The following is a 57,671-nucleotide window of genomic DNA, read 5'->3' on the forward strand; positions in this document are numbered from 1 at the left end:
CGAATGGGTATGGCCGCCGCAGATCTCCATGATATGGACCGGCTTTTCGCGGCTGGCGCCGATCTTGTCGGCCTCTGCTGCAATCGCCGACAGCAGCCCGCGCGCTAACGCAGGATCGCGGAATTCGGAGGCGTATTTCATGCCACACCCCCCGCCAGCGCGCGCTGGCCTTCGGCCATGGCCGCCAGGGCCTCCTGCGCCTCACCCAGATCGCGCAAAGCCTCCAAGGTGCGTGCGGCCTCTTCGGCGTCGATCAGGCTCATGGCAAAACCGACATGGATCAGCGCCCATTGGCCCACCAGGTCCTGCAAGGGGCCGAGGGCGACGCAGGCGACATTGACCTCGCGCCGCACACCGGAAACCTCGGCCATGGCCATGAGGCGGGCTTCATCCGTGATGGCCACGATCTGGCCGGGGATCCCAAGACACATTCAGTCGTCCTCCTCTTCATCGGCCGTGGCCAGCCCGGGGGGCTGCACGCCGTAGCGGTCCAGTTTCGCGCGCAGGCCGACCCGGCTCAGGCCAAGTTCGGCGGCGGCGCGGCTCTTGTTCCAGCGGTGCCGGGTCAGCGTCTCGCGCAGGATGCGCATCTCGACCATCTCCACCCGATCCTTCAGGCTGCCGTCGCCGGTCAGGCCACTTTGTGCCGAACGGTCGGCCCCGGCATCGCCGGGTGGCGCCTGCAGGATGTGGCGCGAGATCAGGTCGGCGCCCAGCACCACCTCCTGCGCGCGGATCAGCATCCTTATGACCTCATTGGACAATTCGCGCAGGTTGCCGGGCCAGTCGTAGCCTTCCAGAAAGGCCAGCGCCGCATGGTCAAAGCCGTGCACCGGCTTGCCATGGGTGGTGGAGGCCTCCACCAGCAGATGCTGCGCCAGAAGCGCCACATCGCCGGGCCGCCCGCGCAGGGGCGGCAGGGTCAGTTCGGTGGTCGAAAGCGCAAAGTAAAGATCGGCGCGGAACTGCCCCTCGGCCACCAAGGCCCCAAGGTCGCGGTGCGCGCCCGAGATCAGCCGCAGGTTCGAGGTCAGGACCTCGTTCCCGCCCACCGGCGTAAAACCGCCCTCGGTCAGCACGCGCTGCAGGGCCATCTGCAGGGCGGGCGACAGGCTGTCGATGCCGTTGAGGAACAGCGTGCCCCGGTCGGCGCGCTGCATCAGGCCGATCTTGTTGGACCCGCCGGGCAGAACCCCGCGCTTCGCCCCGAACAACTCGATCATTGCGAGGTCGTCGGGCAATCCGGCGAGGTTGACCTCGTGAAACGGCTTGTCCGACCGCAGGGACGCATAATGCATCGCGCGTGCCAGCTGCGCCTTGCCGGTGCCGGGCTCGCCGGTCAACAGGATCGGCACGTCGAAGCTGGCATAGGCCCGGGCCTGCGCCACCACGGCGTTCATCGGCGAGGTCGGACCGCGCAGGATGGTCTCGAACCCTAAGCCCTCGCGCAGGGCCTTGCGGCGTTTTTCCAGCCGGCTTTCGGCAGTCGCGGTCAGAAAGCGCATCTCCAGCGTCATGCGCTCGTTTTCCCGCGCCAGGGTGAAAAGCTGCGCCGCATTGCGGGTGGCCACCAGAAGCTGATCGGGATGCCAGGGCTTGGTGAGGAACTGGTGGATCCCCGCCTCGTTGATCGCGGCCATCATCGAATTGGCGTCGGTGTAGCCGGTCAGGATGATGCGCACCGCATCGGGCCAGCGTTCGCGGACCTCGGTCAGGAACTCCACCCCGCTGCGGCCCGGCATGCGCTGGTCGCAGAGGATGACCTGAATCCATTCCTGTTCCAGCACCGCCATGGCCGCTGCAGCATCGCCCGCCATATGGATGTCGAACTCATCCTCCAGCGCCATTTTCATCGCTGACAGCGAGTGGGGCTCGTCATCCACCAGAAGAACCGAGGCGCGGATCGGGCTGGCCATGGCTCAGGCCTTGGCCGCAAGCTGGCCGGTCAGCCAGTCGATCCATTCGGCCATCCCCGCCCCGGTCCGGGCCGAGACGCGCAGGATCTCGATCCCCGGATTGATCCGGCGCAGATTTGCCTCGTAAGCCTCCAGATCGGCGTCGCAATGGGGGGCAAGGTCGGTCTTGTTGAGAAGCGCGAGCTTGGCGGCAGTGAACATGTCGGGGTATTTCAGCGGCTTGTCCTCGCCCTCGGTCACGGACAGGATCGCCACCTTGGCGTCCTCGCCCAGATCAAAGGCGGCGGGGCAGACGAGGTTGCCGACGTTTTCGATGAAGAGATAGGAGCCCGACTTCGGCGCCAGCACCTTGATCGCATGGCCCACCATCTGCGCATCCAGATGGCAGCCCTTGCCCGTGTTGACCTGCAAAGCCTGCGCCCCGGTGGCGCGGATGCGGTCGGCATCGACCGAGGTCTGCTGATCGCCTTCGATCACCGCAAGGGAGGCATCGCCCAGCATTTCGATCGTCTTGCACAGCAGCGTGGTCTTGCCCGAACCGGGCGAGGAGACGAGGTTCAGCGCCAGCACCCGCAGATCCTGCAAGGCCGCGCGGTTGACGCGGGCAAAGTCGTCGTTCTTGGCGAGGATCGAGGTCTCCACCGCGATCAGCCGTGCCTGCGACATGCCGGGGACCGAAACTCCGGCGGCCCCGAGACCATAGTGCTGGTCATGGGAATGGTTGTGGTTATGGTTGTGACCATGATCGTGCCCATGGTCATGCGGATGGGGGTGCATATGCGGCACCGCTGGCGCCCGGGCGCGGACATGGCCGAAGGGCAGCAATTCCTCCTGCCGCTTGCCGTCAAACACCAAAGTCTCGCTACACCCGCATACCGTGCACATCAGAGCACCTCCATATCCTTGATCCGCATCTCATCCCCGCCCTGCGGCATCAGCTTACCCGAACCGCAGAGCGGGCAAAGCGCCAAACGGTCCTCGATCTCGACCGTGCGGGCGCAGTCGTAACACAGGGCCTGCCCGGGCAGGTCGATCATCTCCAGCGCCGCGCCCTCGGCCGGGCTGCCGCGCATCACCACGTCGAAGGCGAAGGCCAGCGCCGGCTTTTCGACCGTCGCGAACTTGCCGATCTCGACCCGCAACCGGGTGACGCGAGCAAAGCCGTGCTGGCGGGCCTGCGCCTCGATGATCGAACGGATGCCCTCACACAGCGACATTTCATGCATGATGCACCGGGGGCTGTGGCAGCTGGACTTCGACGCAGGGGGACAGGATGTCGATGACGAGGGGCAGCAAGGTGGCCTTCTGCGGCGGCAGGCTGTCGAGCGTCCGGGTCAGGATGCCGCCCGGCGCGCAAAGGTGGTCGGTCGGCGTGCAGCGGGCAAATGCGGTGACGAGGCCACTCGCAGCGCGGGCCTGCACCGCATAGGCGCCGCGCGCGGCGGGCACGATGGCCAAATCGGCTTGGATCTGGACGGCATGGCACGGGTCCCGCCCGGTCTGCAGGGCGGCGATGTCGTGGATCACCCCTGCTGCCCGCCAGAACGGCCCGCGGCCAAAGCGCGCCGCGATGCCTTGCAGCGCCGGGGCAGCAGCATGGCGCGCCGCGACCGAATTCTCCTGCGCCACCGGCAGCAGCGCGGTTTCGGGCCGGGACAGGGGCAGCTCTGCCACCGCCTCACCCGGGGCAAAGGCCGCGGCAATCGCCGTCAGGACCGGGGCCAGGCCCTCGCCCGAGGCGAGCCAGTCGTCAAAGCCGGGTGGTTCCGCCCGGCCCCAGACCATCAGGTTCACCCGGGCGGGATCGGCCCAATCCCTTGGTAGGGCCAGCGGCGTCAGGCCCAGAAGCCGGGGCCAGATCACGCAAAGCTTCAGCAAATGGTCGCGCAGGGTCTCGATCCGCAGGGCCTCGGGCGCCGGGGCGGGCAGGCCGAGGGCCAGCCGCAGCGCCATGGCCTGCGCCGCCGCGCAGAGGTTGAAGAGGCGTGGCAGCAGCGCCGCAGCCTCGGCCACCGGGCGGCCCAGCATCAGCGCCGCCACCGGCAAGGCGGCAGGCGGCTGGAACGCCCACCCTGCCCCGTCCCGTCTGATGACCAGCGCGCTTTGCATGTCAACCCTCGGCCAGTCCGGCGCTGATCAGGGCGCGACGTGTGGGGGCAAAGGGCTCGGCCGGCGGGACATCTGCGGCGGTGGCTTCGCCCGCATCAGGTTCAGCGCTGGCCTTGGCGGCCCCTTCGGCTGCGGCGCGGATTTCCGCGGCGCGGTCGGTCTCCTCGCGGTGGTCGGGCTCGAACAGGGCGGCCATGATCGCATTGGCCACCTCGACGGCCTGCAACTGGCTGGAGAAATCCCCCATCGGCGAGAAGAGCGAACAGGCCTTGTAGCCGCCCACCATCTCCCGCGTGTTGTGGATGAACTCGTATTCGCCCGAGGGGAAGCCGATCACCTCCTTCTCACCCGCCCGTAAGGGCGGCCAGGAGGTCTCTCCCGGCAGAAGCACGAGGTTCAGGAACCAGGGCGAAATCAGCACGCCAAGCACCTGCCCTTCCCAGTCGCGAAAGCCCACGGCCTGCACATGGAGGGCCGCGTTGACGATGGGCACGTCCTTCATCTTGGCGTTCCAGATCTCGCGGAAATCGGCCTCAAGTGCCGCGGTGCGGCTGGCGATGAAAGCGGCGCGCGCCATATCGGCGCTGCCCGGATCGGCCAGCACCATGAACTGCGCCTTGGGGGCGCCGCAGCCCGGGCAATGCCAATCCTCGGGCAGGTCGGCAAAGGGGGTGCCGGGCAGGACCTGGCGGTAATCGTCGCCCTCGGCCGGGTCATAGGGCGTCCAGCAGATTTTGCATTCCATCACCGCCGCCGTCGAGATGCGGTCATTGGCGCCAAGGTAGGACCCTTCGAAACCGCTCATCTGATCGCCTCCAGCACTTCAAGGATGCGCGCGCCGCTGTCTTCCAGATCCTCGCGAGCGGCAAGGGCCACTTCGGGCATGGGGGTGACCTCGAACGTATCAAGGATCAGGTTATCCTGAGAGTTGTAGAACTGCACCCGCCAGATCGGCGCTATCGCGGTCGCGGTGATCCGGCAATTGCCATAGCCGCGCGACAGGATGGTGACCGCCCCCTCGCCCAAAGCCTCGGCGAGCCAGAGGAGGTCCTCCTCGGTATGGGGCAGAAGGGTCAGGTTCACCACATGCGGCAGAGCGCCGGGGCGGTGGCTCGCCGCCTTGTCCAGCAGTTCGGCCAGGATCGGCGGCGCATTGACCACGCCCGGCCCGCGCGGCAAGAGCGTGCGGCGCGCCGGTTTGGCAGGCTGGAAGGCGCGGGACATCGACAGGCCCGGCACCGGCGCCACCTCCAGCCGGTCCACCCCGGAACCGGCCAGCAGCCAGACCCCGGCAAAAACCGATTCCTGCACCAGAAGGGCGGGATTGCCGCGCAGCTTCATCGAAACCTCGCCCTGACCCAAAGTCTCTGCGATCAGCGCCCGCGCCGCCTTGCCGAGGCCGGAAAGGTCGAAATCCGCCGTCTGCCCGCCGCGCGAGGCGATGTCGCAGGCGGCGGCCACGTCCTGCAGCGTCGCCAAGGCCGGCGCGACCGAGGTCAGGTCAGCGATATCCGGCAGATGCGGGCTATAGGTCCGCATCCCCGAGGGCAGCGCCATATATTCCAGCTCGCCATCCTCGTCGGGTTGCGAACCGGGGCCGAAGCCCACGGGGGGCAGGTGGAACGTCGCCATGAAAACCTCCTCAGGCAGCCGCAAGGCCGAGAATATGGGTGATGCGCATCATGTAATCGTCCCAGTCGCGGATCTTTTCGACCGCGCCCAGGTAGCGATTTTGCTGGAAGAACAGGAAGCCGGGGGTCTTCAGCGCCCGGTGCGTCTCGCGCAGGGTGGCTTCGATGGCGTCATCGACCACGGCGCAGTCGAAGGCGTGCTGGAAGACCATCCGCAGTTCCGGCAGGATCACCGCGGCATCCGCCGTCTCCAGATTGCGGACCGGATCGCCGGGGATGAAGAGGCAATGCGCCCCGGGCCGGTCAAGGAATTCCGCCACGTCGGACATGCTGTGCAGGCGCGGCCAGTGGAGTTCGGCTTCCAGCCGCGTCAGCAGCGGGTGTTTGGCGCCCTTCGTCGCGGGGGCATGGTCGTGATCATGGGCATGGTCGTGCATCGGATCTATCCTTGCGCAAGGCCCGCGTCGAACGCGGCCTGAAGATGGGGGGGCAGGCTGGGGCTTCGCGCCTCAAGATCAGCAAAGGCAGCGCCGAGGTCGCCGCCCTGCATCAGGGCGCGCAGGCCGCTGAGGGCGGCGCTGATCTGCGCCGCCTCTTCCGCGCCGATCACGGCACGGGCAGCGCCGAGAAAGTTAAGCACCCAGTCGCCGGGCCGGGCCTCGGCACAGAGGCTGAGGTCGATGATCTCGCCCCCCTCGGCCAGCCCCGCGATCCCGTCGACCGAGATCAACCGCATCGGCACGCCGACACACATCAGAGCCCCTCCGGCAGAAAGCGGGCGTCGCCGATCCGGCAGGCCTCGGCCTCCGAAGGGCGGCCGGCCTCATAGGCGTCGCGGCGGATCGAATGGTCGGCGAGGCCGTCACACGGCGTCTGCCCCGGCGGAGCGGCAATGCCCCATTCGGCCAGCCGCGCCAGAGCCACACCAAGCGCCGGGTCGATCTGGGCCGCAACCGCGGGGCGCAGACCGCCGCCGAAATCCTCCAGCTCGACCGGCTGGCAGCCGATCAGCAGCATCTGGGACGGGCAGTAGCCCATCAGCTGGGCGGTGGCGATCACGTCCTGAAAGCCGGTCTGGTGCAGGCTCATCTTCTTGGCGCCCAGGAAGGCCGGGACAGCGTCATTCTCGACGATCTTCAGCGTGCCGGGCGGCAGGCCGTAATCCACCGCGTCAAAGACGATCAGCGCCTCGGCTTCCTCCAGAAAGGGCAGCAGATACAGCCCCTGCGTCCCGCCATCCAGCAGCCGCACCTCGGGCCCGAAGGCGTGGCGGGAGGCGAGCGTCTCGACACAGCGCACACCAAAGCCCTCATCGGCCCAGAGCACATTGCCGATGCCCAAGATCAAGATTTTCGCCATCATCCCCTCCCCGGTCCGGCTGGCCACTTTGCATCTGGCCTTGGAACTGACAGTAGAGTTTTCACCCACAGCGTCAGAAGGCTTTTCACGTTTTGGCAGGAATTTAGCCAATCCCCTGACAAAACTCCCTTTTTTCGGCAAAAACCGCCTCGGGCAGCCCGCGTCAATGCAAGGTATCTTTCCACTTTACGCCACGCCTGAAAAGAGACCATCCAGAACGCAAAAGGGGCGCGCCGCAGCACGCCCCTCCGCCATTCGCCGTGGCAAACCTCAGGTCGGGTCGTCATCCTTGAAGGTCCGGTGGCCGGAAATCATGGTCGAGACGATCGACTGCCGGCTCATGATATCCTCGCGGATCGCGACATAGATGTGGATGATCATGAAGATGGTGATCCACCACATGCCAAGGTGATGGATCGTGTGCAGGGTCTGGCTTGGCCCCACCAGCTGGCGCACCCAGCCGAAAGCCAGGTCGAAGAAAGATCCCTGCCCCGCGCCCTCGGCATAAAGCGCCATGCCGGTCAGGATCATGAAGCTGAGGCCGAGCGTCATGAAACAGAACATCGCCATTTGGGCCAGGGGGTTGTGGCCCACATATTTCTTCGGTGCGGCTTCGAGGAACAGATACCAGCGGATCTCGAACCAGACCTCGCGCCAATAGCTGCCGCGCCAGATGGGTACATAGAACAGCTGCTTGGCATGGTGATTGCCGATCAGTGCCCAGTAGATCCGGCCGAAAAAGGCCACGGTCAGGATCATGCCGGCGGCGAAATGGGCAAAGCGGATATAGCCGAAGATGAACTGGTCATAGGCCTCGCCCGCACCCATCGTCGGCAGGGGCGAGCCGATCAGGTAGCCGGACACCATCAGCACGACGATGGCCAGCGCATTGGTCCAGTGCCAGATCCTGACCGGCGCTTCGTAGACATAGACCGAGGTCTGGCGGCGGGCGCTGCCCAGATCCGCCGGATGGGCATCGTGGGCGGGAAGGTCGCTCATGGCCTAGCCCACCATCATCAGAAGGCCGGCCCCCGCGATACCCGCCCCGATCAGCCCCTGCGCCAGAGGCACCCGCGCCACCTGCCGTGCCAGGTAAATGCCCACCAGATGCAGCGCGGCGGTGGCGATCAGGAACCCCGCGAGGTAGAGGGAAACCGCCCCCTTCGCCTCCGCCCCGTGTGCATAACCATGCGCCGCCGCGAAAAGCGCCACCATCGCCAGCGAGGCGCCGGTCACCCTCGCACCCTGCCCGCGCCGGGCCAAGGCCACCATCAGGCCAAAGCCCAGAAGCGAGGCGAGGATCGCCCCCTCCACCCCCGGCAGCCGCAGACCCGCCCAGGCGAGCCCGGCGCCCAACGTCATCGCTGCCATGAAGCTCGCCGCCCCGGCCCAGACATGGCGCTTCAGGGCAAAGCCCGACCAAAGCCCCACCGCCAGCATCGCCAGCAGATGGTCCGCCCCGGTCAAGGGGTGCAACAGCCCGGCCTCAAAGCCGAAGCCATGGCCCGGATGGGCCAGCGCCGGGCCGGCCGCCAAAGCCAAGCCTGCAGAAAGCATCAGTTTTTTCATCGCATCCCCTCCCTCAGCGGACTTTGACGCGGGCGAGTTCGTGCCCGTCGGGTGACATCACATGGGTGGAACAGGCGAGGCACGGGTCAAAGCTGTGCAGGGTGCGCAGGATCTCCACCGGCTCGTCGGGCCGTTCCATCTTGGTATCCATCAGCGCGGCCTCGAAGGCGCCGATATTGCCCGCCGTGTCGCGCGGGCTGCCGTTCCAGGTGGTGGGCACCACGCATTGGTAGTTCTCGATCCGCCCGTCCTTGATGCGGATCCAGTGGCCCAGAGCGCCACGCGGCGCCTCGGTCATGCCGACGCCCTTTGCCTCCTTCGGCCAGGTCGACGGGTCCCATTTCTCGACATTCGCCGTGTTGCTGTCGCCGTTCTTGATATTGGTGACCAGCTTGTCGAAGAAATGCCGCATCAGCCGCCCGCAATATTCCGACTCGAGCGCCCGCGCCGCGGTCCGGCCAAGGGTGGAGAACAGCGCCGGCACCGGCAGGTTCATGGTGCGCAACAGGCCGTCGACCTGGGTCTTGATATCCTCATGCCCCTGGGCATAGCCCACGACATAACGCGCCAGCGGCCCGACCTCCATCGCATGACCGCGCCAGCGCGGCGCCTTGATCCAGGAATATTTCGCCGCCTCGTCGAGGTTTTCGATATTGGTGCGGCTGCCCTTGGCATTAGGGCCAAGTTCATATTTCGGCTCGGTCACGCCATCCCAGGGGTGCAAGCCCTTGCCCGGCTCGCCGTAGGTGTACCAGGAGTGGTCGACGAATTCCTGCACCTGCTCGGGGTCGCGGACATCGACCTCCTCGACCTTGGACATGTCGCCATTGATGATCGCCCCGCGCGGCAGGTGCATGTTGGCGGCGGTATAGTCATTGGCGTTTTCCGGGATGTCGCCGTAAGCCAGCACCGACTTGCCCGACAGCCCGCCGCCATAGAGCCAGTTCTTGTAGAAGCCGCCGATCGCCACGACATCGGGGATATAGACATTGGTGTTGAACTCGGCGCAGCGGTCGATGATCGAGGATACGAGGTTCAACCGCTCCATGTTGATGGCACCGACCGAACCCACGCCATCCACGTTGATCGGGCACGGCACGCCGCCGACCAGCCAGTTCGGATGCGGGTTCTTGCCGCCAAAGATCGTGTGGATCTTGACGATCTCCTTCTGCAGATCCAGCGCCTCAAGGTAATGGGTGGTGGCCATCAGGTCGGCTTCGGGCGGCAGAAGATAGGCCGGGTTGTCCCAATAGCCGTTCTTGAAGAGGCCAAGCTGCCCGCTTTCGACGAATTTCTTCAGCCGGTTCTGCACGTCGCGGAAATAGCCCGGGCTGCTGAGCGGGTGGCTCGGCGAGACCATCTGCTGAAGTTCCGACGTCGCTTTAGGATCGGCGCGCAAGGCATTGACAGGATTGACCCAATCCAAGGCGTGCAGGTGGTAGAAATGCACGATGTGATCGTGGATCTCCAGCGCCAGCTGCATCATGTTGCGGATCGAATTGGCGTTTTCGGGGATCTTGATCCCAAGCGCATCCTCCACCGCGCGAACGCTTGTCAGCGCATGGGTGCCGGTGCAGACGCCGCAGATCCGCTCGGTGAAGGCCCAGGCGTCGCGCGGATCGCGGCCCTTCAGGATGACCTCCAGCCCGCGCCACATGGTGCCGGTGGAGACCGCGTTGCGGATGATGCCCTGGTCGTCCACGTTGACTTCGCAGCGCATGTGGCCTTCGATCCGCGTCACCGGATCGACGACGATCCTGCGGCCGGTGGTGTCAAGGTTGAACCCGTTCGGTGTGGCCCCCATGGCTTAACCCTCCACTTTCTCTTGATTTTTCTTCTGCGCGCGCTTCAGCGCCGAGACCGCGGCATGGACCGCCACGGCGCTTCCCACGACAGCCGCCGCGCCAAGACCGACCTGATCGGCATTGGCCTCGACGCCGAACTGCTTGATGTTGGTCAGGCGGTTGTAGAAGCCGCCCTGATCCCAGAAGCCATCCTCGGAACAGCCGATGCAGCCATGGCCGGACTGGATTGGGAAAGAGGTCCCCTCGTTCCAGCGCACGGTGGAACAGGCGTTGTAGGTCGTCGGCCCCTTGCACCCCATCTTGTAAAGGCAATAGCCTTTGCGGGCGTTCTCGTCGTCCCAGTGTTCGACGAATTGCCCCGCGTCGAAATGCGGGCGGCGGTAGCATTTGTCGTGGATGCGCTGGCTGTAGAACATCGCCGGGCGGCCCTGACGGTCCATTTCCGGCAGGCGGTCGAAGGTCAGCATATAGGTGATGACCCCGGTCATCACCTCGGCGATCGGCGGGCAGCCGGGGACCTTGATGATCGGCTTGTCGAGGATGACCTTGTGCACCGGCGTCGCCCGTGTCGGGTTGGGCGAGGCGGCCTGGACGCAGCCGTAGCTGGCGCAAGCACCCCAGGAGATGATCGCCTTGGCGTGCTCGGCCGCCATTTTCAGCTGTTCCACAAAGGGTTTGCCGCCGATGATGCAATACATGCCATCCTCGTTCAGCGGCGGGTTGCCTTCGACGGCGAGGATATAGTTGCCCTTGTATTTCTCGATCGTGTCCATCAGCGCGGCTTCGGCCTGGTGGCCTGCGGCGGCCATCAGCGTGTCGTCATAATCGAGGCTGATCATCGACAGCACCACATCCTTGGCGAGCGGATGGGCCGAGCGGATGAAGCTTTCCGAACAGCAGGTGCATTCCAGCCCATGCACCCAGATCACCGGCGTGCGCGGTTTGGTTTCCATCGCATGGGCGATCTTCGGCACGAAGGCCGGGCCAAGGCCCAAAGCCGCCGCCGTCAGGCTGCAGTATTTCATGAAGCTGCGCCGGGTGATCCCCTGACGCCGCATGACCTCATAAAAGGTTTCGATCTGTGACAAGCTGTCCTCCCTCTGGCGCTGCCCTTGGGGCAAGGCTTCCCTGCATACAGGGGTATGCCAAAGCGGCTGGCCGAGGAGGCGGAAAAGCGCGACGGATATGTCTTTCAGGATTATGTATGTTTTACAGATGCTTGCGTGGCGTTCTTCAGATATCAGATCGGGGTGCTTGCAAAGTTTTCTGCCAGTCTCAGGTCTTTGCTGGCAGCGAACTTTCCTGCAAGCTGCGCGCCGCCGCGATCAGCGCCTGCCCGAAGGCCAGACCGCCGTCATTGGCGGGCAGGACCCTGTGGGTCAGGACCGGAAGGTCGGCCAGGCAGGCGCAGACCATCTCGGTCAGGAGGGCGTTCTGGAAACAGCCGCCGGACAGGGCCACGGCCCGGGCACGGCCCGCCACGACCAATTTGCGCGCCTCAGTCGCGAAGGCCTGGGCGAGGCCAAGGTGGAAGCGCCGCGCGATGCGGGGAATGTCGGTGCCCGCCGCCAGATCGGCGAGGATCGCAGGCCAGATCGGCGCGGGGTCCAGCCCGTCAAAGGCGTAGAAGTCGGGCTCTGCCGGGGCTTGGGCGGCCTGCGCCTCCAGAAGCGCGCCGGCCTCGCCCTCGTAGCTTTGCACGGCGCAAAGGCCCAGCACCGCCGCCACCGCATCAAACAGCCGCCCGGCCGAGGAGGACAGCGGCGCATTGACCCCGGCCGCGATGACCTGACGCAGCATCGCCAGCGGACGGTCGGGGAAAAGCCGTGTCGCCGCCTCCGCTAGCCCGGCCTGATCCAGTCGGGCCAAGGCGTTGCGCCAGGGTTCGGCATTGGCGCGGTCGCCACCCGCAAGGGCTGCAGGCTTCAGATGAGCTTCGCGGGTAAAGCCGTTGTAATCGCCCAGTAAAACCTCACCGCCCGAGATCGTGCCATCTTCGCCGAGGCCAAGCCCGTCGAGGATGATCCCCGCCACCTTACCACCCTCGCGCGGCCAGAGGTTGTCGCCCAGACAGGCCGCCAGATGGGCGTGGTGGTGCTGGACCGGGATCACCGGCAGGCCCTGCGCCTCGGCATGGCGGGTGGCGCGGAAGCCGGGGTGGAGGTCGCAGGCGACCCGTTCGGGGTGATGCTGGAACAGGGCGGTGTAATCGGCCTCGGCGCGCAGGTATTCGTCCCAGGTCAGCGCATCGTCCAGATCGCCGAGATGGTGCGACAAGAGCGCCTGACCGCGCCCCAAAAGGCAAAGCGCCGCCTTCATCTGGCCGCCATAGGCGGTGATCGGGGGCGCATCCTCGAAGCCCTTCGGCAGCGGCAAGGTGCCCGGCACCAGCCCGCGCCCGCGGCGCAGCACCATGGGCGGGTCGGCGCGGATCACGCTGTCATCCAGCCGCCGCACGATGGCGCGGTCGTGCAGCAGGAAGCCATCGGCAAAGGCGGCCAACTTTTCCCGCGCCCCGTCATTGCCGATCACCTGCGGCTCGCCGGAGAGATTGCCCGAGGTCATCACCAAGGGGCCGTCGAAGGCGTCCATCAGCAGGTGGTGCAGCGGCGTGTAGGGCAGCATCCAGCCGAGGGTCTGCATTCCGGGGGCGATCGCTTCGGGCAATCCCCTAGTCATCCAGGGCAGCAGGACGATCGGGGCTGCGGCGCTGCGCAATTGGTCGCGGGCTGTGGGGGACATGGGCGAATGGCGGGCCACCATCGCCTCGGTCCCCATCAGGGCGAAGGGCTTGGCGGGGCGGCGTTTGCGGGTGCGCAGGGTGGCCAGGGCCTCGGGGTTGGCGGCATCGCAGGCGAGGTGAAAGCCGCCGATCCCCTTGATCGCGAGGATCTTTCCGGCCTTCAGCGCCGCGGCGGCCAGAAGGATCGCCTCGCCGGGGACCTCGGTAGTAGGACCGGCGGGTCCGGCGGTCTCGAACCAGAGCCTTGGGCCGCAATCGGGGCAGGCGATCGGCTGGGCGTGAAAGCGGCGGTCGGCGGGGTCTTCGTATTCGGCGCGGCAGGCCGGGCAAAGGGTGAAGCCCGCCATCGAGGTCTGGCTGCGGTCGTAGGGCAGGCCCTGCAGGATGGAAAAGCGCGGGCCGCAATGGGTGCAGTTGGTGAAGGCATAGCCGCGGCGGCGGCCCGTCCCCCGGATCTCGGCCAGGCAGTCCGGGCAGGTCGCGGCATCGGGCGTCACGCGAGTTTGCGCGCCCTGGCCCTGGCTGGCGCTGATGTGGAAATCGGTGGGTGGGGTGGCGAAGACATGGGGGGAGACCTCGACCGCATCGACGCGGGCCAGGGGCGGCGCTTCGCTGCGCAGGCGGGCGGCGAAGCGGGTCAGATCGGCCCCGCAGGCATGGATCAGGACGCCCTCGGGGTCGTTCAGCACCTCGCCCCGCAGGTCCATGTCATCGGCGAGTTGCCAGACGAAGGGGCGAAAGCCCACGCCTTGCACCTGGCCACGCACCCGGATCCGCACGCCTTCCTGCGTCATTCCCGCCCCCTAATGCACCGTGCAGACCATGCAGGGGTCAAAGCTGCGCACGATATGCTGGACCGAAAGCGGCGTTGTCTCACCGGGGCGGACCGGCGCGCCGGCGAGCGCAGCCTCCAGCGGGCCGGGGGTGCCCATGGCGTCGCGCGGGGAGAAGTTCCAGGTGGTGGGCGCGATGATCTGGTAGCTGGCGATGCGGCCGTTCTCGATGCGCAGCCAATGGCCAAGCGCGCCGCGGGCGGCCTCGACCAGGCCTTCGCCTTCGCCATCGGCGGCAAGGGTTCCGGTTTCGGACATGAAGCGCGCCTCGGGGTGGATGCCTTGGGCGAGGGCCTCCATCAGGATCTGGCTGCGGGCCAGTTCCAGAAGGCGCGCCGCGACCCGGGCCAGGACGCCACCTTGCCGGGCAAGGTCACGGGCCAGGGGGTGGCCGTCGATGACCTGCCGCGCCAGCGCCCCGGTCTCCATCGGCGCGCCGGACAGACGCGGCGCCTTGCACCAGGTATAGGCGCTGTCGCGCATGGTCTGGTCGGGGAAGGTGCTGCCGGCGCTTGGGTGCGCGGCCTCGCCCAGCATCCAGGCATGGGAGAGGTCCTCGCGGATCAGGGCGGTATCCAGGGGCTGAAGCGCGCCGTCCTGCCAGATGCCACGGGCGAAGCCGAAGCCCGCCTCCAGGGGATAGGCGCCGAAGGAGAGGTAGCGGCCCTGCCCGCGCCCAAGGCTGGCAAGGTCAAGATCGGCGGCGATCTCAAGGAAAAGGCCGACATCGCCGGTGGTCCAGTGCATCAGGGCGGAGGTCGCGGTCAGGGCATCGAAATCTTCGAGCCTGCCGCCGAAGAGCGTGGTTTCCAGATAGCGGCGAAAGGCGCGCAGGCTGGTCTGGATGCGGGCCTTGTCGCGGGCCGAGGGGCTGCGCGTGACGCCGCCGGGCTGGATGGCCAGCGTATGGGGCCATTTGCCGGCTGTGAGGCCAAGGATATGCATCAGGGCCGCCCGCGCCTCGACCGCCGTGCGCTGTGCGGAACCTGCCATGGCGGTGAAGCGCTCGACTACGCGGGGGTGCCAAGGGCGGCTGGCGTAGGGTTGCCTTGTGAAATCAGGCATGAAGAACAGATGAAAATGCGTCAGGTGATCGGCGACATTCTCCACCGCGTGGATCAGCGCGGCCATCCTTTCGCCCTGCGGCGCTGGCACCACGCCCTGCGCTGCGGCCAGCGCCCGCGCGGCGGCGGCGGATTGGCTGATCGAGCAGATGCCGCAGATCCGCGGCGTCAGGGTCAGGGCATCGGAGGGCGCCTTGCCCTCCAGCATCCGCTCGAACCCCCGGTAGAGGGGGGAGTTCACATAGGCCGCCGCCACCTGCCCCTCGGCGAGGTCGAGCGAGACTTCAAGGTCGCCCTCGACCCGGTTGAAGGGGCCGACGATCAGGCGCGGGGTCTCAGCACTCACCCGCCCGCTCATCGGCGCGGCTTTCGCAAGGTCGGCGGCACGTCGATCCGGTCAGAGACCGCGTTGCGGGCGATCCGTGCCGGGGTGGCGGCCTTGCTCAGCGAGGCCAGCGCCATGAACCAGGCCTTGGGCATGTCCGAGGGCAGGCCCACCGGGATGCCGGCGATTTTCGGCGTCTCGGTGAAGGCGTGGCGCGGCTCTTCGAACTCGGGCGCGGTGCAGGCGATGCAGGGATAGCCGCCCCGGGTGCAGGAGCCTTCGCCGTTCCACGGGCGGATGTTGCAATCGCCGACGGCCTGCGTTCCGACGCAGCCCAGATGTTCCATCATGCAGCCCATCTGCGACAGGGCGCGGGCCGAGGCCTTGTATTCGTAGAACTCGTTCTTCGGGCAGGCGTGGTGGACGAGGTGATCGGCGTAGAACCTTGGCCTTGCCAGCGCATCCAGATCGCCCGGCCCCATGGAATCGGAGGCGAGGAGCAGCAACGTCTCGGTCACCCAGCCGGGGTGGGTCGGGCAACCGGCGACATTGACCACAGGCAGACCTCCCGCAGCGCGGTAATCGGCGGCGAAGATGCCGCCGGGATGGGCGCCGTCATATTGCAGGCCGACCGCATCGGACGGGTTGCCACCCGCCGTGGTCACCCCGCCATAGGCCGCACAGGTGCCCACCGCCACGACATGGCGCGCGCAGGCGGCAAGGTCCTGCACCCAGGTCAGCATCGGTTTGCCGGTGCCCGACAGGATGTGATAGCGCCCGGTGCCCTGCGGCCCGCGCGCGATGGCGCCCTCGACGCACAGCACGTCCAGAACCTGTTCGCCGGAGAGGATGGCCGCAAACAGCGCCCGGACCTCTTCGCCCGAGGCGCGGCTGAAGGCGGGGTGCCAGAGCATGTGGATGCCCGCGCCCTCCAGCAGGTCGAAGACATTGGGATCCTCGGCGCAAAGCAGCGACATGGTGCAGCCGCCGCAGCCCGAGGCTTGAAGCCAGAGTACGTTCATGCGCCTCCCTCACCTGCCTGCGTCGATGCGGCCAGCGGCAGGGCCAGCCGGAACCTTGCACCCTCGGGCGCGAATGCCATCAGGCGCAGGCTGCCGCCGTGCTCCTCGGCGATCTTGTGGCTGATCGACAGGCCAAGCCCGGTGCCGCGCCCGACCGGTTTGGTGGTGAAGAAAGGGTCGAAGATCGCCTGCACCATGGCCTCGGCAATCCCCGGCCCGTTGTCGGCGACATCGAGCACCGCCTGCCCACCCTCGATGCCGAGCGACAGGGTGACCTCTGCCGCCGCCGCCCCCTCCAGCGCGTCCACCGCGTTCTGGACAAGGTTCATCACCACCTGCTGGACATGGCCGGGCCGCCCGCGCGCCATCAGGCGCGAGGCGCCTTCAAAGCGCATCTCCACCGGTTCCCTGTTGGCGCGCAAAACCCAGTTGGCCGCGACATGGGCGGTCTCGACCAGATCGAAATCGACGATCTCGCCCGAACCTTCCGAGGACAGCCGCCTGAGGTCGGCCACGATGTCGCGCACCCGCTCTGCCCCGGCGCGGGCGCCCGCCACCGCCTCGTGCAGGTTCTTCACCTCGCGGTCGAGCTTCAGCTCGCCGCGCAGGGCCACCAACTCGTCGCGGCTGGCCCCGGCCTGGACACGGGCGAAATAAGTCTCGAACTTGCCGACGTATTTTTCCAAGGCATGGGTGTTGGCATAGACAAAGCTGATCGGGTTGTTCAGCTCATGCGCCACCCCGGCCAGCAGACGACCGAGCGAGGCGAGCTTTTCGTTGCGCACCAGCTGGGTCTGGGTGGTCTTGAGGGCATCATGGCTGCGGCCCAGATCGGCATAGGCCTGGCGGAGTTCTCCCAGCGGGCGGCCCGACAGGACCGCGCCCACCACCCGGCCGCGGTCGTCCATCCGGGGCGAAAGGTTCATCTCCAAGGGGCTCGGCGCCTCGCCTGTCGCGGTCAAGAGCGCCAGTTCCAGCGTCACGCCGGTTTTCGCCGCCTGCACATGGTGCAGGGCCGCCTCCAGCGCCTTGCGATTGGAAGGATCAAACAGATCCGAGACATAGCGCCCGACCAGCGCTGAACGCGCCTGCCCGGTCTGCACGGTGAGCGAGGCGCTGATCTCCTCCACCACGCCGTCGCGGGTCGTGGCGATCAAAACATCACTGACCGAGGACAGGATCGAGGCGAGGAAGCGGCGCAGGTCCTCCAGCTCGGTGTTCTGGCGTTCGAGGCGTTCCTGATAGTCGACAAGGTCGGTATAGGTCCGGTCCACCGCCGTCAGCACGTCAAGCCAAGCCTCATCCGTCAGGTCCAGCGGACGCTGGGCCAGAAGGGCCGCCAAGGGCAAGTTCTGATCCGTCGCTGCCACCCTGTCCTCCATCGGGCCAAGGGTAGAAGTCCCCGGGTCAAAATGAAAGATCCGATTTGAAAGGGGCGGTCTGCCCCCTGCCCTCAGGCCTTCACCCGCAGGTTGGTCGGGTCATAGAGCGGCGCAAATCCCGCCGTGCAGGGCACGCGTTCGGAGGCCACCTCCAGCTCCCATGCGCCCGAGGCGAGGTAGGCCTCATCCACCCCGGCGCGGCGGACATAGCCGAGGCCGATGGGCTTGCCGATGGTATGGCCAAAGCCGCCCGAGGAGAGCCAGCCCACCCTTTCGCCATCACGATAGATCGTCTCGCGGCCCAGAAGAATGACCTGCGGGTCGGCGACCGTGAAGGTCGCAAGGCGCTTCTTGACGCCATTGGCCAACTGCGCCACCATCGCCTCGCGCCCCTTGAAGGGGATGTTGGACTTCATCTTCACCGCCCAGGTCAGCCCCGCCTCGACCGGGGTATGGTCCGGCCCGATATCGGCGCCCCAGGCGCGGTAGCCCTTCTCCAGCCGCAGCGTCTCGATCGCGCGGTAGCCGGCGTTGATCAGGCCAAGGTTCTGGCCCGCCGCCATCAGCGCCTCATAGACCGTCACGGCCACTTCGGTCGGCATGTGCAGTTCCCAGCCGAGTTCGCCGACATAGGTCACCCTGAGTGCCAGCACCGGGCAGGCGGCGACCGAGATCCGCTGCGCCCGGCCAAAGGGGAAACCAGCGTTGGAGAGATCGTCCTTGCAGACCCGCGACAGGATATTGCGCGCCTCCGGCCCCATCAGCGACAGGACGGCATGGCCCGAGGTCACATCGACCAGCTGGCAGTTGCCCTGCAGGTTGCGGCTGATCCAGTGGAAATCATGGGTGGCAAAGCCGGTGCCTGTGGTGATGTAGAACTCGTCCTCCGCCACCCGTGCCACCGTCACATCGGCCTCAATTCCCGCACGATCATTCAATAACTGGGTATAGGTCAGGCTGCCCACCGCCCGATCCACATTCCCCGCCGCGATCCAGTTGAGCGCCTTGGCCGCATCCGGGCCTTTCAGGGTGAACTTGGCGAAGGAGCTTTGGTCGATCAGCACCGCCGCCTCGCGCGCCGCCTTGTGTTCGCGCGCCACGGCCTCCCACCAGCCGGGCCGCTGATAGGAATAGCGGTCCACCGGCTCCTCCCCCGGGCCTGCAAACCAGTTCGGGCGCTCCCATCCCAGCTTTTCGCCGAAACAGGCGCCTGCGGCCTTCAGATGCGCATAGAGGGGAGAGCGGCGGGTGGGCCGGGCCGACCTCATCTCCTCCGAGGGCCAGGCGATGGTGTAGTGCTTGCCGTAAGCCTCGGTGGTGCGGGCGCGGACCCAATCGACCGAGCGGTGGACCGACCCGAAGCGGCGGATATCGACCGGCCAAAGATCATAGGGCGCCTCACCCTTGGCCACCCATTCGGCCAAAGCCATGCCCGCCCCGCCGCCCGACGCGATGCCAAAGGCGTTGAACCCCGCGCCGATGAAGCAATTCTTCAGCTCCGGCGCCTCGCCCAGGATGAAATTGCCATCCGGAGTGAAGCTTTCCGGGCCGTTCAACAGCTGCTTGACCCCGGCCGTGGCCAGCGCCGGCACCCGGGCAATTGCATTGTCCATGAACTGTTCGTAATGGTCCCAGTCCGGGGTCAATGTCTCGAAATGGAAGCCTTCGGGGATGCCGTTCACCGCCCAGGGCTTCGGATTGGGCTCATAACCACCCCAGACGAGGCCGCCGACGTCTTCCTTCCAATAGGTCAGCCGATCCGGATCGCGCAGCGTCGGCAGGCCGGGCGTCACACCCGGGATGCGTTCGGTGATCATGTACTGATGCTCGACCGAAACGAGCGGGACATTCACCCCCACGGTGGCGGCCAGATCGCGGGTCCATTGCCCGGCGCAGATCACCACCTTTTCGCATTGGATGGTGCCGAAAGGGGTTTGCACCCCCTTGATCCGGCCCTCCTCCACGAGGATCCGGGTGACCGGGGTATCCTCGAAAATCTTCACCCCAGCCATCCGCGCGCCCCGCGCGAGGCTTTGGGTGATGTCCGAAGGGTTGGCCTGGCCATCGGTCGGAAGATAAGCCGCGCCGACCAGATCGTCGATCGTCATCAAGGGCCAGAGGTCCTGCGCCTCCTGCGGCGTGAGAAGGTGCATCTCCAGCCCGAAGCTGTGCGCGGTGGTGGCCTGGCGCTTCACTTCCGTCCAGCGTTCGGCGTTGCAGGCCAGCCGAAGGCCGCCGTTCATCTTCCAGCCGGTCTGCAGGCCCGTCTCGGCCTCCAGCCTTTTGTAGAGGTCGACCGAATAGCCCAGCAGCTGGGTGATATTGGCACTGGTGCGCAGCTGTCCCACCAGCCCCGCGGCATGAAAGGTGGTGCCCGAGGTCAGCTTCTTGCGCTCCAGAAGCACGGTGTCGGACCAGCCGAGCTTGCCGAGGTGGTAAGCGGTCGAGGTGCCGACAATGCCGCCGCCGATGATGACGGCCTTGGCCGTGGAGGGAAGGTCCATGATATCCTCAGGCTTGGGCAAAGGCGTCGAAAGCCTTGGCATAGGTGGAAAGATTGGCCGCGGTATAGGCGGCATAGTCAAAGTCGATCTCGGAGTGGATCTCGGACACCATCGACCACAGCGTTTCGCGCAGCGCCGCCGCCGCCTTCATCGCAAGGTAGCGCCGCCACAGGCCCGCGTCTAACAGGCCAAAGTAACGCAAAAGCATCCGCCGCTCCTGCGCCTCGGACAGGGCATTGTTGGCCGCCAGCCCGCCAAGGTCGAACAGGGGCGAGCCCCAACCGGCATAATCCCAGTCGACCAGCCACATCCGGGCGCCGTCATGCAGGAAATTGGCGGGCAAAAGGTCGTTGTGGCCAAAGACCATCTCGATCGGCCCCACGCCGCGCTCCAGCGCCTCGGCCTCGGCCAGAAGGCGCGGCAGCAGCGGCAGATGGCGGCTGGCGCCCTCGGTCAGGGTCTGGACGTAGTCGCGGATGACGTGGAAGACCCAGAAGGTCAGGCTCGCCCCGCGCAGGTGCTTCGGCATCTCGCGGTGCACCCGGATCACCAGATCCAGCGCCTGATCCAGAAGGTCGTCCTGCTGGAAATCGGCCGCCGTCATGGTGCGGCCCTCGACAAAATCCAGCACCAGCACCCCCGGCTCGTGATGCAGCACGGCGGGCGAGACGCCTGCGGCAAAGGCCGCCCGGCTCGCCGCCAGCTCGTTGAAGCGCAGGATCTGATGCACCGGAATGTCATCGCCGATCCGCACCACCGCACGGCGCGCGCCGTCTTGCACCACGAAATTCACATTGGTGATGCCGCCCCCCAAAGGCGCCACCACGACCGGCCCGCTCCAGCACCCGAGGCCTTGAACCTTCTCCAGCGGCGTCATGACACCCTCCATCCGGCGGCATTTGGCGGTGCTGCAGGCTTCAAGTCAACGCCCCCGCCCCCCTTTCATTGGTCCATAAATATCCCACGGGGGTCCGGGGGTGTGAAACCCCCGGCCGCCGGCCACAAGCGCAACCTCAGGAAATCAGCCCCATCTCATTGAAATGCCGCGGGAAAAACGCCGCCGCACAGCTGTGGACGATGGCCAGCGCCTCGGTCAGGCCATAGGAGGGGTTCATCGTCATCAGGTCCAGCCAGACCCCCTCGCCCGCCGCCTGCAAAACCCGCGCCACCCGGGTCGGCACAGCGGCATAGCCGCCGCTGGCGATCAGCCGGGCACAGATCTCGGCCAGAACCCGGTTGTAATCGGCGTCGTTGGAGGCGCATTGCGCCTGATAGAGTGGCCGCGCCTGCGCCTCGCCCCAAAAGCTGCACCAGGCCGAGAGCCGCTCCGGCGTGCAGACCCGCGGGTCGAAATCGGCCGCGAGAAGGGCCGCGAGCTGCGCTGCCGGGTCGTCCCCGGCGCGGGCGAGGCAAGCCTGCCAGTTGGCGCGGTATTCCTCGGCCAGATAGGCCAGCGTCTCGGACAGGAGCTTTTCCTTGGACTGGAAGTGGAAGTTGACCAGGCCATGCGACAGGCCGGCGCGGGTGGCGACCTCGGCCAGGGTACAGCGGGCATAGCCGCGCAGGGCCAGGGTCTGGATGGTCGCCTCGATCAGCTGAACCCGTCGCGCCGCTCGGCTTTTCTTGCGCGGCTCCGCCTCGGCTGCGGAAGTGGCTTCAGGCTCGGGTCCCGGCTCTGAACCAGACTTCGGGCCAGTCTCCGGGCCGCTGTCAGCTCGGGTCGCGGGCGGTGGCGGCAGGGCGGGGTCGGGCATCGCGTCTCCTCGGTCTTTGCCCTTCATAACCCGATCCGGCGGCCCTGCGGCAAGGGAATTGCTGCCAAGGGGGACGGGCGAGACGGCCGCATGACGTTGAATTCGCCGTGAAGACGCCGGATTTGCATGGCAGCGCGCGCGCGTCTGGCGCAGGGATGGCGGGAAAGCGCCCAAGTTGCCGGAGACCCAAATGACGATCACCCGCCGCACCCTTCTGACCACACTCAGCGCCGGCCTGGCCACCGGCCTCGCCGCCCCCTGGGTCCGCCCCGCCTCTGCCGCGGCGGGCACGCTCAACCTTTATAACTGGTCCGACTATATCGGCGAAAGCACGATCGAGGATTTCCAGGCCGAGACCGGGATCAACGTGGTCTACGACATCTATGCCAGCGCCGAGGAGATGCAGGCGCGGATGGCAGGCGGCTCCACGGGCTATGACGTGGTGCTGCAGTCGGGCACCACGCTGCCGGGCTTTGTCGCCTCGGGCACCTATCAGGCGCTGGATCTGGCCCGGCTGAAGAACCTGTCGCATCTGGACCCCGCGATCACCCGGATCGCGGCGGGCTATGATCCGGGCAATGCTTACGGGTTGCCCTATCTCTGGGGCTCGACCGGGTTCACCTATAACACCGCTCTGGTGCAGGACGCGCTGCAGGGGGTGGAGTTCGACCCCATGCAGGCGATCTTCGCGCCGGAGACGGCGGCCCGGTTGTCCGGCGCCGGGATCAGCCTGCTCGATTCGGCGCCCGACATCAGCTTCATGGTGCTGTCGATGCTGGGGATCGACCCGGCCAAGGCCCAAAGCGCGGATTATGACCGGATGGCCCAGGCCTTTGCCAAGGTCCGCCCCTATATCCGCGAGTTCGACAACACCGATTACCTCAACGCCCTGCCCGCCGGCACCCTGGCTTTGGCGGCCACTTGGTCGGGCGATTACAGCGTCACGCAAGCCGCCGTCACCGAGATGATCGAGGCCGGAACCGCCGACAGCCGGCCCAAGGTCACGCTGGCCTATGCGGTGCCGCATTCGGGCGCACCGGCCTGGACCGACCTCTGGTGCCTGCCGGTCGATGCGCGCAATCTGGACAATGCCCATGTCTTTCTCGACTATATGCTCCGCCCCGAGGTCATTGCCAAATGCACCGACTTCACCGGCTATGCCAATGCCAACCGCGAGGCGCGCGATCTGATCGACCCCGCCATTACCGCCGACCCCGCCGTCTATCCCGATGCCGCCACCCTGGCGCGGCTGCGCGCCGCCCCGGCGCTCAGCCCCACGCAAAGCGCCGCCCTGAGCGAGGTCTGGGACAAGATCAAGGCTGGGTGACAGGATGTTGCGGTCCCTTGAGCCCAGGAAGGAGCCATGATGCGCAAGATCACCGAAGCCGACCGCAAGGTCGCCAACATCCACGACGCGGCCTTCACGCCCTTCGTCTATCCCGACGGGCAGGCGCTCGGCGATGCGGTCCTGCAGCTGGACACCGACACGCCTCTCGGCACCGGCTTTCACGTCTACCGCATGCCCGCCGGCATGACGACGCGCAGCCACCGCCACAACGGGCATGAGCAGTTCCTGATCCTGGAGGGCGAGTTGCACGAAAGCGACGGGCGGATCCTGAAGGCCGGCGATCTGGTGTTTTACCGCGACGGGTCGGAACATCATTCCTTCACGCCGAACGGCTGCCTGCTGGCCGTGCATATCGCGGGGCCGGAGTTCCTGGTCGACTAGGCTCCACCCGGCGAGCATGGGCCCCGGCGTCGGAAGCAGGAAGGGGGGGCACCCCCCCTTCCTGCCCCATGGCGCGCGAAGGAGGGTCGCAGCGGGAGTTGCGCGCAGGCACCACAGCCGCTCTTGCCATGCGCGCGATCACCCGCTATGGAACGCATACCTCAACGGCGGCGAGTTGGCGGAGAGGTTACGCAGCGGATTGCAAATCCGTGAAGATCGGTTCGATTCCGATACTCGCCTCCACATTCCCCCATAAACCCTTGAAATCATTTCTGCTTTGGTGTGGGCGCCGACCCGGACCGAAGCCGGACTTCCTCTGTCAGGGCCATGTCGGGCGCTTCTGGACCTCGAGGGCGAGGCGGCCCTGCCCTGGCCACAAGAGACATGCGGGTCAGAAATACTTGTAGAAGGCCAGCGCGGTCAGGCAGATGGCCCAGCCGAGGATCGCCACCCGCACCAGCCGGGCCGGCAGTCTTTTGGCCAGGTGCACCGCCACCATCCCGCCGAGGACCGCGCCCGCCATCATCACAAGCGAGGGCAACCACTGGATCAGCCCTGAGGCGATGAAGATCACGATGGCCACCAGGCTCGACAGCGCCGTGGTGATGTTGCGGATCGCATTGCCCTGATGGATCGTCATCTCGGAGAAGATGCCGTAGATCGCGAACAGGATGATCCCCATGCCAAGGCCGAAATAGCCCGCGTAGATGTAGACGCAGAACTCCAGGAGCAGCGAGAGCCAGAGCCAGCGGGCGCGGTCAAAGCCGGGCATCCGCTCCACCACCGCCTTGATGCGCGGGCCTAGGGCAAAGGAAGTGGTGGCAAAGAGCAAAAGCCAGGGGATGGCGCTTTGGAACGAGGCCTGGCCGGTATGGGTCAGGATCAGCGCGCCGATCAGCCCGCCGAAGGCCGCCAGCCCCATGCGCAGCCAAAGGTTCTGGCGCACCTCGGCCAATTCCCTGCGGTAGACCCAGGTGCCGACCAGATTGGCCGGCAGGACCGCCACGAAATTCGAGGCATTAGCGGCAACCTCGGTCATCCCGGCGGCGAGGAGCAGCGGGAAGGTCATGAAACCCGCGCCGCCCGCGATGACATTGATCACACCGGCCAGCGCGCCGCCCGAAAAGAGTAGAACAGCCTCGTGCAGGACCACGTCGGATACCCCGGAAATTCCGCCGCACCATGAAGCGCGCACCGGGCGGGAGCAAGCCCCGGCGCCAAGGTTTTCAGGGGAATGCCGGAGGTTTGACCGGGCTAATTCCGCAAGGGGGCCGCGTCAGACCGAAACCTCGGCGCGGAGTTGATCTTGCGTCAGCTCGGTCCGGCTGCCCTGCATCGCGACCGATCCGCGGCGCAGGACGTAGAAATGGTCGGCCAGCCCATAGGCAAAGTCGAAATACTGTTCGACCAGCACGATGGCGATGTCGCCCTTGGATTTGAGATAGGTGATCACGCGGCCGATCTGCTGGATGATATTGGGCTGGATGCCCTCGGTCGGCTCATCCAGAAGCAGGACCTTGGGCTTCATCAGCATGGCGCGGGCGATGGCCAGCTGTTGCTGCTGGCCGCCGGACAGGTCGCCGCCCCGCCTACGGGTCATGTCTTTCAGGACTGGGAAGAGGTCGTAGATCTCGTCGGGCACAAAGTGTTCGGATTTGGGCAGGACGGCATAGGCGGTTTCCAGGTTTTCCCGCACGGTCAGCAGGGGGAAGATCATCCGGCCTTGTGGCACCACCGACAGGCCACGCACCGCCATCTCTTGCGGGCGCAGGCGCGGCAGGGTCTCGCCGTTCAGGATGACCTCGCCGCCCGACCGCGGATGGGTGCCGGCAAGCGCCTTCAGAAGCGAGGTCTTGCCCACGCCGTTGGTGCCCATGACACAGGTGACTTCTCCGGTCTTGGCAATGAAATCAATGCCGTGCAGAATTTGCGAACCGCCGTAATGCAGCGTCAGCCCTTTGGTTTCCAGCATAGAACGCTCCTTCAGCCGCGGCCCAGATAGACTTCGATGACTTGCGGGTTCTTGGTGACATGGTCGAGCGAGCCTTCGGCCAGAACCGACCCTTCGTGCAGGACCGTCACCCGGCAGTCGAGCCGGCGGACGAACTCCATGTCGTGTTCGACGACGACCACGGCGCGGGTCTTGGCGATCTCGACCAGCATGGCGGTCGTCAGCTCGCGCTCGGCCAGGGTCATCCCGGCGGCGGGTTCGTCGACCAGCAGAAGCCGGGGCTCCTGCGCCAGAAGCATGGCAATCTCCAGCCATTGCTTCTGACCGTGGCTGAGTTCGCCCGCCTTGCGCGGCAGGGCGTCCGTCAGGCCGACCTGCGCGGCCAGGGCTTCGACCCGCTTGCGGCCTTCGCCGGTCAGGGCGAAGACCAGGGCCGCGAAGGGGCTGCGCGGGGATTTGAGGGCGAGGACGAGGTTTTCCGCCACCGTCTGATCCTCGAACACCGTGGGGCGCTGGAACTTGCGGCCGACCCCGGCTCGGGCGATGGCGGCCTCGGACAGCGAGAGGAGCGAGATCGAGCGGTCGCCCCAGGTGACCGAGCCGGAATTGGGCTTGGTCTTGCCGGTGACGATATCCATGAAGGTGGTCTTGCCCGCCCCGTTCGGCCCGATGATGGCGCGCAGCTCTGCCGGGCCGATGGAGAAGGACAGGTTGTTGATCGCTTTGAAACCGTCAAAGCTGACCGAGACGCCGGAAACCTCGAGAAGCGAGTTCATTCCACCGCCTCCTGTTCCTGCAAGGACCCCTGGTCGGGGCCAAGGTCGGCGCCCTTGCGGTCAGGGGCGTGGATGCCCTGGAAGCGGTCGAAGAGGCCGCCGATGCCCTTGGGCGCAAAGAGGGTGACGCAGACGAAGGACAGGCCAAGCAGCACCTGCCACCAGTCGACCCAATCGACGGTGTAAAAGCCCAGAGGAATCGTCGGCGCGCGACCCCCGGTGAACCAGCTTGACAGCAGGGAGACAAAGGCTGCGCCGATCACCGCGCCGTAAAGCCGCCCCCTGCCCCCGATGGCGACCCAGACCGCGAGATAGATCGAGGCGATGGGCGCCAGTTCGGCCGGGTTGATGATGCCCGCCTGCGGGTAGTAAAGCGCCCCCGCGAGGCCGCAGATTACCGCCGTCAGGGCGAAGACGAACAGCTTGTAGCCCTCGACGGGATAGCCCAGAAACCGCACCCGCGCCTCGTCATCCCTTATCGCGCGCAGGACCGAGCCGAGCTTGCCCGAGGTCACCCAGGCCAGCAGCAGATAAGCCAGCGCAAGCGCCAGGGCCGAGGCCCAGAAGAACCAGAGCGAGACGAAATCCTGGCTGGTCTCGGCCAGACCCGGCAGGTTTTGCAGGCCGGAAAGCCCGTTGTTGCCGCGCAGGCCGGAGTCGTTCTGGAAGAGGTAAAGCGACAGGGCCAGGGTCATGGCCTGCGTCAGGATCGAGAGATACACCCCGGTCACCCGGCTGCGGAAGGCGAGCCAGCCGAAGATGAGCGCCAGAAGCCCCGGCACCAGCACCACCAGCGCCAGTTGCAAAGGCAGCGAATGGGCAAAGCTCCAGATCAGCGGGATGTCGGAACCGCCGACCACGCCGAAGATCTGGGTGCCCACACCTTGGGCGATCTCTCCCGCGGTGGCGGGCAAGGGATCGGAGGCGAGGGCCTGCACCACAATCTCCTCGGTGCGGGCATACATCAGCCACTGGCCGATCATGTAGCCGCCAAGCGCGAAGAAGGCCATGTGACCGAGGGAGAGGATGCCCGTATAGCCCCAGACGATATCCATCGCGAGGGCGGCAAGGCAGAGGCAGAGCGTCTTGCCCAGGGTCTTGACGAAAGAGGTCGACATGGCGCCCATGCCCAAGGCCGGGCTGAGGATCGTCACCACCACGGTCAGCACGATCAGCGCCAGAAGGAACCACATGACCGAAGGGTTGCGCGCCAGAAACCCGCGCCGGGTGAGTGCGGCCGACGCGCGGGGGCCAGCCCCCGCACCCCCGGGATATTTATGGACCAATGAAGGGGGGGGTGCGGGGGGGGCCGCTGCTACGGAGGTGGTTTCGGTCATGTCAGTCCCCTGCCGCCCGGCCTTTGAGCGCGATGATGCCGCGCGGCCGGAACTGGATGAAAAGGATGATGAAGAGGATCATGTAGGTCTGGGCGGCGAGCGTGTTGGAGGGGTTCAGCCACTCGATCGCCTTTTGCAGCCCGCCGATCATCGTGGCGCCGGCCAAGGCACCCCAGATGTTGCCAACGCCGCCGACCACGACTGTCATGAAGCTTTGCACGATGTAATCGGTGCCAAGTTCCGAGGTGACCTTGGCGAACAGCCCGATGGCGACGCCGGCAATTCCCGCGATGCCGGAGCCGAGGCCGAAGGTCAGCATGTTGATCCGGCCCGGGTTGATCCCCATCGAAGCGGCCATGGCGGGGTTTTGCGTCACGGCGCGGACCTCGAGCCCCAGCCTCGTGCGCTTCATCATGTAGAGGAAGAAGCCGAGGAACAGCGCCGCCAGCACGATGATCGCGATGCGGATATAGCTGATCGACACCACGTCGTTGAAGGTCAGCGCACCGCCGAGCCAGTCGGGCGAGGTCAGGGGGCGGGCTTGCGTGCCGAAGATGTTCTTGAAGAGCTGCTGCAGGGCGATGGAAATGCCGAAGGTGGCGAGCAGGGTTTCCAGCGGACGCTTGTAGAGGTGGCGGATCACCAGACGCTCCATTGCCACCCCTGCGGCGAAGGTCACGGCGAAGGCGAGCGGGAAGGCCACGACCAGCGACAGCGTATAGCCCGGCACGATCTGCTGGACGACATAGCCAGTATAGGCGCCCATGGTGATGAACTCGCCATGCGCCATGTTGATGACGCCCATCACGCCGAAGGTGATGGCCAGACCGATGGCGGCCAGAAAATAGATCGCGGCCAAGGACATGCCGTCCATCGCAAGATCCACCGCCTCCATCGCACCGACCGAGACGCCGATTTTCTTCAAGGCGGCCTTGGCGGCATCGGTCACTTCGGGGTTGGGCTCGGCATAGACCTCGTAGAAACGGTGGGCGGCGACGGCGGCGGCCACTTCGTCATCGGTGGCGGCGGTGGGGACGGTGCCGGCCTGTTCCAGCGCGGTATAGGCCTTGTCGCGGATGGTCTGGTCGGACAGCGCGGCCAGGGGGAAGCCGCCGACCTTGTCCTCCACGATATGGGCGGCGAGGTCGGCCTTCTGCTCCTCATGGCTCAGACGCGCGGGGGCGGAGCCGTCGGCGACCAGAAGGTCATAGGCCTCGGGGGCAGAGATGTCGCGGCCGACCTTCAGCTCGCGCGCGATGTTCTTGCCTTCCGGCGCATCGGTGGCGGCAAGGCGGGTGGTGGCGACGATGGGCGTCAAGGCGCCGCGCAGGTCAAGCCCGCTGTCGGCGCCGAAGCTTTGCATGGCGGCCACCCGCGCCTTGGGATCGGCGTCGAAGCGCAGGGTCAGAAGGCGTTCGAGCCGCAGCTTCTGCGCCTTGAGTTTCGCATCCGGCTCGCCCTCGATCGAGGCGCGCAGGGGGGCGAGGCTTTCGGTATTGGGGTCCTGGGCGATCGAGGTCAGGGCATTGGCGCGCTTGACCGGATCGGGGTCGGAGAGGGTGAACTGCACGAGGGAGGAGGCGATCAGCCCGCGCACCCCGGCGTTGGGTTTGAGTTCGGTGATATCCTCGGTGGCCGCAGTGCCTGCGGCGGCACCCGTGAGGTCGGTCAGGGCATAGCCCGCCGGATCGGGCGCGAGAAAAAAGAAGACCTTGTCGGATTTGCGCTGGCCCAAAGTCTTGTTGCCCCAGGCCTCCAGCAGTTTCGCGGCGAGCGGGTCGCCCGAGGCGGCCAGTTCGCTGATCACCGGACCGATGGTCTGGCGCGAGGGCTTTTCGATGTCGGCGGCATGGGCGGCGGCGATCTGCGCCACAGTGTCGGCAGCAGCGGGCGAGACGAGGCCAAGGCAGGCCAGGGCCGCAGCAAGAAGGAAAGCGCGCATGGGGAAACCCGTTCAGGGGTGTGGAGGGGCCGGATCGGCCCCTCCTTTGGTTCAGCGCGGAGGAGCCGTGTCGGCCCCTCCGGTGGTTGAGGTCAGATCGGAAGCGATCAGTAGTTCGACTTCAACTGGACGCAGGTCTTGGTGTCCTTGTTGTACATGCCGCACTTGAGGTCTTTCCAATCCGATTCCAGCACGGCCGATTCCGGCAGGAAATCGGTCCAGGCGTCGCCGGGGACCGGCTCGGTCTGCGAGATGATATCGAACTGGCCATCGGCCCGGATCTCGCCGATCAGCACCGGCTTGGTCAGGTGGTGGTTGGGCAGAAGCTCGGCGGTACCGCCGGTCAGGTTGGGGAACTTCTGGCCGATGAGGGCGTCGAGCACCGGGTCAACCTCGACCGTCCCGGCTTGCGTGACCGCATTCACCCACATGTTGAAGCCGATGTAATGGGCCTCCATCGGGTCGTTGGTGGTGCGCTTGTCGTTCTTGGTATAGGCGTGCCACTGGGCGATGAAGTCCTTGTTGGCCGGGGTATCGGCGCTTTCGAAGTAGTTCCAGGCCGCGAGGTGGCCGACGAGGTTGGTGGTGTCCAGACCCGAAAGCTCCTCTTCCCCGACCGAGAAGGCGCAGACGGGCAGCTTGTCGGCCTTGACGCCGGCGGCGGCGAGTTCCTTGTAGAAACCGATGTTGGCGTCGCCGTTGATGGTGGACAGAACGCCGACCTTCTTGCCGTCAGCGCCCAAGGCCACCACGTCCGAGACGATCTTGGACCAGTCGGAATGGCCGAAGGGCGTGTAGTTGACGAAGATGTCTTCCTTCGGAATGCCCTTGGAGATCAGGTAGGCCTCCAGGATCTTGTTGGTGGTGCGCGGGTAGACATAGTCGGTACCGAGGAGCGCGAATTTCTGGATACCGAGTTCCTTGAGGTAGTAATCGGTGGCCGGGATCGCCTGCTGGTTCGGGGCGGCGCCGGTGTAGATGACGTTCTTGGAGCTTTCTTCACCCTCGTACTGGACGGGGTAGAAGAGCAGGCCGTTGAGTTCTTCGATGACCGGCAGCACGGATTTGCGCGACACCGAAGTCCAGCAGCCGAACATGACCGACACCTTGTCGACGGTCAGCAGTTCGCGGGCCTTTTCGGCAAAGAGCGGCCAGTCGGAGGCCGGGTCAACCACGACCGCCTCAAGCTTCTTGCCCAGAACGCCGCCCTTGGCGTTCTGCGCCTCGATCAGCATCAGCATGGTGTCTTTCAGCGTGGTTTCCGAAATCGCCATCGTGCCGGACAGCGAGTGCAGGATGCCGATCTTGATGGTCTCTTCCGAGGCGAAAACCCGGGTGGTCATGAGCGGCGCGGCGAAGGCGGCAATACCCCCGGCCAGAAGCGAGCGACGTGTCAGTTTCATGAAAAAAGTCCCCTGTCAGTGCCGCCTCTGTCTCCGCCCCTTGGAGGCCGGAGTGCCCCTTGAGGGCAGGCAGCTTTGTTGCATCCAGACGTCGGGCGCCGGTCCTATCCCGGCCCCCGCCGCGTAATTCCCTCTCGGCAAATGTCCCTCGAGCCTTCAAAGCAGGCGACATCGTGGCGCAGCACGCAACACGCGCGCTGGGACGCCATGGGGTGACGCACCGTAAGGCGGCGGTTTGCTGGCTAATTGGGCGAAAAATGCCGCAACAGCACAAAGAACCGGCACATTCTGCGGCGATGCGGGGCCGGGGATGGCGAAATTCAAGCACATTGCGTCGGAATCAGCATTCCCGGCGGAAAGCCAACCCCGATTTATGACCCGCTACCAACCGGGCGTCGCAGCATGTGACATTCACCCGATCCGCCATGTTGACGGGAATCACCATCTCCGGCACCGTTATTGAATTAGAAATATTTCAAGGGAGAGATGGCATTATGGCGCAGCTCAAGATCTATCAGAATCCCGATTACGCTTATTGGCCGGATATGGTGGTTGGCGGCACCGAAATATCGCATTCCGGGACATTCTACAAATATACCTCCGATGCGGGACTGACGGTTTCGCTGAATGGCACCGGATTTGTCTATGACGCCGCCGGCTTGGGCGTCGGCGGCATCGTGACCAGTGTGGTGATCCGTGATTCCACTGGTACCAAGGTTTTCGACATCACTGGGGTCTCCGCCGACCTGGATGCCGTGACCCGGTTCATTTTCGGCTTTCCACGCGAAGACCGCACGCCGCAGGATCCCGATGGCGAAAGGCTGTTCGAATACCTGCTGCGTGGCGACGATACATTGATCGGATCGGATTCCGGTGACGACATTCTGGGCAATGGCAGTGGCGGTTTCGGCAATGATCTGATCCAGGCCGGCGGTGGCGATGATTACGTCAAGGCCGATTACGGGCGTGACACGATCGATGGCGGCGACGGGTATGACGAGCTTTCCTATTTCGACCAGCCCAACGACCCGCTCGCCTATCGCGGCGTCGATGTAAATGTGGCGACCGGGGTGGCCATCGACATGTGGGGCTTTGTCGACACGATCTCTGGCTTCGAGCGGTTTCGCGACTCTGCCTTCAGCGACCTCTTTGTCGGCTCGCTCGGAGACGAGTCATTTCGCCTGTCACGTGGGGCCGACACGGTCGATGGCGGCGACGGCTACGATTTCGTGCGCTATGACCGGGCCGGACGGGTCGGCGCGGTTCAGGGCATAGTCGTCGACCTCGCTTTGGGCACGATCATCGACCCCTGGGGTCTGACGGATCGGGTCAGCCATGTTGAGGGGGTGATCGGCACCAACCGGGCCGACACCTTCCGCGGCGACGGCGCAAACAACACGTTCCAGGGCCTCAAGGGCGTGGACCGCTTTGAAGGGCGCCAGGGCTATGACCGGGTGGAGTTCTGGGCCGTGAGCGATCTGGGCGGCCACGGCGTAGTGATTGACGCCGCGCTGACCACGGGCCAGATCCGCGATGACGGTTTTGGCAATATCGAGACCGTGACCAGCATCGAGGCCTGGTCCCTTTCCGGCCTGGGCGACAGCTATAATGGCGGCACGGGAAAGGATGATGTCTGGGGTGATTCCGGCAACGACACGATCAGGGGCAATGCCGGCGAGGATTTTCTGTCAGGCGGCGATGGCAATGACGCGATCTATGGCGGCAAGGGTCCAAACCATCTGTCCGGCAATGCCGGCATCGACAGTCTTTATGGCGGCACCTCCGCCGATGATTTCAACTTCCACGAATTGGGGGCGCAAAACCGCGATTTCATCAATGGCTTCAATTCGGCGCAACTCGATGAAATCTGGCTGGATTCGCAATGGGGAGGGCTTTCGGCGGAATTTCTTACCTCGGGCCAATTTCGGTCGGGTGCCGGGGTGACTACGGCCAATACCGCGGCTCAGCGCGTGCTTTACGACACAGCCACCGGCGAGTTGCGCTTTGACGTCGATGGTGTGGGAGGCAATGATGCGGTGATCTTTGCGGTGGTGGTCAACAAGGCCGCGCTGACCTTCGCCGATTTCCACGTCTTCCTTTAGATCGCAACTCCGGGTCCGGCCCCGACGCCGCGTTACCGCAGATCGAGGCGCGTGCGGTCGCCTTGCGCAAAGCGGCGCAGCACCTGCGGGTAGAGCCGGTGCTCCTGCACCAGAACACGGGCGGCGAGGCTCGCCTCGGTGTCGCCCTTCAGGACCGGCACCCTGGCCTGGCCGAGGATCGGGCCGGCGTCGAGGTCGGCTGTGACCTCATGCACGGTGCAGCCCGCCTCGGCATCCCCGGCGTCAAGGGCGCGCTGATGGGTGTGGAGGCCCGGATATTTCGGCAAAAGCGAGGGGTGGATGTTCAGCATCCGGCCTTCGTAGCGCCGCACGAACTCCGGCGTCAGGATGCGCATGAAGCCGGCATAGGCGATGATGTCGGGGTTTGCGGCATCCAGATGGCGGGCCATCTCAGCCTCGAAAGCAGCGCGATCCTTGCCGAAGGGGCGGTGATCGACGGCAGCGGTCGCCACGCCCAGTTCGGCGGCGCGGGCCAGACCCGCGGCATCTGGCTTGTTGGAAAACACCAGCACCGGGCGGCAGGGGTGATCGCCCACCATGTCCCGGACCAGCGCCACCATGTTGGAGCCCCCCCCGGAGATCAGGATGGCCACGCGTTTGGTGGCCGAGCCGCTTTCGGCCTTGGTCACAGAAGCTTGCCCGAGTAGACCACGCCTTCGCCGGGGACGATCTTGCCCAGTTGCACGACGGTCTCACCCATGTCGGCCAGCAGCTGGCTGACCGCTTCGGCGCGTGCCGGTTCGACCACGAGGATCAGGCCGATGCCGCAGTTGAAGGTCTTGAGCAGTTCCGATTCCGCCATGTTGGCGGTCTGGGCCAGCCAACGGAACACCGGCGGCAGATCCCAGGCGCCAAGGTCGATGGCGCAGGCCAGGCCCTCGGGCAAAACGCGCGGCGGGTTCTCGGTCAGGCCACCGCCGGTGATATGGGCCAGCCCATGCACCCCACCCGAACGGATCGCGGCAAGCGCCTGCTTCACATAAAGCCTTGTCGGCGTCAGCAGTGCCGCACCCAACGAGCCCTCGGAGAAGGGCGAGGCCGCGTCCCAGCCAAGGCCGGACAGCTCCACCACCTTGCGGACAAAAGAATAGCCGTTGGAATGAACACCATCCGAGGCGAGGCCGATCAGGATATCACCCTCCGCCACGCCACGCGGCAGGTCGGTGCCGCGCTCCATCGCGCCGACGGCAAAGCCCGCAAGGTCGAAGTCGCCGCCGTGGTACATGCCCGGCATCTCTGCCGTCTCGCCGCCGACCAGCGCACAGCCGGACTTTTCACAGCCCAAGGCGATGCCGTTGATGATCGAGGTGGCCTGATCCAGCTCCAGCTTGCCGGTCGCGAAATAGTCGAGGAACAGCAGCGGTTCGGCACCCTGGCAGACCAGATCGTTGACGCACATCGCCACAAGGTCGATGCCGATGGTGGCGACATTGCCGGTATCAATCGCGATGCGCAGCTTGGTGCCGACGCCGTCGGTGGCCGCCACCAGGATCGGGTCGTTGTAGCCCGCAGCCTTCAGGTCGAACAAGGCGCCAAATCCGCCGAGGCCGCCCATGGTGCCAGAGCGGTTGGTGCGCTTGGCGGCGGGCTTGATCCGCTCCACGAGCGCATTGCCCGCGTCGATGTCGACGCCCGCATCCGCATAGGTCAGACCGTTATGCCCCGTAGCCATTCACATCTCCCGCCATATCGGATTTGCCGCCCCCATAAAGCATCAGAGGCCCGCCCGCAACCGCGCTTGACCCTGCCGCCCGCCTTGGCCTAATCAGGCCCAAGGTGAACCCGCCACAGCGGGCCTGTAGCTCAATGGTTAGAGCAGGGCGCTCATAACGCCTTGGTTGGGGGTTCGAGTCCCTCCGGGCCTACCACCCTACCCTTTGGCCGAGGCGTCAAGCCTCGTTCATGCCCTTGCCGGCGAGGATCTTGTCGCGCGCCTTCCGGATGCGGTCGGTGCGGGTGGCGGATTGTTTGGCCTCGGCGAAATGGATCAGCCAATAGCGCCGGCGGCCGGGAGTCAGGGCCTGGAAGGCGGCTTTCAGGGCGGGGTCATCGGCCAGGGCCGCGTCGAGTTCGGGTGGGGCGGGTGGCTCGGGGTCTGCTGCCAGATCAACCTTCCGGCCTTGATCCAGCAGGGTCCTGGCCTCGGCCAGATAGGCCAGGATCAGGGGGGCCTGCCCGGTGATCTCCTCGGGCGTGGTGAAGTTCAGATAGCGCGCGGCGCGGGAGTTTTCGCCGGGGCTGACCAGCAGACCCGCCTTGTCCTGCAGGAGCGCGCCCTGGAAGAAGGTCAGTCGCAGGCCGGATTTGAAGCCGCCCATGATGGCCAGATTGGCGCCCTTGTGGGTGTAGCAGGGCTGGCCCCATTTCAGCGCCTCACTGAGACCACTGTCCAGCAGCAGGGGGCGCAGCGCGGCCATCTCGGCCCGCCAGTCGCCGGGACGGGCCAGAAAGGCCTCGACTTTCGCATCGGTCAGATCTTCCCGGCCGCGATCCATTCGTTGATTTTCTCCTCGCTGACTTCGAAGTGCATCGAATCCTCGCGGCCATATGCCGCCCCCCAGACCCAGCCATCGGCGTTGAAGAAGTCGGACATGATGGTCAGGCCCAGTTGTGTGCGCCCGTCGCCCAGCGTGTCCAGCACGCCGTCGATGTTGAGGTCGACCGCGGTGCCGAAGGAATGGTTCGAGACATTGGTGGTCGAGCCGCGGATGAAGCGGACGCAAAGCGAGCCTGCGGTGTTGATCCGGGCGTAAAGGTCGGGGTCGGCGCGCTTGATCTTGTCGAAGATCACCTGCAGCGACTCGATGGCGGGTTTCAGCATCTTGACCTTGACCGGGCCGACGGTTGCATCCTCCAGCAGGGTCGAAAGACGCGGGTTGGTCATCGGCTGGCACTGATCGGACAGATCATCACGCGGCGGGCCGAATTTCTCGGTCATGAAGCTGGGGGTGGGCACCGTCAGGCCCTTGTTCAGGTTGCGGCGGTCGGCGACCAGCACCACCTGGGCATAGTTGCCGGCAATCGTGTTCTCGCCATCGGGGGTGACGATCTGCAGCGCGTTGCCTGCGGCATCCGGCGCCGCGGTGCCAACCTCGATCTTGTTCACCCGGTCTTCCAGCGAATCGACCTGATCGCGCAGCTGGTTGACCACCTCTTTCAGGCTGTCGAGGTCGCCATGCAGCAGTTCGATGTCGATGCGGGCCGAGTTGTCGACCGCCCCGCCGCCGCTGGCCACCGGCCTGGTCGGAAAGAACAGCGGGATCGACACCACGATCATGGCGGCGATCAGGACCGAGACGGAGAGCAGGATGGCGGGCAAAAGGCGCAAGGGTCACCACTAAAGCGAGGCCGCAGGGTCGGGCCGAAGGTCGGGCAGGACCGCGGGCCGGAAAAAGGCTCGCAGAATGCGCAGATAATGCGAGAAAGGGTCAGGAACGCAAGCGCCATCACGCGCCCGCCCCTGCGCCGCGCCCGCGGGTCGGTTCGCAGCCCTGCCCCCGCAAGACCCCGGCCCAAAGTCGTTGTGAACTGGGCAAAGCTGCATTAAAGTCTGGCAATTGCAATCACATTGAATTGCGAAAGGAACGCCATGAAATACGGTTTTCACTTTGCGGGCGCGGTTGCGCTCGGGCTGCTTGCCGGCAGCGCGGGCGCTGCCTTTGCGCAAGATGACAGCACCCTGACCGCCGAACAGCTGGCCGCCAAATTTCAGGCCCAGATGACCCGCGGTCTGGTCATCGCCCCTTCGGCCGGGACTGCCCCGGCGGCCACCGATCCGGGCGCCGCCGCTGCCCTGCCCGACAACACGACCTATGTCGCGATGGACCCCTCGTCGCAGGTCAACATCCAGATCAACTTCGCCTTCGACAGCGCGGCGCTTGGCGAAGGCGAGATGAGCAAGCTTTCGACGCTGTGCGACGTGATCAAGGCCTCGGACATCCCGCAGTTCAAGATCATCGGCCACACCGACAGTTCGGGCAAGGACAGCTACAACCAGAAGCTCTCGACCCTGCGCGCCGAAGAGGTGAAACGCCACCTCGTCGACGATTGCGGCATTCCGGCCGACAAGCTGGTGGCCGAGGGTGTGGGCGAGGCCTTCCCCGTCGATCCCAAGGACCCCAAGGCCGATGCGAACCGCCGCGTCGAGTTCCAGGTCGGCAGCTGAGCCCGCGGCGGGCACTCATCACGGTCACCAGAGGCCCGGGCGCTCCAAGCCCGGGCGGCAAGGCAGAGGGACGGCATGGCTGAGTCAAAACCGAGCGATATTTTTCAGCCGGGCTATCTTCTCAACAGCACCTACCGGATCGACACGATCCTAGGGCGCGGCGGCACCTCCGAGGTGTACAAGGCGCGCAACGACATCTCGGGCCGCTTTGTGGCCATCAAGGTCCTGAAGTCGGAATTTGCCGGCGACGAGGGTTTTCTGACCCTGATGCGGCGCGAGGAAGAGATCCGCGAGATCCGCCATGACGCCGTGGTGCGCTATTCGGAAAACCACCGCACGCCCGAGGGGCTGATCTATCTGGTGATGGATTATGTCGACGGGCCGGGGCTTGATGCGCTTCTGAAGGGCGGCGGGATTCCGGCCGCCGATCTGGTCAAGGTCTGTCGCCGCGTGGCCGATGGGCTGAAGGTGGCGCATGACCGCCGGATCATCCACCGCGATCTGTCGCCCGACAACATCATCCTGAAGGGCGGCAAGCCCGAACAGGCGGTGATCATCGACTTCGGTATCGCCAAGGACGCCAATCCCGGCGCGCAAACCATCGTCGGCAATGAATTCGCCGGCAAATACGCCTATGCGGCGCCCGAACAGCTGGCTGGCCAGACCGACACCCGCTCGGACCTCTATTCGCTGGGAGCGCTGCTTCTTGCAACCTTCCGCGGCAAGCGCCCCGATCCCGGCGCCAACCCGATGGAAGTGGTGCGCAAGAAGCAGGAGCCTTTGGACACCGTAGGCGTGCCCGAGCCGCTGAAAAGCCTGATCGACAAGATGTCGCATCCCGATCCGGCCAAGCGCTTCCAGTCGGCGGACGAGCTGTTGCGCGCCATCGACCACGGCATGCCTTCGGCCGCGCCGGGCGGCATGGATGACCGCACCGTCGTAGTGCCGCGCGCGGCGGCGAGTGTTGCCTCTGGCCAGGCCTCTGCCGCCCCGGCCAATCCCTATGCCCCCCCGCCCAAGGCCGAAGCGGCCAAACCCAAGGCACCTGAGATCAAAACCGCAGCGGTGGAAAAGCCCGCTGCCAAGAAATCCGGCGCCGGGGTCTGGATCGGGCTGGTGGTGTTGCTTGCGCTGGGGGGCGGCGCCGGGCTCTGGTTCTCGGGCGCGCTGAACGGGGTTTCGGCCCCGGCGCTGCCGGTGGCCGATCCCTATGCCCTGATCATCGAGCGCCCCGCCGAAGGGGCTGCGCGCGCGGTGGGGGATGTACCTTCGGCCGAGATTGCCGGGCAGTTGCAGCAGACGATGGCGGCGCTTGGCGGCACCACGGATCTGACCGTGGCCACCGGTGCCATCGGCGAGACCTGGGGCGCCGATGTGATGCAGGTGGTCCAGGCGCTGGCCAAGGTCGACAGCTGGCGCGTGGCGGTGACCGGCAACGAGGCGGCGGTGACCGGCTCCACCACCGACGATGCCGTGAAAAGCAGCGTAATGGCGGCGATCGGCACCCTGCCCGGCACGCTGAAGGGCACGGCGACGATCGAGGTTGCGGCCAGGGTGCCGCAATTCCTGACCGCGGCCGATCTGGAACCCGTGCTGACCAAGGAGGCCGATTGCGGGCCGCTGTCGCTGGTCGATGCGCCGGCGGTGGGCTATGGCAAGGGCGATACGATCTCGGTCGCGGGCCGGCTGGCGCGGCCGGAAAACCAGGTGCAGCTCTTCGATGCGATCACGGCGCTGGCGCCGGACCACAAGGTGGATCTGAAGATCGAGCTTCTGAACCCCGCGCTCTGCCAGATCGAAACCACCCTGCCCGCGGCGCATGAAGGCGGGTTCAGCTTCGATTTCGGCTATGGCGATTCCGCGGATGACAACCCTTCGGGGCGCTATTTCGTGGGCGAGAACCCGGTGATCGACCTGGTGATCCCGGCGGATGTGACCGAAGGCTATGTCTCGGTCGCGATCATCGACGTGTCGGGCAATGTCTATCACCTGCTCCCGAACCTCAACCGCAAGGAAAACGCGGTGGCGGCGCTGCGCAACGGGGCCACGGGGCCGGTCAAGGTCCGCATCGCCTATCCCTTGTCGGACAACAAGGACCCCTCCCACATCGCCTTCACCGTCGATGCGACGACCTTGGGCAAGTCGAAGGTCGTGGTGATCCATTCCGAAAAGCCGCTCTTCCCCGAGCTGCGCCCCACCACGGAATCGGTCGGCGGCTTTGCCGATGCGCTGAAGGCCGAGGTCGACGCCGGCACGCTGCAGATCCTGTCGCTGAACAGCCGCATCCTGACCAGCATCGCGAAATAACCGCCCGGGGCGCTGCACCAGCCCGGGGGGGCGCGCGGCGGCCCCGGCTGGGAGGGCTGGCTGCCCTCCCAGACCCTCCCGCGGATATTTTTGTCTGGATGAAGGGCTAGGCGGCGCCCTTTCTTTCCCCTTCATTGGTCCATAAATATCCCACGGGGTACGAGCCATGTGCCCGAGGGGCGAAGACATGGCGAGGTGGGGGGTGTGAAACCCCCGCTTCCTTGGCCGGGCGAAAGCGGCGCGGGTCAGGTCACGTCGACGACGATCACCGAGACATTGTCAGCGCCGCCACGGTCCAGCGCCATCTGGACCAGGCTGTCGGTCACGACCTCCAAGGGCGCATTGCGGATCGCGTTGCCCAGTTCGGCGATGCCGGCATATTTGTTCAAACCGTCCGAGCACAGCAGGAAACGGTCGCCCGGCAGGGCATCGCCGCGGATCTTGTCGAGCTCCAGCTCCTCGCCCACGCCCACGGCGCGGGTGATGGCGTTGGATTGCGGGTGGCTGCCGGCTTCGTCCCAGGAGATCTGGCCGGACTCGACGAGGGCGGCCACCAGGGAATGGTCGGTGGTCAGAAGGTCCATCTTGCCGTCGCGCAAGCGGTAGAGCCGGCTGTCACCAGCCCAGAGCGCGCCGAAATGGCCGTCGGCCAGCACGAGGGCCACCACGGTGGCGCCCATCACGGCATTGCGGCGCTCCGCCTCGGCGAGGATCGTGGCATGGGCCTCCTGCAGGGCGCGGCGGATGGCGCCCAGCTTCTCGGTCGCGGGCAGGTCGGGCGGCAGCAGGGCCACGGCATCGACCACCACGCGGCTGGCGTAATCGCCGCCCTCGTGGCCGCCCATGCCATCCGAGACCACCCAGATCTGCTGGTCGGGCAGGACGAGGATCGAATCCTCGTTGTGTTTACGCACGCGCCCGACATGGGTTCGGGCATTGAAACGGATGGTCCCTGCAGTCATCGTCCGGCTCCGTTTTGGGAGATGTCGCCCAGGTCAAATAGGAAATGCGCCACGTCAGGTTCGGGCAGGCCCGCGGTCAGGATCATCCGCGCCGCCCCCTCGATCCCGGTCACCCAGGCCGAGGCGCGGTGCATCTCGCCGCCCGCAAGATCGAGCGCCAGATCGGCGCAGAGCGCCTCGGGGATGGTGCCGGAGAGCACCAGCGCCGCGCCGAAAGTGCCGATGCGGGAGGGTTCGCCCATCGGGCGCAGGGCGAGGCCGGCCAGCCGCGCCTGCAAGGCGTCGCGCGTCATGGCATCGTCGAGGCAGTCAAGCGCCAGCGCCTCCAGCGCGTCCAGCACCGGTTGCTGCCACATCAGGTTGCGCAGGGGCGCCTGATCGCGCGCGCCGGTCTGGGCGAAGAGGGTCAGCGGGAACTGCCGCCCGACCCGGTCGACCGAGGGCATCATCACCCCCAGCACGCCCTGCCCGCCCGCCACCGCTGGCGCCAGGGCAAAGCGCCAGATCGGGGCGGACATGTAGCAGCCCTCGAACCGCGCAGCCAGGTTCGCCCGCGCCGCCAGAAGGATGCGCTGGACCCAGGCGTCCCAGGGGGTCACCACCTCGGAGGCCGCATCGAGGCGGAAGAAGTCGCCCAGAGACGGCATTTTGCCAAAGGCGCCAAATCCCTCCATCAAAACGACGTCGGGCAAGAGAAGGTCTTCATCGCCGGCAGCGCGAAGGCGTTGACGACCGAGCTTGTTTGCATCTCGAAGATCGCGATGCGGCCGCCGATGTTGAAGATGATCCGCCGCCGGTCGGGTGCGTTGGTCGAGCGGACCTCGGCCGAATCCAAGAGGCGGAACCAGCCCCAGGGCCCGTCCTTGCGCACGCCGCTTTCGGCGCCCTGCAGCGCGGGTTCAAACACCACCTGCGCCACGCCGACCGAACCCGGCCAGGTGATCGCGGTCGGCAGGGGCTGGCCCGCGTTCTGGGCGAAGTTGACCTGCTGGCCATCGACGATCAGCTGGACCTTGGTCGCATTGGGGTCCAAGGCCACCGGCGTGATCTGGAAGGGCACCGCCGGGGCGGCCCCGGAGGCGAAGAAGGCCTCCTTGATCTCCGTCGCGGCCTGAAGCTGGGCCAGGACGGCGGGCGAGATCCCGAGGTCGGCGCCATGCACCTGTTTCCAGGTCCAGGGCTTCTTGGTCGTGTCGATCATGTCCTTGACATTGGTGGTCATGAAACTGTCGATCAGCCCACCCGGCCCGAAGAGCTTGGCGAAGTCGCCCATCCCCATGTCCGCCGCAGCCGAGCGCACGAAGGGATAGGATTTCGCGGTGGACTGGGTGCAGAAGGGCAGCACATTCGCCGTCCAGGCCTGGTTGAGCGCGGCGCGCGTGCCCTCGGCGGTGATCCCTGCCCCGCCGGTCGTGATCTGGCTGGCCCAGCGGGCCAGAGGCCCCTGCACCTGCTGCGCCGCCTGCTGCAAGGCCGCCAGCGAATCCGCCCCGGCATTGGGGTCGGCCGAGGCGCCGCGGAAGGCGATCTTGTTCATGTCCTGATAGACCTGCGTCAGCGAGGCCATCAGGTTGTCCAGCTGCGAGGGTTGCCCATCGGCGCGCAGCACCAACTGGTGCAGCCAGGCGAACCGCTCCTCGACATAGGCGCCCGGGGGTTTCGGTGGCGGCTGACCCGCAGCCTCCGCCGCCGACTTCAGGGCGGCGAGCAGAAGCCGTCCGCGCACCGAGACCGAGCCTTCGATGATGTCCTTGCCCACGGTATTGCCGGATTCCGTGGCCAGCGTGCCGGTGTCGATCGGCGCGGCAGAGAAGTTGAGCTGGGTCTCCTTGTCCACCGAATTGAGGATGTTGACGATGGGCGAGGTCGGGCCGGACAGGATATTGGTCACCTCGACCGCCTGTTTCAGGCTCGACAGCGGCACCACGTCGATATCGCCAAGCAGCGAGTCATAGCGCGCGATATAGTCGTTGTAATAGAGGTCCAGCACATCGCGGGTGATGGCGGCCAGCGCCAGGGGCGACTGGTCGGTCTTGACCTTGGGGCCAAGGACCCAGCTGTCCTTCTGGATATTCTCGGCCACGCCAAGCGCCTGATCCTTGAAGACCTTGTTGAAGCCGTCATAGGTGAAGATCCCCTCGATCCCGGCATTCATCGGCTTGCCGGAAGTGCGGGTGAAGGCCTTTTCCAGGTTCGGCCCGCCGATATCGCTCAGACGGAAGGCCGGCAGATCCTCGGCGGCGGAGGAGTGGATGATGCCGTTGTAGACCCGCTGCGCGATGGGCATCTGGGCGAGGATGCCCTGAACCTGTTCGACCAGCGGCCCGTTCAGCGACACCTCCTGCATCGGCTGGCTGATCAGCGCGTTCAGATGGAACATGAGGTCGGTGCGGAGCGCGTCGTTCTCGGTCCCGGGGTAGGCCAGCTGCCAATCGGCGCTGAGGAAGCTGCGGACTTGATCGGCGTTCATCGGCCCCTGCAGGCCGAGCATCAGATAGACCTTCAGCGCGTCGTAAAGCACTTCCGGGCTGTTGATGTTGCTTTGCATCGTCTGTTCCATCCGCAGCAGAAGCCGCGGCAGGAAGATGGTGTTCAATGCCGCGCGGTAGCTGATGCCAGTCTGGTTGGCCAGCCCGCCGCCCTGATACAGACCCCAGGTCAGCTTGTATTCCGGCGAGAAAGGGCTCGCCGCCGCAGGGTCGACCGAGGGCGGGATCGGGTTGACCGGCAAGGCCCGCAGGATGTTGAGCGCGGGCACGGTGACAGAGGCATCGCTGTCGGCAATCGGGTTGCCGGGGATGCCGGCAGCCGCGGCCTGATAGGCGGTGACCGAGCTTTCAACGCCGGAGAGCAGCCCGAGGTTGCCCGAATAGCTGCGCCCCCAGAGCAGACCCATGGAGACCGCGACCAGCGCCGTCAAGGCAATCGCGCCGCGTTTCATCCAGCGGTAGCGCCGCTCCACCTTGTCATCGGCGGAGACCAGGCCCGCCTCGGGGAAGAGAACCTCGTTGAAGAGCCGGGTGAGGAAGAAGCTCCGCCCGGTGCCGCGCCCGGTGCCAAGTGCCTGGCGCCCGATGCCGAAGGTCCGCGCCATGCCCATCATCAGGCGGTCAATCGGCGTGCCTTCCTGCGTTCCGCTCGTGAAATAGACCCCGCGCAGCATCTGGCGGTCGTCATAGCGGTTTTCCGAGAAGACCTCGGATAGGAAAGCACTGGCCACGCCGCGGACAGAGGCGACCTGCGCCGGGAAACCCGCGATCAGGCTGCGGCGCTGGTGGTCGGTTTCCGATTGCATCCGGTCGATCAGCTGGGCGTTAAGCTGGGTGATCAGGCCCGAGAATTCCGCATCAAAGGCCGAGATCGGCGAGGCTTCCGATTTGCCCTTGGGCAGGGGCAAGGTGAAGCCCCAGACCTGCTCGCGCTCTTCCTTGCCGAGGTTGTCGAAATACTCGGTGAAGCCCGCGATCATGTCGGCCTTGGTGAAGAGCACATAGACCGGGAAGCGCACCCCCAGCTTTTCGCGCAGTTCCGCCAGACGGCGTTTCACGGCGCGGGCATGGCCCTTCTGCGTCACCTCATCCTGCATCGACAGATCCGACAGGCTGATCGCGATCATCGCCCCGTTGATCGGCTGCCGGATCCGGTGCTTTTTCAATAGGTTGAGGAAGCCGAGCCAGGCGGCATTGTCCGCCTCGGCATCGGATTCCTGCGTGGTGTAGCGCCCCGCCGTGTCGATCAGCACCGCGTCATCGGTGAACCACCAGTCGCAGTTGCGCGTGCCACCGACACCGCCAATGGCCTCCTTGCCGAACTCGTCGGCGAGCGGAAATTGCAGGCCGGAGTTGACGATGGCCGTGGTCTTGCCGGCCCCCGGCGGGCCGATCATCACATACCAGGGCAGCTCATACAGGCTGCGGCGTCCGCCCTTCGACTTCTTCAGCTTGGCAATTGCGCGGCGCATCTTGTCGCGAAGTTCGCCGAGTTCTTCGGACACGACCTCATTCTCGGGGGTCTTTTCCTCGACCCCCTTCACGATGTCCTCTTCGACGGCCTTCTCCTCGAACTTGCGGACCAGCCAGACGATGAACAGCGTGATCGCGCAGAGCACCCACAGCACCAGGATGAACATCCAGCGCCCGAAAGCCTCGTCAAACGGGCGGAAAGCGTCAGTGCCGATATAGGGCGAAAAGAACCAGACGCAGATCGACAGGATCAGGGTGACGACCGGCAGAATGAACCAGATCGAGATCAGAAAACGGCCCAGGGCCCTCAGGAATTTCATGTCAGTTGCCCTCCCCGCTCTTCACCACCAGAATTTCGATCCGGCGGTTGGCAGCGCGGCCTTCCTTGGTCTTGTTGTCGCCAATCGGGTCTTTCTCGCCATGGCCCTCGGCGATGATCCGCGAGGGGTCGCCCACCACCGGGGCGATCATCCGCATCACGGCCTCGGCCCTTGCCTGCGACAGCTCCTCATTGCTCTTGAAGCGGCCGCCGCCGACTTTGGTGCTGTCGGAATAGCCGGCCACGACGATATGGCCCTTTTCGGTCTTCAAAGCCTCGGCCACGCGGCCGACGATGGCGGTGTAGGTCTTGCTCAGCTGATCCGAGCCTGAGGCGAACATCGCCGAGCCGGAAAGGCGGATGTCCACCGTATTGCCCTTGGTCAGCACGGTGACCACGCCCTGCTTGATCTCGGGTGCCAGGAAGGACGACAGCTGCGCCAGCTTGTCGACCTCGTCCTTGGGCGGCGGCGGGGGCGGCGGCGCCGGGGCGCGGCGCAGGAGCGTCGGCGGAACCCCGGTGTCGATGGCGGAGATTTCCGCCAGAACCGCACCGCTGCGCTGGTTCAGAAGATAAGTGAAGCCGCCGAAGGCCAGGGCCAGCAAGGCCGCCGTGGCCCCCACCGCGATCCAGACCGGTTTCCAGGCCGAAAGCACCTTGTAGGGCCGCACGACACCCTTCCAGCGCGGCGAGAGGTCGCGCTCGAACTCGCCCCGCTGGCCGCGGATGATCCGGGCCAAGGCATTGCGGATCTGCAGATGCCGGTCCTGCCCGCCGTTTTCAACCCGCAGCCGGCCTTCGAAGCCAAGCGACAGGCACATGTAGAGAAATTCCAGAAGGTCGATATTGGCACCGGGGTCCTGTTCCAGCCGGGCCAGCAGGTCGAAGAAGCGATCGCCGCCCACCGTTTCGCGGTGGAAGGTGCCGACCATCGACTGCATCGCCCAGGACGATTGCTCACCCCAGGGCGTGTTCAAAACCACATCGTCCAGCGTCGCACACAAAGCATAGCGGGCGACCTTGACCTTCTGCGCATCCTCCCCCGCCTTCAGCGCGGCGTTCTCGAAGGCGCGGACCTCGGCCATCACCGATTGGCGCAGCTTCTCGGGGTCCATGTGCTGGGCGCGGTTGCGGATCCGGCTGACCAGAGAAAACAGCGGCGTCGCAATCGCCACCAGCTGGTTGACCCCGGTCATCGCAATCGTATTGGCATCCGAGGCCCCGCGCGGGGCGGCCTGCGCGGGCACGCCCATCGCCTGCGAGGGCTCGGGCGCTTGCCCCGGTGTCGCATTGCCATAGGTCTGCTGGCCGTAAGTCTGCTGTCCGTAGCTTGGCTGCGGCGGCGGCGGGGCGGCGGCGGGCGTGCTGCGCTTGCCGCCCGGATTGGGGCGGATCACCGTGCGCTCGTTGTCGTCGGGCTCGGCAAAGGGGTCATTGTTCGACATCAGATCCTCCCGAGAGCCTTCAGCTTTGGCGAATGGCCCAAAGTTCCATCGACAGCCCGGGGTAATCCCCGGACACATGTACCGCGATCCCGCCCGAGGTGGTCATCTTGGCCCAATAGGGGCTGGCCTCCTCCAGCTGGAAATAGACCACCCCGGCGTGATAGGGGATCTGGCGCGGCGCGACCGGCAACGGGCGCAACCCGATCCCCGGCAAGGCGGAGTTGACCAGCTGGCGGATTTCCTCCACCGGGCCGATCTTGACCTGACCGGCGAAGTGGCGGCGCACCGTCTCGTCCGGGATATCGGCCTTGACCGCCAGCACGAAACCGGCGGTGGACAGAAGCTTGCGGTCGGCGATGAGACCCACCGAGATGCCGTATTTGCGCGGCTCCAGCGCGATGGAGACGGCGGTCTGTTCCAGCACCGAAGACAGGTATTGCCGCAAGACCCGGATCAAGGGCGCGAAGGTGCGTGTCAGGTCATCGTGGCGATAGGCCGGAATCTCGGGCGCGCGCTTGTCGGTCGCCATGAAGGTGGCAAGTTCGCCGGCCAGCTTCACCCCTTCGGCAAAGAAATCCGCCGGATGGACATTTTCGATTGTGCCCAGATGCTTGATCAGCGGCAGAACCCGGTTGCAGACCATGAGCAGCAGAAAGTCCTGAATCTCCGCCGCCCCGCGCGTCGCCCCGCCGTCCGACAGGCGCCCGGCCAGCGCCGTGACGCGGTGGTTCAAGAGCCCCTCTAGCTCGCGCAGGAAAGAGGCCAAGGGAAAGGCCGCCCGCACATCGGTGCAGGAGGGGATGAAGGCGGTGTCGAGCACGACTTCGCGGTCGGGCCGCACCTCGATGATCCGGGCCACCGGGATCGCCAGCTTGTCGGCCAGATCATCCACCGCCAGCGCGAATTGCAGCCGCATCTTGCCGACGCCAAGGGTGACGGCCTTGCGGTCCAGAGACATGGTGTCGGTGACCTCAACCTCGGCCGGGCGCAGGCGGCTGGCGGACAGTTCCGCTCCGGTCAGATCAACCTCTTGCGACCCCTGCCGGCGCTGCGGCACGGTCAGCATGACCACGCAATCCTTGATGTTCGGCGGTACTTCCAGCGCGGGGGGATGATCCTCGGCCTGCGGGACACGGAAGACCGCACCGTCCTGCGTCAGCCCCGTCACCGATTTCAGCGCGATCTGCCCCACTTTAAGGGCGGCATCGTCGATCTCCAGCGAGGAGACGCCCCAGGCATAGGGCGTGATCCGCCGGGCCAGGCCCGCGATCAGCGCCTCGGTGTAACGGTCGGCCTGCTGGAAATGGTGCGGCTGCAAGAACAGCCCCTCCGTCCACAATACCTTGCTGTCCCAGGACAATGGCGTCTCCCTTCTTCCTGCGGTTCTGACCGCAGCTTCCCCTGGTCTTACCCCCGGGTCTTGGCTTCCTTGAGCCGGGCAAGCTGTGCCCGGTAGGCCTGAGCGAATTCCTTGGCAAAAAGCTCGTGGAAGTCGTTTTCGGCCTGATCACTGATTTCGGCATACATGGTTTCGTAGGTTTCCCAGAACTGCGCCTTGCGGTTCTTGAGGAACCCGCCGAGGCCGCCCTTGGCCTCGATCTTGGATGTCAGGACGGCGGGGTCGAGCTTGCCCAGGACGCCTTTCAGCGCGGCTTCCATCCCGGTGACCATGGCAATCTCATGCGCCTTGATATCCTCCAGCGCTTGCAGCGCCGCCTCCTCGGCGGGCAGGTAGCCGCGCACGGTCGGCTTGACCATCGCCTCCACCGCCTGTTCGGGCGAGATCGAGAATTTCAACGGGTTGTTGCCGCCAACATTGACCATGGTCTGCTCGATCCGGAATTCGGACTTGATCGAGGTCCTCGTCATCAGGATCTCGCGCAGGCCGGTGATCATGGATTTGAGCGTGCGGCCAAGGCGGGCCATGGTGTCGGGCAGTTCGGCATCGCTGATCCGCAGATCATCGGCGCCCACGGCATGGAGGAAGGCGCGGGCGGCGTCGGTCCCGGTAACTGTCGCCGTGAAAGCCGTGGCGGCCGGGGTTGGCTGCAGCGCCGGTGCCGGAGTTGGCGCCGGGATGGTGGCTGCGGCAGCGGCGACCACTGGGGCGGCCACGACCTGCGCGGGCGGGGCCAGGTCAGGTTCCAGCACCGCCGAGGCCGCCGGCACCGAGGTGCTGCGCGAGGGGCGGTTGGGGTCGGTCGCAAAGGGATCGAAGGGCGCGCCGGGGGCCGTCAGTTCGGGCGCAGCGCGGGGCGGCAGCATCGTTGCAAAGGGATCGCTTCCGGCCACTGCCGCAGCGGAGGTGGCTGCGGTCACGGGGGCCACGGGCGGCGTGATCGGGCCGAGGTCGGCGAAAATGTCGATGTCCTCGGGCAGCTGCTCGCCGGGCGGCGCTTCGGGCGGGATCCCGGACGGAATTTCGGAGGGCGGCATGGGCGGCGCTTCCGGCGGGGCCATGGGTGGCGTCTCCGGCGGGGCGTTCGGCGGGATCTCCGGCGCAGGCGCAGGCGTCGGATCTGCGGGCGGCGTCACCGGGCCGAGGCCGAAGAAATCGTCATCCTCCGGCAGCGCCGGCTTCGGGGCGTGGCTGTACAAATCCTCGCCCGACGCCAGCGGGCTTTGCTGTTGCAGGCGCGGCGCGGGGGTGGGCGCCAGAAGATCATCCCAGTCATCCGGGATCACCGATTTGGCGGCGGCGGTCTGGGCGGGCAGGAAACTGTCCGAGATGGCGGCGGAATGGTCGCGCATCGCAGGGCCCATCGGCATCTCGGGCGCGGGGCCCAGCAGCGGGCCGTCATCGCCAAGCGGCGGCAGAAGCTCGACAAATTCCTGGTCCTTGCGGAACTGACCCGGCCCCTTGGGCTTCGATGCGCCCAGCAGGCTGTCGAGGAAATCACCACCCGGAGCCGCATCGTCCAGAAGCTTGTAAGGGTCCGGCGCCGCCCGGGCATTGCCGAAGGAGGCGCGCTCGTCGGCAAGCGGTGCAAGAGGCTCGGCATAGGAGCTCGCCGAGGAGATCTGCACCACCAGTTCGTAAGGCCCCATGATCAGCACATCGCCGTCGTTGATCGGCGTGGCGGTGCGGCCAAGGGCGATCTTGCCATAGTTCAGGAAGGTGCCGTTGGTCGAGAAATCCACCACCACCACGCTGCCATTGTGGTTTTCGACCACGCAATGCGTCTTCGAGATCATCCGGTCGGGATCGGGCAGCACCACGTCATTCTCCGGCCCGCGCCCGATGGTGAGGCTGGGGCCGCGCATGACGATGGGACTGCCGTCGCCCGGCACCGCCCCCGAAGATTGAAACCGCAAGGTGACAGCCATGAACCCCTTAACCTCCGATGATCACGGTGGGCAGGCCGAGAACGATCGTACCGCCGTGCGCCGTCATGTCGCCCATCCGGGCGGCGGGCATGGAGCCCACCAACACCGTAAAAGAGCCGAGCGCAATCGTATCCGGCGGGCCGACGCAGACGCACATGTTGCCGACCTGCGCCTGGGGCAACATGCCGGTCAGCACGGTGAAACATCCCATCACGATCGGCCCGCCGACATGGGGGATCGGCGGCACGGCAGGGGTGACCATCGGGCAGACATGCATGTCGGTGATGCGCGCGGCGGGGGGCATGGTCAGGCTCCTTCTTTCGTCTTGGCAGGCTCGATCCGGCCCGAGCCACCGCGCGCGATATCCAGCGCCCGGGCGATCATCAGCCCCGCCGCCTCGTCCAGCATCTTGCCGGATTTGGCGATGGCCACGATGTTCATCGCAAAGGCCGAAACCTCGGACCCGCCGGGCGGGGCGGGATGCTGGGCCAGTTCGCCCGGACCCAGGGTGCCATCATGGAACTGCACGGCCATCGCGCAATGTTTGGTGTCATCCTTCATGCTGGCATGCTGGACGGCGTGGTGGGCCACGGCGCGGTTCTCTTCAGTCGGCTTGAAGACCCAGGCCTCGGCCGCAGCCAGGGGCTGGGGCACCTTGTCGCCCGGCGCCATCAGATCGCGCGCGGCCAGGCACGACCACCAGACCCTTTCGCGGGCCGGCAGCGCGATCGACAACAGGCGCATGATGTCGATCAGCGCCCCCTTCTCGTCCAGTTCGCGCAAGACCACCTCGACCGGGGCCGAGGCGGGGGCGGAAAGCACCGTCTCCAACTCGGCATTGGCATTGGCCAAAAGCCGGGCGGCAGGCTGCTTGATCAGCTTGACGAGGTCGGAATAACGATCAGTCATTTTCCATGTCCTCAGTTGATCATCGTGATGCCGCCCTTGAGCGTCAACACGGCATCTGCTTTTACGGTGGTCAGCAAGCTCTTGATTTCGGCCATCAACTTCGCATCGAGCTTGAACATCATACCCTGAATCGTCACACCCATCTGATCAATCTTGATGGAGCTCTGACCCACCTTCAACTCGATCGACTGCATGGCCTCGATCTCGATCTTGCCGAGGTCGGCCTTGATCGCGATATTGCCCAGCTTGACCGCGGTGCTCTGGTTGCCCATCGAAACCTCGGTAGACATGTTGCCCATCGAGACCTTTTCCGAGAAGTTGCCCTTCTTGATCTCCAGCGCGGTGTCGCCGGTGATCGTATGGGTTGAATTGCCCGTGATCGTGGTGGTTTCGTTGGTCTTGATGTCGGTGATCCGGCTGCCGGTCTCGATCGTCAGTTTCACATCGCCGGTCTTCACCGTCTCGGTCTTGTTCTTGTAGATGGTCTGGGTCAGGTTGCCCGGGTCTTTCTTTTCCATGCCGATGGTGATTTCGGCATTGTTCTTGATGATCTGCTTGTAGTCCTTTTCCGACTGGAACAGGATGTTTTCCTTGCCCTTGGTGTCGTCGAAGGTCAGCTCGTGATAGCCGCCGCCGCCCTTGGTGGAGTTGGTGCGCAGGCTGATCTTGTTCATGTCGGCGGGCAGCGCATAGGGCGGCTTGTTGACCCCGTTATAGACCATGCCCGTGCAGATCGGCCGGTCGATATTGCCGCGCTCGAACTGGACGATCACCTCCATCCCGATGCGCGGCACCGCGATGAAGCCGTAGTCCTTGCCGGTCCAGGGCATGACCGAACGCACCCAGCACGAGGTCTTGTCGTCTTTCTTGCCTTGTCGGTCCCAGGGGAACTGCACCTTGATGCGGCCATAGGTGTCGGTGTGGATCTCCTCGCCCGCGGGGCCGGTGACCAGGGCGGTCAGAAGGCTTGGCACTTCGGGCCAGGGCACGGTTTTCAGCGGGCGGAACTGGGCCGAGGAGGGCATCACCTCGAACTCGGTCTCGTAAAGCGCCATCTGTTCGGGATAGTCGATCCGTTCGACCCCGCGGTTCAGGCGCTGCAGTTCGGTGCCGCCGGCGCCGTCGTCGAAACGCAGGTAATGCGTGGCGCCCACCACCAGATAGCTGCCCTCGGCCTCCTTGCGGTCGGGGTATTTCAGGGTGAACTTGGCGCCGGTCAGCACGAAGACATTGTTGCACAAGCCCGTCGCCCGCGCACTTTCGGCAGCATTGGCGTCGGCGATGTGGCGGGCGTGGAAGTTCTCGCCCTTCTCGGCGGTCTTGTAATGGCCGCCGGAGTTATACCGCTCCATCTTGTTGTGGCTGTGGCTGCCCGACGCCACGGTCGAGGTCGCCAGAAGATTGGAATTCGGCAGGGTGAAGTCGTAATCCCACAGCGAGACCTTGCCCGAGACGACCTTGCCCGCCTCGGCCCATTCATAGATCGTGTCGGCATCGGCGCGCTTGTTGGCCGAGATGTTCGAGACGGTGAACTTGATATCACCCTTGTCGTCATGCGCGGTCACCGCATCGGCCAAGACCATGGTCTCGACGCTGTCGGCATGGGTGAAATAGTAGTAGATCCCGTCTTCCTCCATCAGGCGGCTGATGAAGTCGAAGTTGCTTTCGCCATATTGCACGCAATATTCGCGCGGCTCGTAGGTGCCGGTCAGCTTGTCCTTGAAATCGGAAAAGCCAAGCTCGTCGAAGACCGCCTTGATGATCTCGGGCGTGGTCTTGCCCTGAAACACCCGGTTGTCCTCGCCGATCGTGGTGAGCCAGAGCCAGGGCCTGAGTTCGGCGGCAAAGACATCGCCGCCCGATTGCAGGCCCAGCTCCTCGACCGAGACGACGATGGAGGAGAATTTGAACCCCTGCAACGTGCTGACCGTGATCCTTTTGCCCAGAATCGTGCGGGGGTCGAAATTGGTATCCTTCGAGACGAACTCGATTCTCAGTTCGGAAATTGTCGAGAAACGCTCACGGGCGCGGGCGCCAATGCAGATGAGCCCTGCGGCGCCATCGCCGCTGAGCGTAATGAACAGATGATCCAACTGTCGAATATCGGGCATAATACCTCAACCTCTGTTCAGACCCGCCACCCGCTTCCGGTCTTGCCGGAGGAAAGCTGCGGGGTCTGCGCCATCGTCATACACCGTAACACTCTGGCCTGCACCTTTGCGCTCTGAAATGAGCACCGTTTGTCACGCGTCGTCCAAATACTTTCCGGCCAAGTCCGTCTTGCGTCAATCGAGGCCTGTGCCGGCCCCGGGTCCGGCGGCGGATCCCGGGGCCGGGCGCGCTTTTGGTCACAAACTGGCCAGAAGGGCTGCGAGTTCCGCGTCCATCTCGTCTTCTCCAACCGGATTCTCGGTCGCCATGCCGTCGTCATCCTCGCTGTCGGAGGAGGACGACGAGCCGAAGTCGTCGCCGAACCCGGCCAAGAGCGCATCGAGGTCGGCATCGCTGGAGCTGCTCTCTTCCACGGCACTGTCGTCGCTGTCGGTGTCGTCCGCCACCACCTCGGCCACCGCCTTGGGTTTGGGCGGCGGCACATCGACCCAATAGCCCAGCACCGTCTCGCCGTTCAGCGCCTGGAACGACCCCAGCCGCACCTCGTCGCGCCCCTTGACCGAGATCACCGGCATGTAGCCGCGCGCGATGGTGGCTTGCGTCTTGGCCTGGGTCAGGTTGCGTTCGGTGCAGGGCAAGGCCACCTGGTCGCCGTAGCGGTCCTTGACATAGTGGTAGGGCATCCCGCCCAGCGACATGACCGAGCCGAGGCCAAGCCCCGGCCCGTTCTTGCGGAAGCTGCGCGCCAGAAGGATGGTGACAAGCGCCACCGGGTTGGCCCAGAGCATCCCCGACAGGCCCTCGGCCTCGGTGAACTCTTCAAAATCAAACTCGTAGATCGGGTCGGACTTCGCGCCATAGGGTCGGCGCAGCAGGAAGCGCGGGCTGACGAGGCCGACATAGCCGGCCTCGGGCATCGCGCGCAGGCTGTCCCAGGCCTCGGCCACCAGGGGATGGCGGTCCTGCGGCGCGGTGTCGAGGAATGTGGGGGTGATGGCGGCAAAGAAGGGGGCGCGGACATGGGCCGCGACCTTGGCGACGCGGCCGATCAGTTCGGCATGGGGCGGGGTTTCCTCGAAGGTGTAAAGCCCGCAGACCGCCGAGAAGGGCCCGCGCCCATCCGGCGTGCTTTCGACCAGAAGCTGGCAGAAGCCCGATTCCGACAGATCCTCTTGCGCGGCCAGATCCGCCGCCAATTCCTCGGCAGAGATGTCGTACAGCACGATATCCAGCTTCTGGTCGGTCTCGACGCTGCGGGTGATCAGGTCCAGCATCCGCCACTGCGCTTCCACCGACTGGAATTCGGGGTGGTGCAGGACAAGACGCATCGCCTCGGCGAGGCTTTCCTCCACTGCCTCCTGCATGGCGGAGGCATTGGGGTCGGGCAAGGCCTGGACAAAGGGGCCGACGAGGCGTTGCAGCAGCTCCTCCGCCGCAGAGGCCTTGGCTTTCACATGGCCCTTGCCCCCCACAAGCTTGGCGAAGTCCGAAAGCTTGCGGTCCGAGGGCACCGAGTTGCCGGCCGATTTGCGCGCCGGCGGGTTTACCTTGCGGCCAAACTCCTTGCCCCATTCGCGCAGTTCGGTGACGGCCCCCTTGGCGGTCGATCCGGTGGCCAGACGGCGTTTCAGCGCCACCAGCTCCTCGAACATCTCGACCTTGCCGAACAATTCATCCGGGTGCAGGTCATCGACCGAGGCCAGCGCCACCTCGATCCCGGCGCCCTTCTTGCCGATCGGCAGGATCAGGTCGGTGGCAAAGCCCTTGATCACCTTTTCCAGCGTGTCGACATCCAGCTTGATCGGGCGGCGCTTGGCCAGATCGGCGCCGATCTCCACCTCGCCCCGTGCCGCGCGGCCCGAGAAATCGCCCATGAGCGCGATGCGAAAACGTTGCGGCTTGGCGGCGGCCAGCGGTGCGCCCTCCATGCTGCCAAAAGACAATCCGATCCCTGCCCCAGTGCTCATCCCGATGATCCCTTGCGTTCCGATTGCGAGGGCCGCGCCGGGCGCGACCCTCCGTATTCAGTGAAAAGCCTGGCTAGACAAAGGCCTCGACGAGGTCCTTCACCTCCATCGCGGCGTCGAACAGGGTCTTGCCTTCCGACAGGATGGTGGCCACGTCCAGATCGGCGATCTTTTGCAGCGCGGTGCGGTCGTCGATGGTCAGGCCGTTGCCTTCCAGCAGCGCGTGCATCTCATCAAGATACTTCTCGCGCTCGTCCAGCTTCTTGGCCATCGCGGTGACCTTCATCTTCATCTGCATCGCCGCAGCGCCGATCTTGACCCCGTCCTTGAGGTTGGTCGCGGCCTTCATCTGCTTGACCAGCTTGTCAGCATCGGTCGACAGCGCATCGACCTTCTTGCGGGTCTTGACGATGTGGTTGCGGTAGGCGACGCGGCATTTCTCGACATCGGCCATCTGCGACTTGATCGCCTTGACGGTGAAATCCATCACCTCGACCAGCACCGACTTGGCATCGCGGCCCTTCAGCGCCTCGGCCCCGGCCTTCTGCACCCGGCCGACGATTTCCTTCATCGCCTCGATCGGCTTGGAGATCGTCAGCCCCGAGGTATCGACCATCTGCCGCGAGGCGGCCTGCATGATCGTGGTGCCGCGCAGCGAGATGAAGGCCTTGATCGCCTCGTCCAGCTCCTTGCGCAGCTTCACCTCGCCCTTGTTGTACTCGTAGATCTCCTTGCCGATCTCGTAGCAGGTCTTGGCGATCGAGTAATAGGCGTGGATGTCGGCACCATGCGAGGCGACCAGCGCGGCCACGTTGGTCGTCACGCTGACCACGCCGACGACGATCTTGAAGCCCAGCTTGACCTGCGCCTCCTTCAGGTTCTTGTCGCCCTGAATTTCCTTCTTCATCCGGTCGTCGACCGCCTTCAGCGCCGCGCCTTCCGCCGACTTCAGCGCGTTGGCGATCGAGACGTTGACGCCCTGGATCAGCTTTTCGGCCGCGGCAACCTCTTTGGGGTCGCCGGTCTCGATCATCCCGACGATCTTCTTCTCCAGCCGTTCGACTTCAGATCGGATCGTCGTCTCATAGGTGTCCAAAGCGTCGCGGGCGGCCTTCTCCAGCCGGTCCATCGCCGCCGAGGGCACCTCGGAGGCCGAGATGATCCCCTTGGTGGTCACGTCAATCTGGATATCAACCCGCGTCGGGTCGATCTGCAGGTATTTCGTCGCCGGTTTGTAGCGGACGAGATCGACGACATAGAACTTGCGGGTCGTTACTTTCTTCGCTGCCATGGTGCCCCCCCTGGGTCTCTGGTCGGTTTCAATCAAAACTGTACGAGAAATTGCCATCCGCCGCGTCGATGGCGACGCGGTTGACCTCACCCCCGGCGATCATCCGGCGCAGGAATTCGCCGGAAATGTCGGGCAGCATGGTGTTGGTCACGATGGCGTCGATCATCCGGCCACCCGACTCCAGCTCCTGGCAGCGGCTGACGATGAGGTCGACCACCGCGTCGGAATATTCGAAAGGCACGCCATGCGCGGCCACGACCCGCTTCTTGATCCGGTCAAGCTGCAGGCGGGTGATCTTGGCCACCATGTCGGGCGAGAGCGGGTAATAGGGGATCACCACCAGACGGCCCAGAAGGGCCGGCGGGAAGATCTTCAGAAGCGGCTCGCGCAGCGCCTTGGCGATGGCGTCCGGTTCCGGGATCAGATCGGGATCGGCGCAAAGATCCATGATCATCTCGGTGCCGGCATTGGTGGTCAAAAGGATCATCGTGTTGCGGAAGTCGATCGAGCGGCCCTCGCCATCCTCCATGACACCCTTGTCGAAGACCTGGAAGAAGATCTCGTGCACATCGGGGTGGGCCTTTTCGACCTCGTCCAGCAGAACGACGGAGTAGGGCTTGCGCCGCACAGCCTCGGTCAGGACGCCACCCTCGCCGTAGCCGACATAGCCGGGCGGTGCGCCTTTCAGCGAGGAGACGGTATGCGCCTCCTGATATTCGCTCATGTTGATGGTGATGACGTTCTGTTCGCCGCCATACATGACCTCGGCGAGCGCCAGCGCGGTTTCGGTTTTACCCACGCCCGAGGTGCCCGCCAGCATGAAGACACCGATGGGCTTGGAGGGGTTATCAAGCCCCGCGCGGCTGGTCTGGATGCGCTTGGCAATCATCTCCATCGCGTGGTCCTGCCCGATGACGCGCTTCGAAAGCAGCGAGGCGAGGTCGATCACGGTCTGCAGTTCATCCTTCAGCATCCGGCCCACCGGAATCCCGGTCCAGTCGCCGATCACCGAACCCACCGCCATCGCATCGACAATCGGCAGGATCAGCGGGTGGTCGCCTTGCAGCGTGGTCAGCTCTTCATTCTTGGCGCGCAGTTCCATCGTCAACGCGGCGCGCTGTTCATCGGTCAGGGGCGAGTTGCCAACCGGATCGGGCGCTTCCGACCCCGCCATCGCGGCGGGCTTGGGGTCAATCGCCGCCCCGCCCTCGCGCAGCTTGGCGCGCAGATCGAGGATCTGTTCGACGATCTTCTTTTCCGCATCCCACCGCTCGGTCAGCCCGGCGAGGCGCTTCTCCTCCTCGGCCTTGACGGCAGAGATGGTGGCGCGGCGCTCGGTCACGTCATAGCCCGCGGTTTCGTCACGGGTGATGATGCCAAGTTCCGTCTCCAATGCCTCGATCCGCCGGCGGGAGTCGTCCACTTCCGCCGGGACGGCGTGTTGGCTGACGGCGACACGGGCGCAGGCGGTATCCAGCACCGAGACCGACTTGTCCGGCAGTTGCCGCGCCGGGATATAGCGGGCGGAGAGGTTGACGGCGGCGGCAATCGCCTCGTCCAGAACCTGCACCTTGTGGTGCTTTTCCAGCATCGAGGCGATGCCGCGCATCATCAGGATGGCTTTGGTC

At 65.6% G+C, this 57,671-nt stretch carries 49 protein-coding genes and 2 tRNA genes (2 of these 51 cut by a window edge); 7 read left to right on the forward strand and 44 right to left on the reverse strand.

What is annotated here, in order from left to right; genetic code table 11:
* The 22 genes from hypD to AC1DVR_RS04615 all read right to left on the reverse strand — a co-directional run.
* Positions 1-141, reverse strand: partial view of a hydrogenase formation protein HypD gene (hypD, locus tag AC1DVR_RS04510; RefSeq protein WP_477999342.1) — the 5' end (the start) only. Its footprint begins 996 nt before the window's first position; the window shows 141 of its 1,137 coding nt (coding positions 1-141); it begins with the start codon at positions 139-141; its stop codon lies beyond the left edge, outside the window.
* Entirely contained in the window at positions 138-431 is a 294-nt protein-coding gene (gene hypC, locus AC1DVR_RS04515; RefSeq protein ID WP_477999343.1) for a HypC/HybG/HupF family hydrogenase formation chaperone, read from the reverse strand. Before hypC ends, hypD begins: the two co-directional genes overlap by 4 nt.
* On the reverse strand, positions 432-1,916 hold the full coding sequence (locus AC1DVR_RS04520; protein ID WP_477999344.1) for a sigma-54-dependent transcriptional regulator: 1,485 nt from the start codon (positions 1,914-1,916) through the stop codon (positions 432-434).
* Positions 1,917-1,919: 3 nt separating this feature from the next.
* Positions 1,920-2,801 carry a hydrogenase nickel incorporation protein HypB gene (gene hypB, locus AC1DVR_RS04525; RefSeq protein WP_477999345.1) on the reverse strand — a complete coding sequence of 294 codons (882 nt, stop codon included), beginning with the start codon at positions 2,799-2,801 and terminating at the stop codon, positions 1,920-1,922.
* On the reverse strand, positions 2,801-3,142 hold the full coding sequence (gene hypA / locus AC1DVR_RS04530) for a hydrogenase maturation nickel metallochaperone HypA (protein WP_477999346.1): 342 nt from the start codon (positions 3,140-3,142) through the stop codon (positions 2,801-2,803). Before hypA ends, hypB begins: the two co-directional genes overlap by 1 nt.
* Positions 3,135-4,025: a hypothetical protein gene (locus tag AC1DVR_RS04535; protein ID WP_477999347.1), complete on the reverse strand. Its 891-nt coding sequence runs from the start codon at positions 4,023-4,025 to the stop codon at positions 3,135-3,137. Before AC1DVR_RS04535 ends, hypA begins: the two co-directional genes overlap by 8 nt.
* Before the next feature lies 1 nt (position 4,026).
* Positions 4,027-4,830, reverse strand: coding sequence for a [NiFe]-hydrogenase assembly chaperone HybE (gene hybE, locus AC1DVR_RS04540; RefSeq protein WP_477999348.1), 804 nt, complete (start codon positions 4,828-4,830; stop codon positions 4,027-4,029).
* Positions 4,827-5,657 (reverse strand): hydrogenase expression/formation protein, encoded by an 831-nt coding sequence (locus tag AC1DVR_RS04545; RefSeq protein WP_477999349.1) that lies wholly within the window; start codon positions 5,655-5,657, stop codon positions 4,827-4,829. Before AC1DVR_RS04545 ends, hybE begins: the two co-directional genes overlap by 4 nt.
* Positions 5,658-5,667: 10 nt before the next feature.
* A complete protein-coding gene (locus tag AC1DVR_RS04550; RefSeq protein WP_477999350.1) occupies positions 5,668-6,093 on the reverse strand; it encodes a thioredoxin domain-containing protein in 426 nt (141 codons plus the stop codon).
* A 5-nt stretch (positions 6,094-6,098) separates the two neighbouring features.
* Positions 6,099-6,410 (reverse strand): HypC/HybG/HupF family hydrogenase formation chaperone, encoded by a 312-nt coding sequence (locus tag AC1DVR_RS04555; RefSeq protein WP_477999351.1) that lies wholly within the window; start codon positions 6,408-6,410, stop codon positions 6,099-6,101.
* Entirely contained in the window at positions 6,410-7,018 is a 609-nt protein-coding gene (locus AC1DVR_RS04560; protein ID WP_477999352.1) for a HyaD/HybD family hydrogenase maturation endopeptidase, read from the reverse strand. The genes AC1DVR_RS04555 and AC1DVR_RS04560 overlap by 1 nt, the downstream gene beginning before the upstream one ends.
* A 267-nt stretch (positions 7,019-7,285) precedes the next feature.
* On the reverse strand, positions 7,286-8,014 hold the full coding sequence (gene cybH, locus AC1DVR_RS04565) for a Ni/Fe-hydrogenase, b-type cytochrome subunit (protein ID WP_477999353.1): 729 nt from the start codon (positions 8,012-8,014) through the stop codon (positions 7,286-7,288).
* Between the two features lie 3 nt (positions 8,015-8,017).
* Entirely contained in the window at positions 8,018-8,584 is a 567-nt protein-coding gene (locus AC1DVR_RS04570) for a HupE/UreJ family protein (protein WP_477999354.1), read from the reverse strand.
* 13 nt (positions 8,585-8,597) lie between these two features.
* Positions 8,598-10,388 carry a nickel-dependent hydrogenase large subunit gene (locus AC1DVR_RS04575; protein ID WP_477999355.1) on the reverse strand — a complete coding sequence of 597 codons (1,791 nt, stop codon included), beginning with the start codon at positions 10,386-10,388 and terminating at the stop codon, positions 8,598-8,600.
* A gap of 3 nt (positions 10,389-10,391) precedes the next feature.
* The gene (locus AC1DVR_RS04580; RefSeq protein WP_477999356.1) at positions 10,392-11,477 is read right to left on the reverse strand and encodes a hydrogenase small subunit; all 1,086 of its coding nucleotides are present in this window, start codon (positions 11,475-11,477) and stop codon (positions 10,392-10,394) included.
* 187 nt (positions 11,478-11,664) lie between these two features.
* Positions 11,665-13,926 (reverse strand): carbamoyltransferase HypF, encoded by a 2,262-nt coding sequence (gene hypF, locus AC1DVR_RS04585; protein ID WP_477999357.1) that lies wholly within the window; start codon positions 13,924-13,926, stop codon positions 11,665-11,667.
* Between the two features lie 9 nt (positions 13,927-13,935).
* Positions 13,936-15,375, reverse strand: coding sequence for a nickel-dependent hydrogenase large subunit (locus AC1DVR_RS04590; RefSeq protein WP_477999358.1), 1,440 nt, complete (start codon positions 15,373-15,375; stop codon positions 13,936-13,938).
* A gap of 8 nt (positions 15,376-15,383) precedes the next feature.
* Positions 15,384-16,376 (reverse strand): NADH-quinone oxidoreductase subunit B family protein, encoded by a 993-nt coding sequence (locus tag AC1DVR_RS04595; protein ID WP_477999359.1) that lies wholly within the window; start codon positions 16,374-16,376, stop codon positions 15,384-15,386.
* On the reverse strand, positions 16,373-17,746 hold the full coding sequence (locus AC1DVR_RS04600) for a sensor histidine kinase (RefSeq protein ID WP_477999360.1): 1,374 nt from the start codon (positions 17,744-17,746) through the stop codon (positions 16,373-16,375). Before AC1DVR_RS04600 ends, AC1DVR_RS04595 begins: the two co-directional genes overlap by 4 nt.
* Positions 17,747-17,829: 83 nt before the next feature.
* Entirely contained in the window at positions 17,830-20,265 is a 2,436-nt protein-coding gene (locus AC1DVR_RS04605) for a GcvT family protein (RefSeq protein WP_477999619.1), read from the reverse strand.
* A gap of 4 nt (positions 20,266-20,269) precedes the next feature.
* Positions 20,270-21,139: a phosphotransferase gene (locus tag AC1DVR_RS04610; protein WP_477999361.1), complete on the reverse strand. Its 870-nt coding sequence runs from the start codon at positions 21,137-21,139 to the stop codon at positions 20,270-20,272.
* A 136-nt stretch (positions 21,140-21,275) separates the two neighbouring features.
* Positions 21,276-22,016 (reverse strand): TetR/AcrR family transcriptional regulator, encoded by a 741-nt coding sequence (locus AC1DVR_RS04615; RefSeq protein WP_477999362.1) that lies wholly within the window; start codon positions 22,014-22,016, stop codon positions 21,276-21,278.
* Positions 22,017-22,206: 190 nt separating this feature from the next.
* Here AC1DVR_RS04615 and AC1DVR_RS04620 point away from each other — a divergent pair, with 190 nt between their 5' ends.
* The 3 genes from AC1DVR_RS04620 (at position 22,207) to AC1DVR_RS04630 (ending at position 23,988) form a co-directional block, all read left to right on the forward strand.
* Positions 22,207-23,343: an extracellular solute-binding protein gene (locus AC1DVR_RS04620; protein WP_477999363.1), complete on the forward strand. Its 1,137-nt coding sequence runs from the start codon at positions 22,207-22,209 to the stop codon at positions 23,341-23,343.
* 36 nt (positions 23,344-23,379) lie between these two features.
* Positions 23,380-23,745, forward strand: coding sequence for a cupin domain-containing protein (locus AC1DVR_RS04625; RefSeq protein WP_477999364.1), 366 nt, complete (start codon positions 23,380-23,382; stop codon positions 23,743-23,745).
* A 169-nt stretch (positions 23,746-23,914) separates the two neighbouring features.
* Positions 23,915-23,988, forward strand: a tRNA-Cys gene (locus tag AC1DVR_RS04630).
* 148 nt (positions 23,989-24,136) lie between these two features.
* Here the strand turns inward: AC1DVR_RS04630 and AC1DVR_RS04635 are convergent.
* The 6 genes from AC1DVR_RS04635 to urtA all read right to left on the reverse strand — a co-directional run bounded on the left by AC1DVR_RS04635 (position 24,137) and on the right by urtA (position 31,094).
* The gene (locus AC1DVR_RS04635; protein WP_477999365.1) at positions 24,137-24,898 is read right to left on the reverse strand and encodes a sulfite exporter TauE/SafE family protein; all 762 of its coding nucleotides are present in this window, start codon (positions 24,896-24,898) and stop codon (positions 24,137-24,139) included.
* A gap of 123 nt (positions 24,899-25,021) precedes the next feature.
* Positions 25,022-25,717 carry an urea ABC transporter ATP-binding subunit UrtE gene (gene urtE / locus AC1DVR_RS04640; protein ID WP_477999366.1) on the reverse strand — a complete coding sequence of 232 codons (696 nt, stop codon included), beginning with the start codon at positions 25,715-25,717 and terminating at the stop codon, positions 25,022-25,024.
* 11 nt (positions 25,718-25,728) lie between these two features.
* Complete coding sequence (gene urtD / locus AC1DVR_RS04645; RefSeq protein ID WP_477999367.1) at positions 25,729-26,472, reverse strand: urea ABC transporter ATP-binding protein UrtD; 744 nt, start codon at positions 26,470-26,472, stop codon at positions 25,729-25,731.
* Positions 26,469-27,665: an urea ABC transporter permease subunit UrtC gene (urtC, locus tag AC1DVR_RS04650; protein ID WP_477999620.1), complete on the reverse strand. Its 1,197-nt coding sequence runs from the start codon at positions 27,663-27,665 to the stop codon at positions 26,469-26,471. The genes urtD and urtC overlap by 4 nt, the downstream gene beginning before the upstream one ends.
* 145 nt (positions 27,666-27,810) lie before the next feature.
* Positions 27,811-29,751: an urea ABC transporter permease subunit UrtB gene (gene urtB, locus AC1DVR_RS04655; protein WP_477999368.1), complete on the reverse strand. Its 1,941-nt coding sequence runs from the start codon at positions 29,749-29,751 to the stop codon at positions 27,811-27,813.
* A gap of 107 nt (positions 29,752-29,858) precedes the next feature.
* Positions 29,859-31,094: an urea ABC transporter substrate-binding protein gene (urtA, locus tag AC1DVR_RS04660; protein ID WP_477999621.1), complete on the reverse strand. Its 1,236-nt coding sequence runs from the start codon at positions 31,092-31,094 to the stop codon at positions 29,859-29,861.
* Between the two features lie 554 nt (positions 31,095-31,648).
* Here urtA and AC1DVR_RS04665 point away from each other — a divergent pair.
* Positions 31,649-33,256, forward strand: a complete 1,608-nt coding sequence (locus AC1DVR_RS04665) for a calcium-binding protein (protein WP_477999369.1) — start codon at positions 31,649-31,651, stop codon at positions 33,254-33,256.
* Between the two features lie 32 nt (positions 33,257-33,288).
* On the opposite strand, the gene purN is transcribed toward AC1DVR_RS04665, so the two are convergent.
* Positions 33,289-33,906 (reverse strand): phosphoribosylglycinamide formyltransferase, encoded by a 618-nt coding sequence (purN, locus tag AC1DVR_RS04670; RefSeq protein WP_477999370.1) that lies wholly within the window; start codon positions 33,904-33,906, stop codon positions 33,289-33,291.
* Positions 33,903-34,949 carry a phosphoribosylformylglycinamidine cyclo-ligase gene (gene purM / locus AC1DVR_RS04675; RefSeq protein ID WP_477999371.1) on the reverse strand — a complete coding sequence of 349 codons (1,047 nt, stop codon included), beginning with the start codon at positions 34,947-34,949 and terminating at the stop codon, positions 33,903-33,905. Before purM ends, purN begins: the two co-directional genes overlap by 4 nt.
* A 120-nt stretch (positions 34,950-35,069) precedes the next feature.
* Between purM and AC1DVR_RS04680 the strand changes: the two genes are divergently transcribed.
* Positions 35,070-35,145, forward strand: a tRNA-Ile gene (locus AC1DVR_RS04680).
* A 21-nt stretch (positions 35,146-35,166) separates the two neighbouring features.
* On the opposite strand, the gene AC1DVR_RS04685 is transcribed toward AC1DVR_RS04680, so the two are convergent.
* Positions 35,167-35,772, reverse strand: coding sequence for a YdeI/OmpD-associated family protein (locus tag AC1DVR_RS04685; RefSeq protein WP_477999372.1), 606 nt, complete (start codon positions 35,770-35,772; stop codon positions 35,167-35,169).
* Positions 35,748-36,605, reverse strand: coding sequence for a M15 family metallopeptidase (locus AC1DVR_RS04690; protein ID WP_477999373.1), 858 nt, complete (start codon positions 36,603-36,605; stop codon positions 35,748-35,750). Before AC1DVR_RS04690 ends, AC1DVR_RS04685 begins: the two co-directional genes overlap by 25 nt.
* A gap of 261 nt (positions 36,606-36,866) precedes the next feature.
* Here AC1DVR_RS04690 and AC1DVR_RS04695 point away from each other — a divergent pair, with 261 nt between their 5' ends.
* Both AC1DVR_RS04695 and AC1DVR_RS04700 read left to right on the forward strand, forming a co-directional pair.
* Complete coding sequence (locus tag AC1DVR_RS04695; protein ID WP_477999374.1) at positions 36,867-37,442, forward strand: OmpA family protein; 576 nt, start codon at positions 36,867-36,869, stop codon at positions 37,440-37,442.
* A gap of 75 nt (positions 37,443-37,517) precedes the next feature.
* Positions 37,518-39,749 (forward strand): serine/threonine protein kinase, encoded by a 2,232-nt coding sequence (locus tag AC1DVR_RS04700; protein WP_477999375.1) that lies wholly within the window; start codon positions 37,518-37,520, stop codon positions 39,747-39,749.
* A 245-nt stretch (positions 39,750-39,994) separates the two neighbouring features.
* Here AC1DVR_RS04700 and AC1DVR_RS04705 read toward each other — a convergent pair whose 3' ends face one another.
* The 12 genes from AC1DVR_RS04705 to tssH all read right to left on the reverse strand — a co-directional run.
* Complete coding sequence (locus AC1DVR_RS04705) at positions 39,995-40,711, reverse strand: PP2C family protein-serine/threonine phosphatase (protein WP_477999376.1); 717 nt, start codon at positions 40,709-40,711, stop codon at positions 39,995-39,997.
* A complete protein-coding gene (gene tagF / locus AC1DVR_RS04710) occupies positions 40,708-41,403 on the reverse strand; it encodes a type VI secretion system-associated protein TagF (RefSeq protein ID WP_477999377.1) in 696 nt (231 codons plus the stop codon). Before tagF ends, AC1DVR_RS04705 begins: the two co-directional genes overlap by 4 nt.
* Complete coding sequence (gene tssM, locus AC1DVR_RS04715; protein ID WP_477999378.1) at positions 41,385-44,993, reverse strand: type VI secretion system membrane subunit TssM; 3,609 nt, start codon at positions 44,991-44,993, stop codon at positions 41,385-41,387. Before tssM ends, tagF begins: the two co-directional genes overlap by 19 nt.
* A gap of 1 nt (position 44,994) precedes the next feature.
* A complete protein-coding gene (gene icmH / locus AC1DVR_RS04720; protein WP_477999379.1) occupies positions 44,995-46,437 on the reverse strand; it encodes a type IVB secretion system protein IcmH/DotU in 1,443 nt (480 codons plus the stop codon).
* Between the two features lie 19 nt (positions 46,438-46,456).
* Positions 46,457-47,797 (reverse strand): type VI secretion system baseplate subunit TssK, encoded by a 1,341-nt coding sequence (gene tssK / locus AC1DVR_RS04725; protein WP_477999380.1) that lies wholly within the window; start codon positions 47,795-47,797, stop codon positions 46,457-46,459.
* Positions 47,798-47,844: 47 nt separating this feature from the next.
* A complete protein-coding gene (gene tagH / locus AC1DVR_RS04730; protein WP_477999381.1) occupies positions 47,845-49,764 on the reverse strand; it encodes a type VI secretion system-associated FHA domain protein TagH in 1,920 nt (639 codons plus the stop codon).
* Between the two features lie 7 nt (positions 49,765-49,771).
* Positions 49,772-50,068, reverse strand: a complete 297-nt coding sequence (locus AC1DVR_RS04735; protein ID WP_477999382.1) for a PAAR domain-containing protein — start codon at positions 50,066-50,068, stop codon at positions 49,772-49,774.
* A gap of 2 nt (positions 50,069-50,070) precedes the next feature.
* Positions 50,071-50,673, reverse strand: coding sequence for a DUF6931 family protein (locus AC1DVR_RS04740; RefSeq protein ID WP_477999383.1), 603 nt, complete (start codon positions 50,671-50,673; stop codon positions 50,071-50,073).
* Between the two features lie 11 nt (positions 50,674-50,684).
* Entirely contained in the window at positions 50,685-52,784 is a 2,100-nt protein-coding gene (locus AC1DVR_RS04745; RefSeq protein ID WP_477999384.1) for a type VI secretion system Vgr family protein, read from the reverse strand.
* A gap of 237 nt (positions 52,785-53,021) precedes the next feature.
* Positions 53,022-54,752, reverse strand: a complete 1,731-nt coding sequence (locus AC1DVR_RS04750) for a type VI secretion system contractile sheath domain-containing protein (RefSeq protein ID WP_477999385.1) — start codon at positions 54,750-54,752, stop codon at positions 53,022-53,024.
* 73 nt (positions 54,753-54,825) lie between these two features.
* The gene (locus AC1DVR_RS04755; RefSeq protein WP_477999386.1) at positions 54,826-56,043 is read right to left on the reverse strand and encodes a hypothetical protein; all 1,218 of its coding nucleotides are present in this window, start codon (positions 56,041-56,043) and stop codon (positions 54,826-54,828) included.
* Between the two features lie 28 nt (positions 56,044-56,071).
* Positions 56,072-57,671 carry the 3' portion of a type VI secretion system ATPase TssH gene (gene tssH / locus AC1DVR_RS04760; RefSeq protein WP_477999387.1) on the reverse strand. 1,124 nt of this gene lie beyond the right edge of the window, so 1,600 of the gene's 2,724 nt are visible here — the last part of the coding sequence; the start codon falls outside the window, past its right edge; it ends in the stop codon at positions 56,072-56,074.

The sequence above is a fragment of the Rhodobacter sp. P2_H5 genome (assembly GCF_056403335.1).

What these genes read in the sequence shown, in the direction of transcription:
- AC1DVR_RS04745 (WP_477999384.1), bottom strand. Translation starts at nt 52,784, where the DNA reads ATGCCCGATATTCGACAGTTGGATCATCTGTTCATTACGCTCAGCGGC.
- cybH (WP_477999353.1), bottom strand. Translation starts at nt 8,014, where the DNA reads ATGAGCGACCTTCCCGCCCACGATGCCCATCCGGCGGATCTGGGCAGC.
- AC1DVR_RS04620 (WP_477999363.1), top strand. Translation starts at nt 22,207, where the DNA reads ATGACGATCACCCGCCGCACCCTTCTGACCACACTCAGCGCCGGCCTG.
- AC1DVR_RS04685 (WP_477999372.1), bottom strand. Translation starts at nt 35,772, where the DNA reads ATGGATCGCGGCCGGGAAGATCTGACCGATGCGAAAGTCGAGGCCTTT.
- AC1DVR_RS04700 (WP_477999375.1), top strand. Translation starts at nt 37,518, where the DNA reads ATGGCTGAGTCAAAACCGAGCGATATTTTTCAGCCGGGCTATCTTCTC.
- tagH (WP_477999381.1), bottom strand. Translation starts at nt 49,764, where the DNA reads ATGGCTGTCACCTTGCGGTTTCAATCTTCGGGGGCGGTGCCGGGCGAC.
- AC1DVR_RS04615 (WP_477999362.1), bottom strand. Translation starts at nt 22,016, where the DNA reads ATGCCCGACCCCGCCCTGCCGCCACCGCCCGCGACCCGAGCTGACAGC.
- AC1DVR_RS04755 (WP_477999386.1), bottom strand. Translation starts at nt 56,043, where the DNA reads ATGGCAGCGAAGAAAGTAACGACCCGCAAGTTCTATGTCGTCGATCTC.
- AC1DVR_RS04560 (WP_477999352.1), bottom strand. Translation starts at nt 7,018, where the DNA reads ATGATGGCGAAAATCTTGATCTTGGGCATCGGCAATGTGCTCTGGGCC.
- hypB (WP_477999345.1), bottom strand. Translation starts at nt 2,801, where the DNA reads ATGTGCACGGTATGCGGGTGTAGCGAGACTTTGGTGTTTGACGGCAAG.
- AC1DVR_RS04740 (WP_477999383.1), bottom strand. Translation starts at nt 50,673, where the DNA reads ATGACTGATCGTTATTCCGACCTCGTCAAGCTGATCAAGCAGCCTGCC.
- AC1DVR_RS04555 (WP_477999351.1), bottom strand. Translation starts at nt 6,410, where the DNA reads ATGTGTGTCGGCGTGCCGATGCGGTTGATCTCGGTCGACGGGATCGCG.
- hypA (WP_477999346.1), bottom strand. Translation starts at nt 3,142, where the DNA reads ATGCATGAAATGTCGCTGTGTGAGGGCATCCGTTCGATCATCGAGGCG.
- icmH (WP_477999379.1), bottom strand. Translation starts at nt 46,437, where the DNA reads ATGTCGAACAATGACCCCTTTGCCGAGCCCGACGACAACGAGCGCACG.
- AC1DVR_RS04570 (WP_477999354.1), bottom strand. Translation starts at nt 8,584, where the DNA reads ATGAAAAAACTGATGCTTTCTGCAGGCTTGGCTTTGGCGGCCGGCCCG.
- AC1DVR_RS04520 (WP_477999344.1), bottom strand. Translation starts at nt 1,916, where the DNA reads ATGGCCAGCCCGATCCGCGCCTCGGTTCTTCTGGTGGATGACGAGCCC.
- urtA (WP_477999621.1), bottom strand. Translation starts at nt 31,094, where the DNA reads ATGACCACCCGGGTTTTCGCCTCGGAAGAGACCATCAAGATCGGCATC.
- AC1DVR_RS04610 (WP_477999361.1), bottom strand. Translation starts at nt 21,139, where the DNA reads ATGACGCCGCTGGAGAAGGTTCAAGGCCTCGGGTGCTGGAGCGGGCCG.
- urtC (WP_477999620.1), bottom strand. Translation starts at nt 27,665, where the DNA reads ATGTGGTTCCTTCTGGCGCTGATCGTGCTGACCGTGGTGGTGACGATC.
- AC1DVR_RS04665 (WP_477999369.1), top strand. Translation starts at nt 31,649, where the DNA reads ATGGCGCAGCTCAAGATCTATCAGAATCCCGATTACGCTTATTGGCCG.
- AC1DVR_RS04535 (WP_477999347.1), bottom strand. Translation starts at nt 4,025, where the DNA reads ATGCAAAGCGCGCTGGTCATCAGACGGGACGGGGCAGGGTGGGCGTTC.
- hybE (WP_477999348.1), bottom strand. Translation starts at nt 4,830, where the DNA reads ATGAGCGGTTTCGAAGGGTCCTACCTTGGCGCCAATGACCGCATCTCG.
- AC1DVR_RS04550 (WP_477999350.1), bottom strand. Translation starts at nt 6,093, where the DNA reads ATGCACGACCATGCCCATGATCACGACCATGCCCCCGCGACGAAGGGC.
- hypC (WP_477999343.1), bottom strand. Translation starts at nt 431, where the DNA reads ATGTGTCTTGGGATCCCCGGCCAGATCGTGGCCATCACGGATGAAGCC.
- AC1DVR_RS04575 (WP_477999355.1), bottom strand. Translation starts at nt 10,388, where the DNA reads ATGGGGGCCACACCGAACGGGTTCAACCTTGACACCACCGGCCGCAGG.
- AC1DVR_RS04595 (WP_477999359.1), bottom strand. Translation starts at nt 16,376, where the DNA reads ATGAACGTACTCTGGCTTCAAGCCTCGGGCTGCGGCGGCTGCACCATG.
- urtD (WP_477999367.1), bottom strand. Translation starts at nt 26,472, where the DNA reads ATGAACTCGCTTCTCGAGGTTTCCGGCGTCTCGGTCAGCTTTGACGGT.
- purM (WP_477999371.1), bottom strand. Translation starts at nt 34,949, where the DNA reads ATGGCTACGGGGCATAACGGTCTGACCTATGCGGATGCGGGCGTCGAC.
- AC1DVR_RS04545 (WP_477999349.1), bottom strand. Translation starts at nt 5,657, where the DNA reads ATGGCGACGTTCCACCTGCCCCCCGTGGGCTTCGGCCCCGGTTCGCAA.
- urtB (WP_477999368.1), bottom strand. Translation starts at nt 29,751, where the DNA reads ATGCGCGCTTTCCTTCTTGCTGCGGCCCTGGCCTGCCTTGGCCTCGTC.
- AC1DVR_RS04625 (WP_477999364.1), top strand. Translation starts at nt 23,380, where the DNA reads ATGATGCGCAAGATCACCGAAGCCGACCGCAAGGTCGCCAACATCCAC.
- AC1DVR_RS04705 (WP_477999376.1), bottom strand. Translation starts at nt 40,711, where the DNA reads ATGACTGCAGGGACCATCCGTTTCAATGCCCGAACCCATGTCGGGCGC.
- hypF (WP_477999357.1), bottom strand. Translation starts at nt 13,926, where the DNA reads ATGACGCAGGAAGGCGTGCGGATCCGGGTGCGTGGCCAGGTGCAAGGC.
- AC1DVR_RS04695 (WP_477999374.1), top strand. Translation starts at nt 36,867, where the DNA reads ATGAAATACGGTTTTCACTTTGCGGGCGCGGTTGCGCTCGGGCTGCTT.
- AC1DVR_RS04735 (WP_477999382.1), bottom strand. Translation starts at nt 50,068, where the DNA reads ATGCCCCCCGCCGCGCGCATCACCGACATGCATGTCTGCCCGATGGTC.
- AC1DVR_RS04750 (WP_477999385.1), bottom strand. Translation starts at nt 54,752, where the DNA reads ATGAGCACTGGGGCAGGGATCGGATTGTCTTTTGGCAGCATGGAGGGC.
- tssM (WP_477999378.1), bottom strand. Translation starts at nt 44,993, where the DNA reads ATGAAATTCCTGAGGGCCCTGGGCCGTTTTCTGATCTCGATCTGGTTC.
- urtE (WP_477999366.1), bottom strand. Translation starts at nt 25,717, where the DNA reads ATGCTGGAAACCAAAGGGCTGACGCTGCATTACGGCGGTTCGCAAATT.